Annotated in this window: 49 protein-coding genes, 1 tRNA gene and 1 pseudogene; 28 read left to right on the forward strand and 23 right to left on the reverse strand. The window is 66.1% G+C overall.

Annotation, left to right across the window (positions count from 1 at the left end; all coding sequences use genetic code 11):
• Window positions 1–301: 301 nt before the first annotated feature.
• The 5 genes from M3I53_RS26875 to M3I53_RS26895 form a co-directional block, all read right to left on the reverse strand.
• The gene (locus M3I53_RS26875; protein ID WP_254318908.1) at window positions 302–1,225 is read right to left on the reverse strand and encodes a spermidine synthase; all 924 of its coding nucleotides are present in this window, start codon (window positions 1,223–1,225) and stop codon (window positions 302–304) included.
• 264 nt (window positions 1,226–1,489) lie between these two features.
• On the reverse strand, window positions 1,490–2,050 hold the full coding sequence (locus M3I53_RS26880) for a DNA-deoxyinosine glycosylase (protein WP_254318910.1): 561 nt from the start codon (window positions 2,048–2,050) through the stop codon (window positions 1,490–1,492).
• Window positions 2,051–2,069: 19 nt separating this feature from the next.
• Complete coding sequence (locus tag M3I53_RS26885) at window positions 2,070–2,726, reverse strand: chorismate lyase (RefSeq protein WP_254318912.1); 657 nt, start codon at window positions 2,724–2,726, stop codon at window positions 2,070–2,072.
• 113 nt (window positions 2,727–2,839) lie between these two features.
• Window positions 2,840–4,753, reverse strand: coding sequence for a molecular chaperone HtpG (gene htpG, locus M3I53_RS26890; protein ID WP_254318913.1), 1,914 nt, complete (start codon window positions 4,751–4,753; stop codon window positions 2,840–2,842).
• 134 nt (window positions 4,754–4,887) lie between these two features.
• Entirely contained in the window at window positions 4,888–6,384 is a 1,497-nt protein-coding gene (locus M3I53_RS26895; protein ID WP_254318914.1) for a PLP-dependent aminotransferase family protein, read from the reverse strand.
• Between the two features lie 190 nt (window positions 6,385–6,574).
• Here M3I53_RS26895 and M3I53_RS26900 point away from each other — a divergent pair, with 190 nt between their 5' ends.
• The 7 genes from M3I53_RS26900 (at window position 6,575) to M3I53_RS26930 (ending at window position 15,067) form a co-directional block, all read left to right on the forward strand.
• The gene (locus M3I53_RS26900) at window positions 6,575–7,264 is read left to right on the forward strand and encodes a VOC family protein (RefSeq protein ID WP_254318916.1); all 690 of its coding nucleotides are present in this window, start codon (window positions 6,575–6,577) and stop codon (window positions 7,262–7,264) included.
• A 22-nt stretch (window positions 7,265–7,286) separates the two neighbouring features.
• On the forward strand, window positions 7,287–8,192 hold the full coding sequence (locus M3I53_RS26905; protein WP_254318918.1) for a DMT family transporter: 906 nt from the start codon (window positions 7,287–7,289) through the stop codon (window positions 8,190–8,192).
• Between the two features lie 109 nt (window positions 8,193–8,301).
• A complete protein-coding gene (locus tag M3I53_RS26910) occupies window positions 8,302–9,501 on the forward strand; it encodes a PLP-dependent aminotransferase family protein (protein ID WP_254318919.1) in 1,200 nt (399 codons plus the stop codon).
• 72 nt (window positions 9,502–9,573) lie between these two features.
• Window positions 9,574–10,038, forward strand: a complete 465-nt coding sequence (locus M3I53_RS26915) for a RidA family protein (RefSeq protein ID WP_254318923.1) — start codon at window positions 9,574–9,576, stop codon at window positions 10,036–10,038.
• Between the two features lie 137 nt (window positions 10,039–10,175).
• The gene (locus M3I53_RS26920) at window positions 10,176–11,054 is read left to right on the forward strand and encodes a PhzF family phenazine biosynthesis protein (protein ID WP_254318925.1); all 879 of its coding nucleotides are present in this window, start codon (window positions 10,176–10,178) and stop codon (window positions 11,052–11,054) included.
• 319 nt (window positions 11,055–11,373) lie between these two features.
• On the forward strand, window positions 11,374–13,749 hold the full coding sequence (locus M3I53_RS26925; protein WP_254318927.1) for an EAL domain-containing protein: 2,376 nt from the start codon (window positions 11,374–11,376) through the stop codon (window positions 13,747–13,749).
• Window positions 13,750–13,861: 112 nt separating this feature from the next.
• Window positions 13,862–15,067 (forward strand): chromate transporter, encoded by a 1,206-nt coding sequence (locus M3I53_RS26930; RefSeq protein WP_254318928.1) that lies wholly within the window; start codon window positions 13,862–13,864, stop codon window positions 15,065–15,067.
• 18 nt (window positions 15,068–15,085) lie between these two features.
• Here the strand turns inward: M3I53_RS26930 and M3I53_RS26935 are convergent, their stop codons facing one another.
• From M3I53_RS26935 to M3I53_RS26945, 3 genes and pseudogenes are all read right to left on the reverse strand, one after another.
• Window positions 15,086–16,108, reverse strand: coding sequence for a histone deacetylase family protein (locus tag M3I53_RS26935; RefSeq protein WP_254318930.1), 1,023 nt, complete (start codon window positions 16,106–16,108; stop codon window positions 15,086–15,088).
• 20 nt (window positions 16,109–16,128) lie between these two features.
• Entirely contained in the window at window positions 16,129–17,400 is a 1,272-nt protein-coding gene (locus M3I53_RS26940) for a Zn-dependent hydrolase (RefSeq protein WP_254318931.1), read from the reverse strand.
• 44 nt (window positions 17,401–17,444) lie between these two features.
• Window positions 17,445–18,751, reverse strand: a pseudogene (locus M3I53_RS26945) (MFS transporter).
• A 151-nt stretch (window positions 18,752–18,902) separates the two neighbouring features.
• Between M3I53_RS26945 and M3I53_RS26950 the strand changes: the two are divergent.
• Window positions 18,903–19,853, forward strand: coding sequence for a LysR family transcriptional regulator (locus M3I53_RS26950; RefSeq protein WP_254318932.1), 951 nt, complete (start codon window positions 18,903–18,905; stop codon window positions 19,851–19,853).
• A 39-nt stretch (window positions 19,854–19,892) separates the two neighbouring features.
• On the opposite strand, the gene M3I53_RS26955 is transcribed toward M3I53_RS26950, so the two are convergent.
• The 4 genes from M3I53_RS26955 to M3I53_RS26970 all read right to left on the reverse strand — a co-directional run bounded on the left by M3I53_RS26955 (window position 19,893) and on the right by M3I53_RS26970 (window position 27,127).
• Entirely contained in the window at window positions 19,893–20,351 is a 459-nt protein-coding gene (locus M3I53_RS26955) for a CopD family protein (protein WP_254318933.1), read from the reverse strand.
• A gap of 199 nt (window positions 20,352–20,550) precedes the next feature.
• Window positions 20,551–22,866, reverse strand: coding sequence for a DNA topoisomerase IV subunit A (parC, locus tag M3I53_RS26960; protein WP_254318934.1), 2,316 nt, complete (start codon window positions 22,864–22,866; stop codon window positions 20,551–20,553).
• Window positions 22,867–22,905: 39 nt separating this feature from the next.
• Window positions 22,906–24,897, reverse strand: coding sequence for a DNA topoisomerase IV subunit B (locus M3I53_RS26965; protein ID WP_254318935.1), 1,992 nt, complete (start codon window positions 24,895–24,897; stop codon window positions 22,906–22,908).
• Window positions 24,898–25,198: 301 nt separating this feature from the next.
• Window positions 25,199–27,127: an ATP-binding cassette domain-containing protein gene (locus M3I53_RS26970; RefSeq protein ID WP_254318936.1), complete on the reverse strand. Its 1,929-nt coding sequence runs from the start codon at window positions 27,125–27,127 to the stop codon at window positions 25,199–25,201.
• Between the two features lie 260 nt (window positions 27,128–27,387).
• Here M3I53_RS26970 and M3I53_RS26975 point away from each other — a divergent pair, with 260 nt between their 5' ends.
• From M3I53_RS26975 to M3I53_RS27015, 9 genes are all read left to right on the forward strand, one after another.
• Window positions 27,388–27,570, forward strand: coding sequence for a rubredoxin (locus M3I53_RS26975; RefSeq protein WP_254318937.1), 183 nt, complete (start codon window positions 27,388–27,390; stop codon window positions 27,568–27,570).
• 185 nt (window positions 27,571–27,755) lie between these two features.
• Window positions 27,756–27,830 (forward strand) — tRNA-Arg (locus tag M3I53_RS26980).
• 114 nt (window positions 27,831–27,944) lie between these two features.
• A complete protein-coding gene (locus tag M3I53_RS26985) occupies window positions 27,945–28,217 on the forward strand; it encodes a hypothetical protein (protein WP_254318938.1) in 273 nt (90 codons plus the stop codon).
• Between the two features lie 115 nt (window positions 28,218–28,332).
• A complete protein-coding gene (locus tag M3I53_RS26990) occupies window positions 28,333–28,599 on the forward strand; it encodes a hypothetical protein (protein ID WP_370684285.1) in 267 nt (88 codons plus the stop codon).
• A gap of 137 nt (window positions 28,600–28,736) precedes the next feature.
• Window positions 28,737–30,083, forward strand: coding sequence for a DNA (cytosine-5-)-methyltransferase (dcm, locus tag M3I53_RS26995; RefSeq protein ID WP_309249549.1), 1,347 nt, complete (start codon window positions 28,737–28,739; stop codon window positions 30,081–30,083).
• A 40-nt stretch (window positions 30,084–30,123) separates the two neighbouring features.
• Window positions 30,124–30,573 carry a very short patch repair endonuclease gene (locus tag M3I53_RS27000; RefSeq protein WP_254318939.1) on the forward strand — a complete coding sequence of 150 codons (450 nt, stop codon included), beginning with the start codon at window positions 30,124–30,126 and terminating at the stop codon, window positions 30,571–30,573.
• Between the two features lie 186 nt (window positions 30,574–30,759).
• Complete coding sequence (locus M3I53_RS27005; RefSeq protein ID WP_254318940.1) at window positions 30,760–31,263, forward strand: YbhB/YbcL family Raf kinase inhibitor-like protein; 504 nt, start codon at window positions 30,760–30,762, stop codon at window positions 31,261–31,263.
• A 71-nt stretch (window positions 31,264–31,334) separates the two neighbouring features.
• Complete coding sequence (locus M3I53_RS27010) at window positions 31,335–32,741, forward strand: MFS transporter (protein WP_254318941.1); 1,407 nt, start codon at window positions 31,335–31,337, stop codon at window positions 32,739–32,741.
• 110 nt (window positions 32,742–32,851) lie between these two features.
• A complete protein-coding gene (locus M3I53_RS27015) occupies window positions 32,852–33,463 on the forward strand; it encodes a hypothetical protein (protein ID WP_254318942.1) in 612 nt (203 codons plus the stop codon).
• 142 nt (window positions 33,464–33,605) lie between these two features.
• Here M3I53_RS27015 and otsA read toward each other — a convergent pair whose 3' ends face one another.
• The 5 genes from otsA to M3I53_RS27040 all read right to left on the reverse strand — a co-directional run bounded on the left by otsA (window position 33,606) and on the right by M3I53_RS27040 (window position 38,002).
• Window positions 33,606–35,078 (reverse strand): alpha,alpha-trehalose-phosphate synthase (UDP-forming), encoded by a 1,473-nt coding sequence (gene otsA, locus M3I53_RS27020; protein WP_254318943.1) that lies wholly within the window; start codon window positions 35,076–35,078, stop codon window positions 33,606–33,608.
• A 223-nt stretch (window positions 35,079–35,301) separates the two neighbouring features.
• Complete coding sequence (locus M3I53_RS27025; RefSeq protein WP_254318944.1) at window positions 35,302–35,523, reverse strand: hypothetical protein; 222 nt, start codon at window positions 35,521–35,523, stop codon at window positions 35,302–35,304.
• A gap of 156 nt (window positions 35,524–35,679) precedes the next feature.
• Window positions 35,680–35,898, reverse strand: a complete 219-nt coding sequence (locus M3I53_RS27030; protein ID WP_254318945.1) for a hypothetical protein — start codon at window positions 35,896–35,898, stop codon at window positions 35,680–35,682.
• Between the two features lie 91 nt (window positions 35,899–35,989).
• The gene (locus M3I53_RS27035) at window positions 35,990–37,375 is read right to left on the reverse strand and encodes a sigma-54 dependent transcriptional regulator (protein WP_254318946.1); all 1,386 of its coding nucleotides are present in this window, start codon (window positions 37,373–37,375) and stop codon (window positions 35,990–35,992) included.
• Window positions 37,376–37,684: 309 nt separating this feature from the next.
• Window positions 37,685–38,002, reverse strand: a complete 318-nt coding sequence (locus M3I53_RS27040; protein ID WP_254318947.1) for a hypothetical protein — start codon at window positions 38,000–38,002, stop codon at window positions 37,685–37,687.
• A 399-nt stretch (window positions 38,003–38,401) separates the two neighbouring features.
• On the opposite strand from M3I53_RS27040, the gene M3I53_RS27045 reads away from it, so the two are divergent.
• The 3 genes from M3I53_RS27045 to M3I53_RS27055 all read left to right on the forward strand — a co-directional run bounded on the left by M3I53_RS27045 (window position 38,402) and on the right by M3I53_RS27055 (window position 40,886).
• A complete protein-coding gene (locus M3I53_RS27045) occupies window positions 38,402–39,484 on the forward strand; it encodes a sigma-54-dependent Fis family transcriptional regulator (protein WP_254318948.1) in 1,083 nt (360 codons plus the stop codon).
• 224 nt (window positions 39,485–39,708) lie between these two features.
• Complete coding sequence (locus M3I53_RS27050; protein WP_254318949.1) at window positions 39,709–40,323, forward strand: hypothetical protein; 615 nt, start codon at window positions 39,709–39,711, stop codon at window positions 40,321–40,323.
• A 5-nt stretch (window positions 40,324–40,328) separates the two neighbouring features.
• Window positions 40,329–40,886: a hypothetical protein gene (locus tag M3I53_RS27055; protein WP_254318978.1), complete on the forward strand. Its 558-nt coding sequence runs from the start codon at window positions 40,329–40,331 to the stop codon at window positions 40,884–40,886.
• An 85-nt stretch (window positions 40,887–40,971) separates the two neighbouring features.
• Here the strand turns inward: M3I53_RS27055 and M3I53_RS27060 are convergent, their stop codons facing one another.
• Window positions 40,972–42,321 carry an AAA-associated domain-containing protein gene (locus tag M3I53_RS27060; protein WP_254318979.1) on the reverse strand — a complete coding sequence of 450 codons (1,350 nt, stop codon included), beginning with the start codon at window positions 42,319–42,321 and terminating at the stop codon, window positions 40,972–40,974.
• A 29-nt stretch (window positions 42,322–42,350) separates the two neighbouring features.
• Window positions 42,351–44,114, reverse strand: a complete 1,764-nt coding sequence (locus M3I53_RS27065) for an ABC transporter permease subunit (protein ID WP_254318950.1) — start codon at window positions 44,112–44,114, stop codon at window positions 42,351–42,353.
• 766 nt (window positions 44,115–44,880) lie between these two features.
• On the opposite strand from M3I53_RS27065, the gene M3I53_RS27070 reads away from it, so the two are divergent.
• Together M3I53_RS27070 and M3I53_RS27075 are read left to right on the forward strand one after the other, a co-directional pair.
• Window positions 44,881–46,560 (forward strand): sensor domain-containing diguanylate cyclase, encoded by a 1,680-nt coding sequence (locus M3I53_RS27070; RefSeq protein ID WP_254318951.1) that lies wholly within the window; start codon window positions 44,881–44,883, stop codon window positions 46,558–46,560.
• A 176-nt stretch (window positions 46,561–46,736) separates the two neighbouring features.
• Window positions 46,737–47,003, forward strand: coding sequence for a hypothetical protein (locus M3I53_RS27075; protein WP_254318952.1), 267 nt, complete (start codon window positions 46,737–46,739; stop codon window positions 47,001–47,003).
• 167 nt (window positions 47,004–47,170) lie between these two features.
• Here the strand turns inward: M3I53_RS27075 and M3I53_RS27080 are convergent, their stop codons facing one another.
• Together M3I53_RS27080 and M3I53_RS27085 are read right to left on the reverse strand one after the other, a co-directional pair.
• Entirely contained in the window at window positions 47,171–48,487 is a 1,317-nt protein-coding gene (locus M3I53_RS27080) for an ATP-binding protein (protein WP_254318953.1), read from the reverse strand.
• Complete coding sequence (locus tag M3I53_RS27085; RefSeq protein WP_028207713.1) at window positions 48,471–49,202, reverse strand: response regulator; 732 nt, start codon at window positions 49,200–49,202, stop codon at window positions 48,471–48,473. The genes M3I53_RS27080 and M3I53_RS27085 overlap by 17 nt, the downstream gene beginning before the upstream one ends.
• 234 nt (window positions 49,203–49,436) lie before the next feature.
• Here M3I53_RS27085 and M3I53_RS27090 point away from each other — a divergent pair, with 234 nt between their 5' ends.
• On the forward strand, window positions 49,437–50,006 hold the full coding sequence (locus M3I53_RS27090) for a periplasmic heavy metal sensor (RefSeq protein ID WP_254318954.1): 570 nt from the start codon (window positions 49,437–49,439) through the stop codon (window positions 50,004–50,006).
• Window positions 50,007–50,113: 107 nt separating this feature from the next.
• On the opposite strand, the gene M3I53_RS27095 is transcribed toward M3I53_RS27090, so the two are convergent.
• Window positions 50,114–50,812: a pirin family protein gene (locus M3I53_RS27095; RefSeq protein ID WP_254318955.1), complete on the reverse strand. Its 699-nt coding sequence runs from the start codon at window positions 50,810–50,812 to the stop codon at window positions 50,114–50,116.
• 433 nt (window positions 50,813–51,245) lie between these two features.
• Here M3I53_RS27095 and M3I53_RS27100 point away from each other — a divergent pair, with 433 nt between their 5' ends.
• The 5 genes from M3I53_RS27100 (at window position 51,246) to M3I53_RS27120 (ending at window position 56,282) form a co-directional block, all read left to right on the forward strand.
• Complete coding sequence (locus M3I53_RS27100; protein WP_254318980.1) at window positions 51,246–52,022, forward strand: ABC transporter substrate-binding protein; 777 nt, start codon at window positions 51,246–51,248, stop codon at window positions 52,020–52,022.
• A 256-nt stretch (window positions 52,023–52,278) separates the two neighbouring features.
• Window positions 52,279–52,968, forward strand: a complete 690-nt coding sequence (locus M3I53_RS27105; protein WP_028207717.1) for an ABC transporter permease — start codon at window positions 52,279–52,281, stop codon at window positions 52,966–52,968.
• Between the two features lie 19 nt (window positions 52,969–52,987).
• Entirely contained in the window at window positions 52,988–53,710 is a 723-nt protein-coding gene (locus tag M3I53_RS27110) for an ABC transporter permease (protein ID WP_254318956.1), read from the forward strand.
• A gap of 30 nt (window positions 53,711–53,740) precedes the next feature.
• On the forward strand, window positions 53,741–54,523 hold the full coding sequence (locus M3I53_RS27115; protein ID WP_254318957.1) for an ABC transporter ATP-binding protein: 783 nt from the start codon (window positions 53,741–53,743) through the stop codon (window positions 54,521–54,523).
• Between the two features lie 580 nt (window positions 54,524–55,103).
• Window positions 55,104–56,282 carry a porin gene (locus M3I53_RS27120; RefSeq protein ID WP_254318958.1) on the forward strand — a complete coding sequence of 393 codons (1,179 nt, stop codon included), beginning with the start codon at window positions 55,104–55,106 and terminating at the stop codon, window positions 56,280–56,282.
• Window positions 56,283–56,458: 176 nt separating this feature from the next.
• Here the strand turns inward: M3I53_RS27120 and M3I53_RS27125 are convergent, their stop codons facing one another.
• On the reverse strand, window positions 56,459–56,797 hold the full coding sequence (locus M3I53_RS27125; protein ID WP_027795598.1) for a P-II family nitrogen regulator: 339 nt from the start codon (window positions 56,795–56,797) through the stop codon (window positions 56,459–56,461).

Here is a 56,797-nt window from a genome sequence, read left to right on the forward strand (position 1 = left end):
CCGCACACCTGCCAGATCTACCTCCCCGGTCTTTGATGGTTGTGGACTTCGCGATCATTTGCTCGCTCGTCCGACCTGGTGGGCCTCATATCTGGTTTCTGTTCGTCAGGTCGCGGCTTTGCTACACGCTTCCTTCAGACCCCGCCTCGCGACGACGCCCTTGCGTTTCACTAGCCCTTCGCCCCATCTGGCTGGGCAGGGGACTCTCACCCCCAAGCTGTTGCGCATGCTCGGCGCACAAAAAAAACCGGCCCTGAAGCCGGTTTCTGTGCCGCAACGGCGTTGCCGCCGTTCGCGCGGATCAGATCGAGAACGACGCGCCGTGCTGTCCGCTCGATTCGCGCAGCGCCTTGACCCACTGGTGCGCCGGCAGGCCGAGCTTGCTTTCGAGCAGGCGCGCGCGCTTTTCGAGCGCATCGAAGGTGACTTCGAGCGCCGGGCCCGAGAACGCGAGCGCGACGCGATTGCCTTCGTGCACTTCGGGCAGCGCGATCACGCGGCCTTCGAAAGCTTCGTTCAGGCGCTTCATGTTGCGCACGAAGCTCGGGTGGTCGCCGAACAGGTTGATCGTTGCGACGCCGGCATCGGTCAGGCAGGCGCGCACGGCGCGGTAGAACGCCACGCTGTCGAGTACCGGGCCGCGCGCGGTCGCGTCGTACACGTCGATCTGCAGCGCGCCGATGGTGCCGTGATTGACGCGGTCCTGCACGAAGTCCCACGCGTCGAGTTCGCGCACGGTGAGGCGCGCGTCGTCGTAGGGCAGATCGAACATCGTGCGCGCGGCAACCACGACAGCCGGATTCAGTTCGATCGCCTCGACCTTTGCGGGACGCAGATAGCGGTGCGCGAACTTGGTGAGCGCGGCGGCGCCCAGGCCCAGTTGCACGATGCGCTCGGGCGTGGCGAGGAACAGCAGCCAGGCCATCATCTGCTGCGCGTATTCCAGTTCGATGTGCAGCGGCTTCGCAAGACGCATGGCGCCCTGGACCCACTCCGTGCCGAAGTGTAGATAGCGCACGCCGTTCTCTTCAGAGAACGTGACCGGCGCGAAACGCGGCTTGCGCGGCGCTTCGATGACCGGGGCGTTGTCGAGTTCGTCGTCGGCGGCAGCGGCCACGCGGCGGGGGCGCTTCGTGACCTTTGCGGTCTCGCCCGACTGCGTCGCGTTACCGGTTTGCTTGAATGCGCGGGCCTCGGCGGAGGCGCGCTTGATGAGAGTCGTCATGTAGAAAATCGCTTGCTATGGGGACGCAAATGCAGGTGCATTTGCTCAGGCGACCGAGAGCATAGCATTCGCCGCGCTTCGGGCCTGATTTGGCAGGCACTTCGAGCGCCTGGCCCACGCGCTGCGCGAGTCAGTGGCTGTCGCCCGGGCAGGCGCCTGGCATGAGCATCATGGGCAAAATGATCAGGGGCAGACGTTTCTTGTTCATTATGGTCTCGTGTCCCGACGGGATGAGCGCGCGCCGCAGCGTGCTGCGGAATCATGCTAGCGGGGCGACGTTGCAGCGCGCTTACGTTTGTGTGCGCCAGCACTCATAGGCGCATCGGGGTCGCCTGTGAACGTGCCTAATGCGCGCCATTGCACGAGTTTCGCCGCGAAGTTCATCGACGCATATGCAGGACTGCTGGAGGGCAGGCGCAGAATCGTCATGGCTCGCGCACGTGCGCCAAGAATGCGCTCGCCGATGCGCGCCGCCGTGCCGCCGTTGAACGCGATCGCTTCGAGGGCGGGCAGGCGTTCGACAAGCGCGACGAGATCGTTGCCCTCGTGGTCGCGGATATCGCCATCGAGACTGCCCTCGCGGCGCGCCTGCGCCACGACGTCCCAGAGGCCCACGCGATGCGCGCGCAGCGTTTGGAGCCGCGCTTCGTACTCCATCGCCACGAGATCCTCGCCGATCACCTCGCCCACGAGATGCCAGAACTTGTTCTGCTTGTGCGCGTAGTACTGCTGATGCGCGAGCGACGCCTCGCCCGGCAGACTACCGAGGATGAGCACGCGGGTATGCGCATCGACGACGGGATCGAAGCAGTGCTTGAAGGTCATGGCAACAGATGCGGCACGTTCAACGCGGCGCGTGATACGCGCGCGAAGCGGTGTGATCGAGCGGGCCGCGTTCGCGTCCGAGATGCACGCCGGTTTCTTGCGCCAAAGGTCCGCTTGCAAGGCGCGACCACAGCGCGGGCAGCATGCATTCGGTCACGAGCAGCGGCGCGCCTGCGCGCTCGAATACCGAGCGGCGCGCGACGAACGCATGCGGCGCGCGCTTCGACTCGACCATGATTTCGCGCGCCGCGAGTGTGTAGAGCGGATGCCGCGCGCTCACGCGCCGGCTCACGAGCGCGGAGCGCGCCACACCGCTATCGCTATAGAGGAGTTCCGCGAGCGGCCGCGTGCGCAAGCGGCGCATGGCCTGCCACACGCCTTGGCTCGCGGCGAGCGGCGTCACGCTGTGCGCGGCGACGAACGGCACGCCATCGACTTCGAGCACGATCTCGCGCACCCACGCGCGCTCGCGCGGCGCGAGACCGAGCGCGGCACATTCATCGGACCAGGGCATGTCGACGGCTTCGCGCGTGACCCGCACCATGACGCGGCCGAGCGTGCGCAAATGCGCCGTGAGCGAACCGCCGCGCGTGAGCCAGTCCTTCTGGTCGGCGCTCAAGGCGGGCAAGGGCGTGACGCGCCAGTGCGCGTTAGCGGCATCGAATCGAAGAGGCATGGCGCGCATTATAGGCTGCGCGGATTTCAGTTCGCTGCAAGCGCGGCGGACAAAAGAAAAACCCCTTGCAGCGGGTAGCCGCAAGGGGTTTCGGTCATGCGAAGCCGCGCGCTTTAGCCGGCGCGCGCAATCAGCAATGCATTCGTACGCTTGACGAAGCTGGCCGGATCTTCCAGCGCACCGCCTTCCGCCAGCAACGCCTGATCGAACAGCAGATTGCACCAGTCGCCGAAGTCCGCGCTATCGGTGCGCAGCGCCTTCACGAGCGGATGCTCCGGGTTCACTTCGAGGATCGGCTGCATCTGCGGCGCATTTTGTCCCGCCGCTTTCAGCATGCGCTGCAGATAGCCGCTCATGTCGCCTTCGTCGGCCACGAGGCACGAGGGCGAATCGGTCAGGCGGAACGTGAGGCGCACGTCCTTGGCCTTGTCCTTGAGCGCTTCCTTCATGTGCTCGACGAGCGGCTTCAACTCTTCGCTCACCTTTTCCTGCTGCTGCTTTTCCTCGTCGTTGAGCGCGCCGAGGTCGAGGTCGCCGCGCGCCACGCTCCCGAGCGGCTTGCCGTCGAACTCGTTCAGGAACGACAGCATCCACTCGTCCACGCGGTCCGTGAGGAGCAGCACTTCCACGCCCTTCTTGCGGAACACTTCGAGGTGCGGGCTGTTCTTCGCGGCTTGCCACGTGTCAGCGGTGACGTAATAGATCTTCGTCTGCTCGGGCTTCATGCGCGCCACGTAGTCGGCGAGCGTGACGGTCTGCTCGTTCGTATCGTTGTGCGTGGACGCGAAGCGCGCCAGCTTCGCCACGCGCTCGCGATTGGCATGATCCTCGCCGATGCCTTCCTTGAGCACCTGGCCGAACTCGGTCCAGAATGTGGCGTACTTCGCCTTGTCCTCTTCGCTTGCTTCGGCGTCCGTAACAGCGTTCGCCATCTCTTCGAGCATCGAGAGCACGCGCTTGGTCACGCCGTCGCGAATCGCCTTGACGTCGCGGCTTTCCTGGAGGATTTCGCGCGAGACGTTGAGCGGCAGATCGCTCGAATCGACCACGCCCTTCACGAAGCGCAGATAGTTCGGCAGCAGCTGCTCGGCGTCGTCCATGATGAACACGCGCTTCACGTAGAGCTTCAGACCGCTCTTGTGATCGCGGTTCCACAGGTCGAACGGCGCATGCGACGGCACGTAAAGGAGTTGCGTATATTCGCTGCGGCCTTCCACTCGGTTATGCGTCCACGCGAGCGGATTCTGATGGTCGTGCGCGAGGTGCTGATAGAACTGCTGATACTGTTCGTCGCTGATCTCGCTCTTCGAACGCGTCCACAGCGCGCTCGCCTGGTTGATGGTCTCGTACTCGTCCTTCGTGACCATTTCGCTCTTTTCGGCGTCCCATTCTTCCTTCTTCATCTCGATGGGCAGACCGACGTGATCCGAATACTTCTGGATGATCGACTTGATCTTCCATGCGGAAAGCAGCTCGTCCTCGCCTTCGCGCAGATGCAGCGTGATCGTCGTGCCGCGCTGCGCGCGCTCGATCGTCTCGACGGCGAACTCGCCCTCGCCCGCGCTCGTCCAGCGCACGCCTTCGGCGGCCGCCAGGCCCGCGCGGCGGCTTTCCACGGTGATCTTGTCCGCGACGATGAAGCCCGAATAGAAGCCCACGCCGAACTGGCCGATCAGCGCCGCGTCCTTCTGCTGGTCGCCCGAAAGCTTGCCGAAGAATTCCTTCGTGCCCGAGCGCGCGATCGTGCCGAGGTTCGACACGGCTTCGTCGTGACTCATGCCGATGCCGTTGTCGTCGATCGTGATGGTGCGCGCTTCTTTATCGAAGCCCACGCGGATGCGCAGGTTCGGATCGTTCTCATAAAGTGCGCTGTTGGCGATCGCCTCGAAGCGCAGCTTGTCCGCCGCGTCCGATGCGTTCGAGATGAGTTCGCGCAGGAAGATTTCCTTGTTGCTGTACAGCGAATGGATCATCAGGTGCAGAAGCTGTTTCACTTCTGCCTGAAAGCTCATGGTTTCTTGTGCCATGGTCGAGTCCTCTTACGTTGCAGTTCTAGTCTGACAAATTTGTGGCCGCGAGTTCTCGGCAATGCGCTTCGCGGCGCGCCGCCCGCCCAGTTGGGGACAGACGGCGCCGGTTTCAAGAGCCGCCGCCCGCGAATTCACGCATGGGCGCCACCGCCGCGCCTAGCCACGCCTTCGAGGTAGTCGGCGAGGAACGCGGGCAGCGCCGGGTCGCCGCAGTTGGCGATGTTGAAGCGCATCCACGTGGTCGGCGACTGGTGCGGCGAAAACAGGCTCCCCGGCGTGAGCAGGAAGCCCGCTTCGTGGCCCGCCGCAGTGAGCGCGTCCGCGTCGACGCCGGTGTCCGCCCACAGGAACATGCCGGCGCCCGGCGCCGCGAAGAGGCGCAAGCCGGCGCGCTCCAGCATGCGCGCAGCCTTGTCGCGCACCCCATCCAGCCGCCCGCGCAGGCGCTCCACGTGACGCCGGTAATGACCCTCCGTGAGCACGCGGTAGAGCACGCGTTCGTTGAGTTCCGGGCTAGTCATGCCGACGAGCATTTTTTGGTCCGCCACGGCCTGGGTCACGTCGAGCGCGCTCGCGATATAGCCCACGCGCAGGTTCGGCGCGAGCGTCTTCGAAAAGCTGCCGAGATAGATCACGCGGCGAAGCTGGTCGAGGCTCGCGAGGCGCGTTGCCGGATAGCCGGCCGGGCAGAGGTCGCCGTAGACGTCGTCTTCCACGACGATGAAGTCGTACTGTTCGGCAAGCCGCAGAATGCGGAACGCCTGCGCGGCGGTAAGCGAGGTGCCCGTTGGATTTTGCAGCACCGAATTGATGACGAGCATTTTCGGCCGCCAGGTCTCGACCAGCGCTTCGAGCGCGTCGAGGTCCGGCCCTTCGGGCGTGTACGGCATGCCGACGAGCCGCGCGCCCTGCGAGGCGAAGCGCCCGAACATCTGGAACCACGCGGGGTCGCCCACGATCACCGTGTCGCCGGGCTGCACGTAGAGGCGCGCGAGCAGGTCGATCGCCTGGGTGATGCCGGAGACGAGCACGATCTGCTCGGGCGTCGCGCCGATCTCGAGCTCCGCCATGCGGGTCTGGAGCTGCTGGCGCAGCGGCAGGAAGCCTTGCGGCGAGCCGAAGCCCAGTAGCTGCGTGCCGCTCTGGCGGCCAAGCGAGCGCATTGCGCCGGTCAGCAGTTCGCCGTCCAGCCAGCGCGCGGGCAGATAGCCAAGACCCGGCCCTTTTTCCGGCCGCGTGGACGTGTGAAGCATGTTGCGCAGCAGCCAGACCACGTCGATGGTCGGTGGCGCGGGGGCGGCTACCGCGTCGGCGCGCACGGGGACGCCCGCGGCCACCGGCTGGCGTTCGCCGCCCGCCACGAGCGCCAGCCGCTCGCGCACGTAAAAGCCGGAACCGCGCCGCGAGTCGAGGTAGCCCTGCGCGACCAGACGCTCGTACGCCTCCACCACGGTGAAGCGCGACACGCCCTTGTCGAGCGCGAGCTTGCGGATAGACGGCATGCGCATGCCGGGGCGGAACACGCGCTCCTCGATGCGGCGGCGGCCCCACTGCACGAGCTGGTCGACGAGCGTGAGCGTGGCCGCGTCGTGCGGGGCGGGAATCTGGTCTAGCGGTACGGAGGACATGCGGACTCCCTGAACTCGAACTGTACAGAGCACTATCGGGCCGATTGTACCGTTACTGTCTGCAGCCATACCGGTACATTTGATCGCATGCGTACCGGTAAGGATGCGGTCGCGGCGTCGGCACACTGTTCGGGCGCGCGCCTGCCTCTTCCTTCCGGCCCTGGAAACTTCTGGCTCCGACCGCCCGCCCATGAACGCTTCGCCGCTTCGCCTCGATCACCTCGTCGTTGCCGCGCGCACGTTGGAAGAAGGCGTGCAGTACGTGAGCGACGCGCTCGGCGCGGCACCCACGGGCGGCGGCGCGCACCCGCTCATGCGCACGCACAACCGTCTGCTCGGGCTGTGGGGCGGTGCGTATCTGGAAGTCATCGCGATCGATCCGGCGGCGAAAAGCGACGCGAACGCCCGCGCGCGCCTCTTCGCGCTCGACGACCCCGCCGTACTGGCACGCCTCGAACAGGGGCCGTACCTGTCGCATTGGGTCGCGCGCGTCGATCCGCCGAAGAGCCTCGCACGCTGGCGCGAGCAGTACCCGCAGCGCATCCCCACGCTCGTGCCGATGACGCGCGGCGAGTTTTCGTGGCAGCTCACGGTGCCGGAAAACGGCGCCTTCCCGTCCTGGCAAGGCGCGGGCGACGGTATTCTGCCCTCGCTGATCCAGTGGGACACGGCGCATCATCCATCGCAGGCGCTGGCCGATACCGGCATCGCGCTCACGTCGCTCACCGGCTTTCACCCAGAGGCGCAAGCGGCGCGCGAACAAGTGCAGTGGCTCGGCGCGGCGCATCTGATCGCCGTGGAGGAAGCCCTCTCGCCTGCGCTCGTCGCGCAGTTCGAAACCCCGTCCGGTCCGCGCACGCTCGGCGCGCCGGCACGCTGATCCGTCGAGCGCAAAGTCCCGCATGAAAGCACGCGAAACACAAGGCATGCTGCTCGGCCTCGTCGGCGTCATGATCTTTAGCCTCACGCTGCCGATGACGCGCATCGTCGTCGCCGAATTCCACCCGCTCCTGAACGGCCTCGGCCGCGCGCTCGCCGCCGCCGTGCCGGCCGCGCTGCTGCTCGCCATCCGCCGCGAGACATGGCCCACCTGGCCGCAGGTCAAGAGCCTCGCCGTGGTGTCGCTTGGCGTGATCGTCGCGTTTCCGGTGTTTTCCGCCTTCGCGATGAAGACTGTGCCGGCCTCGCACGGCGCCATCGTCAACGGCCTGCAGCCGCTCGCCGTGGCGATCTACGCCGCGTGGCTCTCACACGAGCGGCCCTCGAAGGCGTTCTGGGCCAGCGCGCTCATCGGCAGCGCTCTTGTGGTCGCGTTCGCGCTCCAGGCGGGCGGCGGCTCGCTGCATGCGGGCGACGCCTGGATGCTCATCGCAGTCGGCATCGGCGCGCTCGGCTACGCCGAAGGCGCGCGCCTCGCGCGTCAACTGGGCGGCTGGCAGGTGATCTGCTGGGCGCTCGTGCTCTCGGCGCCGTTCCTGGCGTTGCCCGTTGGCTGGCTCGCGTGGGCGCATCACGTGGCGCATCCGGGCCCCGTCGCGCTCAAGACCTGGCTCGCCTTCGGCTACGTCACGCTGTTTTCGCAGTTCATCGGCTTTTTCGCGTGGTACGCGGGGCTCGCCATGGGCGGCACGGCGCGCGTGGGCCAGGTGCAGCTGCTGCAGATCTTCTTCACGATGGCGTTCTCGGCGCTCTTTTTCGGCGAACAGGTCGCGACCTCGGCATGGCTCTATGCCGCCGCGGTGATCGCCACGGTCGTGCTCGGTCGCCGCGCGGCGATCCGCACGGCCCCGGCGCCAGCGCGCGCATGAGCCGGTTTCGCGTCATAATTCAAGGTTTTCGGCGGCATCCGGCGGCGTGTGATCGCGCCCCATGCCGTCACTGAATGAGTCACTCGCCCCACCCCAACAAGGAGACCCCATGGACCAGAGCGATCTTAAGGCCGCGCCCGCGTGGCAACTGTCCGAGCGTGCAATCAAGCTGACCAGCTCGGCGATTCGCGAAATCCTGAAGGTCACCGAGCGTCCCGAAGTCATTTCGTTCGCGGGCGGCCTGCCCGCGCCGGCCAGCTTCCCGGCCGAGGAAATGCGCGCCGCCGCCGATCGCATCCTGCGCGACGACCCCTCGGGCGCCCTCCAGTACAGCGCGACCGAAGGCTATATGCCGCTGCGCGAATGGATTGCCGCGCGCCACTCGGTGGGCGGCGTGAAAGTGCGTCCCTCGCAGGTGCTCATCACCACGGGTTCGCAGCAGGCGCTCGACCTGATCGGCAAGGTGCTGGTCTGCCCCAATAGCCCCGTGCTCGTGGAAACGCCCACCTACCTCGGCGCGCTGCAGTCGTTCTCGCTTTACGAGCCGAAGTACGTCCAGGTCCCGACCGACGAAAAGAGCCTCGTGCCCGGAGGCCTCACGCCCGAACTCACGGCCGGCGCGCGCCTGCTCTACGCAATCCCGAACTTCCAGAACCCGACGGGCCGCCGCCTGCCCCTCGAGCGCCGCCAGGCGCTCGCGGAGTTCGCGAAGCACTCGCCCTTCCCCGTCATCGAAGACGACCCCTACGGCGCGCTGCTCTACGCGGGCGAGCCGCTGCCGACGGTGCACTCGCTCGCGCCCGAGCATGTCGTGCATCTGGGTTCGTTCTCGAAGATCCTGGCGCCGGGCCTGCGGGTGGGCTACATCATTGCGCCCGAAGACCTGCACTTCAAGCTCGTGCAGGCCAAGCAGGCCACCGACCTGCACACGCCGAGCTTCACGCAGCGCATCGTCTACGAGGTGGTGAAGGACGGCTTCCTCGACACGCACATCCCGAAGGTGCGCGCACTCTATCGCGACCAGTGCGAGGCGATGCTCGACTCGCTCAAGCGCAACATGCCCGAAGGCGTGAGCTGGAACCGCCCGGAAGGCGGCATGTTCATCTGGGTGACGCTGCCCTCGAACATCGACAGCATGAAGCTGCTGGCCGAAGCCGTCGCGCAGAACGTGGCCTTCGTACCCGGCGCGCCGTTCTTCGCCGACGAGCCGCAACACAACAAGCTGCGCCTGTCGTTCGTCACGGTGCCGCCCGCGAAGATCGAAGAAGGCGTGGCGAAGCTCGCGGCCCTGATTCGCGCGCACGCCTGACGCAAGCCCGGCGAAGGCCTCGCGCAGCGCCAGGCTTTTTCCGACTCAACACCCGAACGAGGAATCCTGATCATGGCTGACATCAACATCTACGACCGTCTCGAACAGCTCGGCATCACCCTGCCCCAGGCAGGCGCGCCCGCCGCGGCCTACGTGATGAGCGCCCAGAGCGGCAACACGGTGTACCTGTCGGGGCACATCGCCAAGAAGGACGGCAAGGTGTGGACCGGCAAGCTGGGCGAGTCGCTGACGACAGAGGAAGGCAAGGCCGCCGCGCGCTCGATCGCGATCGACCTGCTCGCCACGCTGCACGCCCATACGGGCGACCTCAACAAGGTCAAGCGCGTGGTCAAGCTCATGAGCCTCGTGAATTCGACGCTCACCTTCACGGAACAGCACGTCGTCACGAACGGCGCTTCGGAGCTGATCGCCGACGTGTTCGGTGAGAAGGGCAAGCATGCGCGCTCGGCCTTCGGCGTCGCGCAGATTCCGCTTGGCGCATGCGTCGAGATCGAGCTGGTCGCCGAAGTCGAGTAAGCGACATCGGCGAGCTTCGGTAAGGTGCGCGGACCCGCATCCAGGTCCGCGCACTGGCTCGTATTTTTCTGTTGTGCGTTCGCGCAACCTGGCGCACCTCTTGCGTCCGGCCTTACCCCTTCCACGATCGTCCCGCCATGACCCAGCACAGCGTCCGCTTCAAACAGGTCGACGTCTTCACGTCGGTACCCTTCAAGGGCAACCCGCTCGCCGTGGTGTTCGACGCCGACGGCTTGAGCGGCGACGAGATGCAGGCCATCGCGCGCTGGACCAATCTCTCGGAAACCAGCTTCCTGCTCGCCCCCGCCGACGCGCGCGCCGACTACCGCGTGCGCATCTTCACGACCAAGGGCGAGCTGCCCTTCGCGGGCCATCCGACGCTCGGCACGGCGCACGCGTTTCTCGAAAGCGGCCGCACGCCGAAGACGCCTGGCCGCCTCGTGCAGGAATGCGGCGCCGGGCTCATCGATCTGGCCGCCGGTGAAAACGGCGCATGGGCCTTCGCCGCGCCGCCCGCGCGCGTGACGCCGCTCGCCGCCGCGCAGTTCGACGCATTGCGCGAGGCGCTGCGCCCGGACGTCATCGACTTCTCGGCCGCGCCCTGCGGCGTCGACAACGGCGCGCCCTGGCTCGTCGTATGTCTCGCATCGGCACAAGCGGTGCTAGCGCTCGACGTCGACTACGAGGCGATCGAAGCGGTTGCCGCAAGTGTGGGCGCACACGGCGTGGCCGCCTACGGCCCGCATGAGGCCAATGGTCCCGCAACCTTTGAAGTGCGCTGCCTCATGACCGGACTCGGCAAGGGCGAGGACCCCGTCACCGGTAGCGCGAATGCCGCCATCGCCATGCTGCTTGAACAGCAGAACCGTCGTCCCGGCGCACGCTATACGGTGCGTCAGGGCACGGCGCTCGGGCGCGACGGGCGCGTGCGCGTCGAATACGACGATGCGGCGAAACAGATCTGGATTGGCGGGCATTCGGTGACGGTCGTCGACGGGACCTGCCGGCTCGGCTAAGCGCCTGCAGCAGCACCCTGGTTCATGCAAGGCGCATCGACCCCGATGCACCGCTTCGCAGCTATGCACCGCACATGGGCATCGCGCGCGCGTTGAGGCGACCCTCGCGTATACCCGGGGGACCACAGCTTCCTTAATCATTCCCCAACCAGTAATATCGAAACATCGGACGCATGACGCGTCCGGCGTGCATTGCGCGCGCGCAATCCACGTATTCCCCCAGCCATCCGTCCTTCATGCCGCCGACTCAACCGAGCGCATCCTTGCCATTCCGGCCGCCGCATCCGCGGTGTGAGTTCCCGCGCCTACGGCGGCCGCGATGAGCGCCACGCGGGGTCCGTTCTCGCGCGATTCGAGCCTGCGCAACGCGCCCGGCCCGGCATACACGCGTCCGCGCGCACTGCTCGCCATTCCGCTGCTCGGCGTGCTGGTGCTCGTGCTGCTGTGGGCGGTCATCTTCACGCGTCTGTCGGTCGAGAAGGAAGCCACCATGCGCGAGGCCACGGCCTCGGCGGCGATCCTCTCGGCGGCGCTCGAACAGCACACGGTCAAGGCGATCCACCAGGTCGACCAGATCACGCGCTTCGTAAAGTACGAGTTCGAAAAATCGCCTGGGCGCTTCGATCTCGCGAGCACGGTCGAAAAGGGCGTGGTTCAGAGCGACTCGCTCGTGCAGGTGTCGATCATCGACGAGCACGGCACGCTCGTCTCCAACACGGCCGATCCGAATCCCAAGCCCATCGACCTCTCGGACCGCGAGCACTTCAAGGTGCACGAGCACGAGAACGACGACCAGCTCTATATCAGCAAGCCGGTACTCGGCCGCGTGTCGGGCCACTGGACCCTGCAGATGACGCGCCGCCTCAATCACCCGGACGGCTCGTTCGCGGGCGTCGTCGTGGTTTCTGAGGACCCGAGCTACTTCACGAGCGACTTCTACAACAACGCCGCGATCGGCCGCGACGGCGTGATCGCCGTGATCTCGGACAGCGGCGCCGTGCTCGCGCGCCGCACGGGCAGCGCCGAGCGCGCGAACGGCACGTTCTCCGCGAGCGGCGTGTATCCCATTTCCGAGCACGTGTCGGGCACCTACGTCGATCCGATCGATCACGTCACGCGCATCGTCTCGTACCGTCATATCGATGGCTATCCGCTCGCCGTGCTGGTCGGTCTCTCGCAGGCCGAGGAATTCGCCGACTACAACCACACGCGCGACGTCTACCTGATGATGGCGACGTTCATCTCGCTCGCCATGCTCTCGTTCTTCGCCGTGGCCACGGGACTGATCGGCAAGCTGCTCGGGCGCGAGCGCGAGATGTCGCAACTCGTGCAGTACGACCTGCTCACGGGCCTGCCCAACCGTTACGCCACGCTGCAGCGTCTGCGCCATGAAGTCTCGCAGCCGGGCAACCTCGGGCGGCTCGCCATCCTCTTCATCGACCTCGACAACTTCAAGACGGTCAACGACACGCTCGGCCACAACGCCGGCGACATCGTGCTGCAGATGAGCGCCGCGCGCCTCGCCGACGCCGTAGGCGGCGCGGGCACGCTCGCGCGCATTGGCGGCGACGAGTTCGTGGTGATCGTGAAGGGCGACGACATCGAAAAACGCGCCATTGCGCTCGCCGAAGCCACCAACGCCGCGTTCACGCATCCGTTCGACGTGCGCGGCAGCGCCTTCGTGCTGCACGCGAGCACGGGCATCGCGCTCTTCGCGGTCGCGCACGAAAGCGAAATCGATCTGCTCAAGAAGGCCGACCTTGCGATGTACGCCGCGAAGGAAGCCGGACGCAACTGCTTTCGCTTCTACTCGCCGCAGCTCGCCCACCGCGCCGACCATCTGATGAAGTGGGAGCAGCAGCTGCGCGTCGCGCTCGCCGAGGACCAGCTCTTTCTCGCCTACCAGCCGAAGATCGATCTGCGCCGGCGCTGCATCACGGGCTTCGAGGCGCTCGTGCGCTGGAACCATCCGCAATACGGGCTCATTCCTGCGGGCGAATTCATTCCCGTGGCCGAATCCACGGGCCTCATCGTGCCGGTCGGCGACTTCGTGATCCGCACCGCGTGCGCACAGCTCGCGCAGTGGCAGCAGCAAGGCTACGAGTCGCTCACGCTCGCCATCAACATCTCGGCGGTGCAGTTCTGGCGCGGCGACCTGTACGAGACCGTGGCGCGCGCAATCGAGGAAACCGGCATTGCCGCGCACCGGCTCGAACTCGAGATCACCGAAACCGCGATGATGGAGTACCCGGAGCTGGTCTCGGAGAAGATCTTCGCGCTAAAGCGTCTTGGCGTGCGCGTCGCGCTCGACGACTTCGGTACGGGCTATTCGTCGCTGTCCTACCTGAACCGCTTCGCCGTCGACACGCTCAAGGTCGACCGCTCGTTCGTGCAGGCCATCCCCGCGGACCGCAGCGTGTGCGTGATGGTCTCGGCGATCGTCAATCTCGCGCGCTCGCTCGGGCTCACGGTGGTCGTCGAGGGCACCGAAACCGAAGAGCAGATCGCGTGGCTCTCCGCGCTCGGCCCGATCGAGGCGCAGGGCTTCCTGTTCTCGCGCCCGGTGCCCGTGGAAGGTGTGGCCGCGCTGATCGAGCGCTTCGGCGTCTGCAGCGCGACGCCGCCGGCGGGCACGCAAGCCGCGCACGAAGACCGCCGCAACGAGCGCCTGAGCGACGCGCCGCAATCGCGTTGAGGCCGGGACGGCGCGCAGGTTGCGCATTTTTCCACGCGTTCTCCAGTCAGTTGCGCGAACCGCGTGCCTTCGCGCACAGACCTGCACGGACCTTCGCACGCACGATGCAGCCATGCAAACCCGCACCGACGAAGCGATCGCGGCGCCAATCCGCGACCATCACGAACCGCTCCTCACGCTCTTTCGCGTCGTGCTGACCGCGTCCGCGGTCTCATGGGGCGGCCTCGCGCTCATGGCGCAACTCGAACAGCACTACGTGGAGCGCGAAGCGCGTCTCACGCAAACGGCGTTCTCGGATCTGGTCGCGCTCGCCTGGATCGTGCCGGGGCCGGTGGGCTGCAACGTCGCGGTGCAACTCGGTCATGCGCTGCGCGGACGCGCGGGCGCCTGGGTCGCGGGCGTGGCGAGCGTGCTGCCCTTCTTCGCGCTGATGACGCTGTTCGCCATTTTCTACCGCACGCCGCTCGTGCATGCGGTCGCCTCACGCACGCTGCTCGACCATTTCAGCGTGGTGCTCGCCATGCTGATCGGCGTGACGTGGTACCGGCAAACGCGGGCGCTCGTGCGCGGCCCGCTCGAATGGGGCGTGGCGCTCGCGGCCTGCGCGGCCCTCGCCCTCGCGGCGAGCGGCGCAGCCTACGTGGCGATTCTGCTCGTCGCCTTTGCCGCGGGCTGGCTCGCGAGTCCGGTGCCTTCGCAGCGGCTCGAATTGCGCGTGACGCGGCGCGACATGCAGTTGCTCGCCGCGCTTGCCGCGCTCATTGTCGTGTTCGCGCTGCCGCTGCCGCATCCGCTCGACTCTGCGCTGCTCTGGCCGCGTCTCGCGGGTGCGGGGATGACGCTGTTCGGCGGCGGCTTTTCTGCGCTGCCCGTGTTGAAAACGCTGTTCGTCACGCCAGCGGTCGGCATCACCAACGACGACTTTACGCTGGCGTTCACGCTCTCGCCGCTTTCGCCGGGGCCGCTCCTGAACGTGGTGCCCTTCTTCGGCTATCTCGTCGATGGCTGGGTCGGCGCGCTCGTCGCCACGCTCGCGCTGTTCGTGCCTTCGGGCTGCCTCGTCGTGCTCGCGCGCAGGCACCTGCACCGCATGAAGGCGAACCCGCGCTTCGAGCACGCCATGCGCGTGCTGCGCGCCGCGACCACCGCGTTCCTCGCGATCGCCGTCTGGCATATCGCGCGGCAGGTGCCGCTGCATCTGTCTTATCTGCTGACGGCCGTCTTCTCGGCGATGTGTTTCGGCAAGCTCAAGCTCCCCGCTTACGCGGTCTACGCGACAGTAGGGCTCGCGTGCGGGGCGTGGCTGCTGCTCGCCTGAAGCGCGTTCACGCGCCGATCAGCGCGCTGCCGTAAAACCGCCGAAGAACGCGCGCGCGTTGTCTTCGAGGCTTTCGAGGTGATAGCCGCCTTCCTGCACGATCACCGAAGGCAGGCCGAGCGCGCCGATGGCCGCGCCGAGCCGGCCGAAACCCTCGGTGGTCACGGCGACTTTCGACTGCGGGTCGTCCTTGTAGATGTCGAAGCCGAGCGCCAGCACGAGCGCGTCCGGTTGGAAGCGCCCGAGCATGCGCAGCGCCGCTTCCACGCGCTCGAAGAAGTCAGCTTCGGATGCGCCATGCGGCATCGGCAGATTGACGTTGTAGCCCTCGCCCGCGCCGTTGCCGCGCTCGTCCTCGTAGCCCGCGACCACCGGATAGAAGTTGGTCGGATCGCCGTGGATCGAGATGTAGAGCACGTCGCTGCGGCCGTAGAAGATCTCCTGGACCCCCTGGCCGTGGTGCATGTCGGTGTCGAGAATCGCCACGCGCGCGAAGCGGCTGCGCAGCGACTGCGCCGCGATGGCCGCGTTGTTCAGATAGCAGAAGCCGCCTGCCGCGTCCGCGCGGGCATGATGGCCGGGCGGACGCGAGAGCGCATACGACTCGCGCGCGCCCTCGTTCACGCACGCGGCGGCCGCCAGCGCGCTTTGCGCCGACCAGTAGGCCGCGCGCCAGGTGTTCGCGCCAATGGGGCAACTGCCGTCCGCGAGATAGCGCGCCGCCTGCGCGAGCACGCCGCGCAGCGGATTCGGCTCGCGCACGTAGATGTTCGACATCACCTCTTCGCCCCAATCTTCGGGCACGCGCTTCCATTCAGTGTGCGCTTCTTCGAGAAAGCGCAGATAGTTCATGTCGTGCACGGCGGCGATGGGCGCGGTGCCGAAATCGGCGGGCGCCTGCACATCGAAGCCGAGCGAGCGCGCCGCGGCAACGAGATGCTCGGCGCGCTGCGGCACTTCCTGCGGCGCACGCAACTGGCCGCGCGAGAAATAGGCGCGCGGATGGTGCAGCAGCTGATCGGGGTGAAACCAGGTTTTCATGTTCAGTTCTCCTATTCCTTTTACGCGTCGGCCGAGTTTTCCACTGCAATGGCTAGGCGCACGCCTGCGCGCGCCGCGACCGCGTTGAGCAGCACGTTCGCGCCGGCCGTGACGTCTTCCGGCAGGGCGTCCTCGGCTTCGTTGTGCGACAGACCGTCCACGCAGGGAATGAACACCATCGCCGTCGGACAGTAGCGTGCGAGCCGGATCGCGTCGTGCCCCGCACCGCTCACGATACGCTCGTGCGGATAGCCAAAGCGCGCCGTTGCCTGCGCGACCAGTTCGACGCATTGCGCATCGAACGGCGTGGCTGGGCTCGTCCAGCAATGCGCGATCTGCACGCCGAGGCCCCGCTGTGTGGCCACGTCCGCGCATAGCGCGCGCAAGTCGCGCTCCATCGCATCGAGTTGCGCATCGTCGGGATGGCGCAGATCGACCGTGAACGTCAGGTTCGCCGCGATCGTGTTGCGCGACGAGTTCACGATCTGCGCCTGGCCGATCGTCACGAGACCGAGCGGTGCGTAACGCGCCATCGTGCGTTCGATGTCGAGCGACATCTGCGCCGCGCCGAACCACGCATCCTTGCGATAGCGCATCGGCGTCGTGCCCGCGTGCGCGGCCACGCCCGTTACGTTCACGTCGAACCAGCGGATCGCCTGGCCGCCCGTCACGACGCCGATGGTCGTGCCGTTCGCCTCCAGAATCGGGCCCTGCTCGATATGGGCTTCGAAGTAGGCGTCGACGGCCACGCCTTGCACGGCACGCGTGCCGCGCGCGCCGCATGCGTCGAGCGCCGCGCCGAGCGTCACGCCGTCGGCGTCCGTGCGCGAGAGTGCCTCCGCCAGCGTCATCGCGCCAGTGAAGACCGCCGAGCCCAGCATCGCCGGCGTGAAGCGCGCGCCCTCCTCATTGGTCCACGAGCAGATCGCGATCGGCTTCACGGTGCGTGCGCCCGCGTCGTTGAGCGCGCGCACGACTTCGAGAGCGGCGAGCACGCCGTATACGCCGTCGAAGCGGCCGCCTTCGGGCTGCGTGTCCAGGTGGCTGCCCATCAGCACCGGCGCGGCCTGCGCATCGTCGCCTTCGCGGCGCGCGAACAGGTTCCCCACTTCGTCGGTCCACACAGTCATGCCCGCCTCGCGGCACCAGCGCGCAAACAGCTCACGCCCGCGCCGGTCTTCTTCGGTGAGCGCGAGGCGGCGCACGCCGCCGCCCGCCGTCGCGCCAATGCGCGCCATCTCCGTGAGGCTCGCCCACAGGCGCGGGCCGTCGATCTGCAAAAGGTCTTTCATCGGTCCATCCATTTCAGTCGAACTATTCAAACATCTGAACAACGTCAGCGCGTGCTCAGCGCCTCGGCAGTTGCCTCGTCATGCGCATGCTGGTGGCGGCGCGCGTCGAGCGCGACGATGCACAGCAGCGAGACGCCCGCGAGGCACGTATAGAACACGGCGAGCGGCCACCACTGGCCCACATAGCGATGCGCGAGCCACGTGCCGACGAGCGGCGTGAGGCCGCCCGCGATCGCGCCGCACACCTGGTAAGAGAGCGAAATCGCCGAGTAGCGCACACGCGTGGGGAACACGCCGGAGACGAAGCCGGCGATCACCGAATAGAAGCTCGCCATGCAGACCACGGCGATCGCGATACCGATCACCATCGGCACGACCTTGCCGCTTTGCACGAGCACGAACATCGGATACGGCGAGAGCATCGCGGCGAGCGCCGCGCATTTGAGGAAGCGTGCGCCGCCCATGCGTTCGGCGAGCCACGCGGCGAGCGGCTGCACGAGGAACTGGATGACAGGCAGTCGAGAATCAGCGAGCGCGTGATGCCGACGTACTGCGTGGTGTAGGCGATCATGAACGTGTTGGTGAAGTACACGCCCGCAATGCCGATGGTATTCGCGCCGATGCACAGCAGCACGAGACCCCACGACGAGCGGAACACTTCGGCGACGGGCAGCTTCAGCGTGCGGCGCTGGTCCCTGAGCTTCTCGAACTCGGGCGACTCGTTCACGCCGAGCCGGATCATGATGCCGATCACGAGCAGCACCGCCGAAACGAGGAACGGCAGACGCCAGCCCCACGAGAGAAAGTCGGCCTTGTCGAGCGACGTGACCGAGCGGAACGCGAGCAGCGAGAGAATCAAGCCGGCGGGCGAACCCAGCTGCGCAAACGAGGCGAAGAACGTGCGGCGGCCTTCGGGCGCGTGCTCGCCCGCCATCAGCACCGCGCCGCCCCACTCGCCGCCCACGGCGATGCCCTGCACCACGCGCAGCAGCACGAGCAGCACCGGCGCGAGCATCCCGACGCTCGCATACGATGGCAGCAAGCCGACGCAGACGGTCGCGACGCCCATCATCATCAGCGTGGTCATGAGCGCTTTCTTGCGGCCGATGCGGTCGCCGAGGTGGCCGAAGATCAGGCCGCCGAGCGGACGCGCGAAGAACCCGACGGCAAAGGTCGCGAACGACGCCATCGTGCTAACGAAGCGGTCTTCAGAAGGGAAATACAGCTCGCCGAACACGAGCGCGGCGGCCGTGGCGTAGATGTAGAAGTCGTACCACTCGATCATCGTGCCGATGAACGCCGCGGCGGCGGCGCGCACCGGTTGCCGGGTGCTGGGTTTTGGGTTGGCCATGCGTCGGTCTCCTTCTGGCGCGTTTGGGATGAATTTGGGTTGCATGCACGCTTTATCGCCAGCCACAAATCATTAGTCAAATTTCGCGTTATTATTCAGCGCATAAATTTATCTAATACCCTTGGCGCATCAGTACGCCGGGAGACCGCCCATGCCCGCCGACAGCACCCGCTTTCTCAACGACCGTCTCGACTGGAACCTGCTGCGCACCTACCTCGCGATCATGCAGGAGCGCAGCCTGAGCCGCGCCGCCGCCCGGCTCTATGTCACGCAGCCGGCCGTGAGCCAGGCGCTCAAGCGCCTCGAAGACGCCCTCGGCCGCAAGCTGATCGAGCGCCGCGGCGCGCAGTTCGTGCCGACCGAGGCAGGCGAAGAGGTCTATCGCATTGCGAGCGACATCTACGGCACGATCTCCCAGCTCGAAACCGGGCTAGACGAGCGCACCGCCGACATCACCGGCTCGATCCGCCTGCTCACGGTGAGCCGCATCGAGTCGCGCGTGTACGACGAATTTCTCGCGGAATTCCACACGGCCTACCCGCGCATCGATCTGCAGATCGAAGTGATGCGCTCGTCGGACATCATCTCGTCGCTGTTGCAGAAAACGGCGACCGCGGGCCTGAGCCTGTGCCGCACGCCCATCGACAAGCTGGACATGCGCTGCTTCCTGCGCCAGCGCTACGCGATGTTCTGCGGCCGGCATCACCGGCTCTTCGGGCTCTCGCAGTTGACGATGGACGACCTGCTCGCGGAGAACTTCGTCTCCTTCACGAGCGACCAGATTGGCGACAGCCTGTCCCCGCTCACGGTGTTTCGCGACCAGCGCGGCTTCACGGGGCGGATCGTGGCGTCGTCACCGAGTCTGGACGAGGTGCGGCGGCTGATCTTTGCGGGCTACGGCATCGGCTGCCTGCCCGAGCATACGGTGCGGGACGATCTGGCGCGGCAGCGCCTGTGGCGGCTGCCGCCGGAGGAAGGGCTCGTGGACGTCGATATCCACTTGCTGTGGCATCGCGAACGCAAGCGCAATGCGGCCGAAGAAGCGTTCTTCGACGCGATGGAGCGCTGCATGCAGCGCTATGCGTTGGCGGAGCGCCTGTAAAACCTCTGGCGCGGGCCGCGAACGTTGCAGGAGAAACGATTAGAACCCGCGCGCGAGCACCGCAACGCCAATCGTTACGATACCCAGCACGAGATTGATCACAACAAGGCGGCGCACCGTACCCACCGCGCGCGCGCCGTCGGGCCACTTCTGCGCCTGCACTGCCCGGCGGATGCGCGGAAACACGGCAAAGCGAATGTGGCCGAAGATCAGCATCATCAGCACGCCAATACCCGCCATGGTATGCAGTTGCCACGTGGCGTGGCCGCCGCCGAACTGCATGAGCAGGAAACCGCCGCTGAGCAGGATCACGATGACCGAAGCGCCCACCCAGTTGAAGAAGCGGCCGAACACCGACTCGATGAGCGGTAGCCGCAACTGCGGCGAGAGGTCTTCGAGCGCGGGGCGCAGGCAGAAGTGCGCGAAGATCATGCCGCCCACCCACACAGCGACACCCAGCAGATGCAAAAAGAGCGCGACTTCGATCGCATGGCCCATGCTTTGATTCCCTCGTAACGTAGTTGTTATCCGGCCGTCGACCAGAGTGAGCGCTTTTGCGGTTTGCGATCCGGAGTTAGTGCTTCAGCACTTACTCCGGTCCCACGCAGAGCGCTCTGGTCCCATGCAGAACGCAAATCGCCTTTGCGCGGCATTATTCCATGCCGCGCGGCGTCCCGTGCCGGATGTGCCCGCTAGTTTATTGCGGCAACACCGGACGCATGCCCGTCACGACCTTGAGCTTCGAGTCCGGCGCGCGGCCCTTGCGTGCGCGCTTGCCGATCTGCGGCGACAGCACCGCGCCCGCCATCAGGTCCTCACCCGCCTTGCCGCCGCGGCCTGTGCCCACGAGCACGACGCCCGCCGCGCTGATCGCGAGCGCCTGCACCAGCTTCTCGTTGTCGTCGAGCTGCATGAGCGTGACACCACGGCCGCCGCCCGCGAGCGTCTTCATCTCGTCGAGGCCGAACACCAGCAAACGACCGCCCGACGACAGACACGCCACCTGCAGCGCGTCGGGCAGCATCGGCATCGGCGCGAGCGGCACGCAGCCCTCGTCGATCGTCATGAACGCCTTGCCTGCCTTCACGCGGCTCACCATGTCGCCGATCTTCGCGATGAAGCCGAAGCCGTTGCTCGACGCCAGCAGCAATTGCTGTTCCGCGTTCGCCGCGAAGTAGTGCAGCAGATGCGTGCCCGCTTCGAGTTCGATGAGCGACGTGACCGGCACACCGTCACCGCGGCCGCCGGGCAAATTCGCAATCGATACCGAATAGACGCGCCCGTTGCTGCCCCACGCAATGAGCGTGTCGGGAGTGCGGCACTGGAACGCCGCATAGAGGCCGTCGCCGGCCTTGAACGTGAAGCCTTGCGTATCGAGCCCATGGCCCTTGAGCGCACGCACCCAGCCCTTCTGCGAGACGACGACCGTGACCGGCTCGTCCACCACGCGCGCTTCGAAGCTCGCACGCTTCTCCTGCTGGATCAACGTGCGGCGATCGTCGCCGTACTGTTTCGCGTCGGCTTCGATTTCCTTCACGATGAGCCGCTTCATCGACGCATCGTTCGCGAGCAGTTCTTCGAGCTTCGCCTTCTCTTCGCGCAGTTCCGCGAGTTCCTTTTCGATCTTGATCTTCTCGAGCCGCGCCAACTGACGCAGACGGATTTCAAGAATGTCCTCGGCCTGGCGCTCGGAAAGCCCGAATGCGCTCATCAGCGCGCTCTTGGGCTCGTCCGACTCGCGGATGATGCGGATGACCTCGTCGATATTGAGGAAGACGATCATCCGACCTTCGAGGATATGGATGCGGTCGTCGACCTTCGTCAGGCGGTGCTGCGTGCGGCGCGTGACCGTGGCAAAGCGGAAGCCGATCCACTCGCCCAGAATCTCGCTGATGCCCTTCTGGCGCGGACGTCCATCGGCGCCGATCATCACGAGATTGAGCGATGCGTTCGATTCGAGGCTCGTGTTCGCGAGCAGCGAGTTGACGAATTCGGCCTGGTCGATGCGGCTCGTCTTCGGCTCGAACACGAGGCGCACGGGCGCATCCTTGCCCGACTCGTCGCGCACGGCGTCGAGCAGCCCGAGCATGGTCTGCTTGCTCTGCAGCTGCTCGGGCGTGAGCGTCTTCTTGCCGAGCTTGAGCTTCGGGTTCGTGAGTTCTTCGATCTCTTCGAGCACCTTCTGGCCCGAGGTGTTCGGCGGCAGCTCGGTCACCACGAGCTGCCACTGGCCGCGCGCAAGGTCCTCGATCTTCCAGCGCGCGCGCACCTTGAGGCTGCCGCGGCCCGACTCGTAAGCCGCCGCAATTTCCGCGTCGCTCGAAATGATCTGGCCGCCGCCCGGGAAATCGGGCCCCGGCAGCCTCTCCATGATCTCCGCGTGCGAAAGCTTCGGGTTGCGAATCATCGCGACCGCTGCCGACGCGACTTCGCGCAGGTTATGCGACGGAATTTCGGTTGCGAGACCCACCGCGATCCCCGACGCGCCGTTGAGCAGCAGCATCGGCAGGCGTGCGGGCAGCGTCTTCGGCTCCTGGAACGAGCCGTCGTAGTTCGGCATGAAATCGACGGTGCCCATGTCGATTTCGTCGAGCAGCAGCTTGGCGATGGGCGTCAGGCGCGCTTCGGTGTAGCGCATGGCCGCCGCGCCGTCGCCGTCGCGCGAGCCGAAATTGCCCTGGCCGTCGATGAGCGGATAGCGCATCGAGAAGTCCTGGGCGAGGCGCACGAGCGCGTCGTAGGCCGACTGGTCGCCGTGCGGGTGGTACTTGCCGAGCACGTCGCCGACCACGCGCGCCGACTTCACGGGCTTGGCGTTGTCGCCGAGGCCCATTTCGTTCATCGCGAAGAGAATGCGCCGCTGCACCGGCTTCTGGCCGTCGCAGACGTCGGGCAGCGCGCGGCCCTTCACCACGCTCACCGCGTAGTCGAGATAGGCGCGTTCCGCGTAGTGGCCGAGCGTGAGCGTGTCGCCGTTCGGGGCGTCCGTCACTTCAGCAAAGAGATCGTCCATGTTTCAATCAGTCCGTAATCGTGTGTGCGCCTGCGCGTATCAGATATCCGCTTCGACTTCGTTGCCCTTCTCTTCGAGCCACGAACGGCGCGAGGCCGCTTCGCCCTTGCCCATGAGCATCGTCATGCGCGCGACCGTGGACTCGTAGTCGAGGTCGCCGAGCGCGATGGGCGACAGGCGCCGGGTGTCCGGGTTCATCGTCGTGTCCCAGAGCTGCTCGGCGCTCATTTCGCCCAGACCTTTGAAGCGGCTGATGGTCCATTGCGTGTCGCGCACGCCGTCCTTGCGCAGCTTGTCGAGGATCGCTTCGAGCTCGCCTTCGTCGAGCGCATAGAGCTTCTGCGCGGGCTTCTTGCCGCGCGCGGGCGCATCCACACGGAACAGCGGCGGGCGCGCCACGCACACGTGGCCGCGCTCGATGAGCTGCGGGAAATGCTTGAAGAAGAGCGTGAGCAGCAGCACCTGGATGTGCGAGCCGTCGACGTCGGCATCGGAAAGAATACAGATCTTGCCGTAGCGCAGATTCGATAGATCGACCGTCTCGTCGGGGCTGTGCGGATCGACGCCGATCGCCACCGAAATATCGTGCACTTCGTTGTTCGCAAAGAGCCGGTCGCGCTCGGTCTCCCACGTGTTGAGCACCTTGCCGCGCAGCGGCAGGATGGCCTGGTACTCCTTGTCGCGCCCCATCTTCGCCGAACCGCCGGCCGAGTCGCCCTCCACGAGGAAGAGTTCGTTGCGCGCGATGTCGGTCGATTCGCAGTCGGTTAGCTTGCCGGGCAGCACGGCCACGCCCGAGCTCTTGCGCTTCTCGACCTTCTGGCCCGCACGCGTGCGCGCCTGCGCCTGCTTGATGACGAGATCGGCGAGCTTCTTGCCGTGCTCGACGTGCTGGTTGAGCCACAGCTCCAGAGCCGGACGCGAGAACGACGACACGAGCTTGACGGCGTCGCGGCTGTTCAGGCGCTCCTTGATCTGCCCCTGGAACTGCGGGTCGAGCACCTTGGCCGAGAGCACGAACGAGACGCGCGCAAAGACGTCTTCCGGCAAGAGCTTCACGCCTTTCGGCTGGAGATTGTGCAATTCGACGAAGCTCTTCACGGCCTGGAACAGACCGTCGCGCAGGCCGCTTTCGTGCGTGCCGCCCGCCGGCGTGGGGATCAGGTTCACGTACGACTCGCGCGTGAGCGAGCCTTCCTCGCTCCACGCCACGACCCACGCAGCGCCCTCGCCTTCGGCGAAGGTGTCGTCGGTGGTGCGCGCGTCGGCGTAGCGTTCGCCTTCGAACAGCGGAATCAGCAGGTCGGCGCCGCCCATGCCTTCGAGCAGATAGCCGCGCAGGCCGTCTTCGTACTTCCAGCTCTGGCGCTCGCCAGTCTTCTCGATGACGAGTTCGACCTCGACGCCCGGCAGCAGCACGGCCTTCGAGCGCAGCAGACGCTGCAGTTCGCCGAGCGGCAGATTGGGCGAGTCGAAATACTTCGGATCGGCCCACGCGGTCACGCGCGTGCCGCTCTTCTTGTCGTCGCGCGCGGCGTTGCGCGTGGTGAGCTGCCTCGTGACGTTGCCGTCCGAGAAGCCGATTTCGGCGACCTTGCCGTCGCGCCAGACGGTCACGTCGAGGCGCGTCGAAAGCGCGTTGGTGACCGAGACGCCCACGCCGTGCAGGCCGCCCGAGAACGTATAGGCGCCGCCGGCGGCCTTGTCGAACTTGCCGCCCGCGTGCAGGCGCGTGAAGACGATTTCGACGACGGGCACCTTCTCTTCGGGGTGCAGGCCGAACGGAATGCCGCGGCCGTCGTCCTCGACGGAGACGGAATGGTCGGCGTGCAGCGTCACGGTGATGCGGCGGCCGTAGCCGCCGAGCGCTTCGTCCGAGGCGTTGTCGATAACTTCCTGGATGATGTGCAGCGGATTCTCGGTGCGCGTATACATGCCCGGCCGCTGCCGGACGGGCTCGAGGCCCTTGAGCACCTTGATCGACGCTTCGCTATAGCCAGTGTTTCCAGCGTTGGACTTCTTCGTTGACATGGTGATCCACAGGGGGTTGTCCGCGCGCTTGTCCACAGGTCCTGTGGACATCTGCGGGGAAAACGCGTTGAGCGTTCAAAAAAACCGATACGAAACAACGAAGTGAACCGGCTGCGCGCCGCGGTGGCAGGTGCGCTCGCGGCGGCGCAGTGGTTCACGTAGTTGTTCGAATTCGCGAGGTATTGTACTGATTTGGGCTCGCACGGCAATTTGCTTGGGGGTTGGCTGGCCGAACGGATGACTACGGTCCGCCCCTCCGCCTTAAAAAAAAGCGGCCTTTATCAGGCCGCTTTGTCTCGCATCACTTGCGCTTGCTCTCCAGCTCTTCCCACCGCTCCAGCGCGACGAGCAATTGCTCTTCGATCGCTGCGTAGCGCTCGGTGAGCCGCGTGCCTTCGGCCGCGTCCTTCGCAAAGATCGACCCGTCCTCGATCTTCGCGCCGATCGTCTTCTGCTCGGTCTCCAGCGCCTCGATGCGCCTGGGCAGTTCCTCGAGCTCGCGCTGCTCCTTGAACGAAAGCTTCACAGTACGTTGCGCATTGCGGCCCGCTGCGCTCTCCTTGGGAGCGGCAGCCGCAGCAGCCGCTTCTTTCGGCGCGCGCGCCTCGGCAATCTCCTGCGCACGCGTGCTCTGCGTTTGCCAGTCGGTGAAGCCACCCACGTACTCGCGCCACTTGCCCTCGCCCTCGGACGCGATTACCGACGTCACCACGTTGTCGAGGAACGCGCGGTCGTGGGAGACGAGCAGCACGGTGCCGTCGTAGTCGGTGAGCAACTCTTCGAGCAGTTCGAGCGTCGGGATATCGAGGTCGTTGGTCGGTTCGTCGAGCACCAGCACGTTCGCGGGCCGCGCGAACAAACGCGCGAGCAGCAGACGGTTACGCTCGCCGCCCGAAAGCGACTTCACGGGCGAGCGCGCACGTTCGGGCGCGAACAGGAAGTCGCCGAGATAGCTCATGACGTGCTTCTTCGCGCCGTTGATCTCGACCCAGTCGCTGCCGGGGCTGATGGTATCGGCGAGGCTCTTTTCCATGTCGAGCTGCGCGCGCATCTGGTCGAAGTACGCGACCTGCATGTTCGTGCCCACGCGCACCGTACCCTCGTCGGGCTTCAACTCGCCGAGAATCAGCTTCAGCAGCGTGGTCTTGCCCGCGCCGTTCGGACCGACGAAGCCGATCTTGTCGCCGCGCATGACCGTCGACGAGAAGTTATCGACGATCGTGCGGCCGCCGTAGCGCTTGGTCACGTCCGTGAGTTCGGCGACGATCTTGCCGGACTTCTCGCCCTGCGCGACGTCGAGCTTCACATTGCCCTGCACGTTGCGGCGCTCGGCGTGCTCGCTGCGCATCTGCACGAGGCGCGCGATGCGCCCGACGCTGCGCGTGCGCCGCGCTTCCACGCCCTTGCGGATCCACACTTCCTCTTGCGCGAGCAGCTTGTCGAACTTCTCGTTCTCCACGCGCTCGACTTCGAGCTGCTGTGCCTTGCGCTCCTGGTACTGCGAGAAGTTGCCCGGGTACGAAAGCAGCTTGCCGCGATCGAGTTCGACGATGCGCGTGGCCACACGGTCGAGAAACGCGCGGTCGTGGGTGATGAAGAGCAGGCTCGAACGCTGCGCCACGAGCAGTTCCTCGAGCCAGCGGATGCCGTCGAAGTCGAGGTGGTTGGTCGGTTCGTCGAGCAGCAGGATATCGGGCTGCACGACGAGCGCGCGGGCAAGCGCAACGCGCTTTTGCATACCGCCCGAAAGCGCGCCCACGCGGGCGTCGCCTTCGAGGCCGATCTGCGCGAGCGTCGTGGCAACGCGCGTGCGCCAGTTCCAGGCATCGGCATGATCGAGCGACGATTGCAGCGTGTTCATGCGCGCAAGCAGTGCGTCGTGCTCGGCGCCTTCGGGCGTGTCCGCGAGCTGGTGCGCGACCGTGTCGTAGTCGTCGAGCAGCGCGCGCACGTCGGCAAGTCCCGAGGCGACGGTGTCGAACACCGTGGCGTCGGCGTCGAAGTCGGGCTCCTGCGGCACGTAGACGGTCGAAAGATCCTGCTGGCGCGTGACGAGGCCGTCGTCGGGCCTGGCGAGATCGGCGACGATCGTGAGCAGCGACGACTTGCCTGCGCCGTTGCGGCCGATCAGCCCGACGCGCTCGCCGGCTTCGAGCGAAAAGTCCGCGTGGTCGAGCAGCGCGACGTGGCCGAACGCCAGTTGCGCGTCTGTGATGGTGTAAAGCGACATGGATGGAAAGCGATGCGTGCGGTGGACCTGAAGGAGGCATTGTACCGGGCCGCGCAGGTCGGGCCGCGGAGGTCGGGCCGCGCAGGTCGGGCCGCGCAGGTCGGGCCGCGCGGGTCGGGCCTGCGCGTTTAGCTTTCCGTTAGCGCGGCGGCACGCGAGCCGTTTTCCGGTAACATCGCGGGTCGCCCGCGCCGGCCGCCTTGCAGTCAAAGGGCCGCATGACGGGCCGCGCATCGAATCGACTAGACGAAGGACACGCTGTGAGCGAAGTAATCGAGTACAAGAGCTGGGTCTGCCTGATCTGCGGCTGGATCTACAACGAGGAAGAAGGTCTGCCCGACGAAGGCATCGCCGCCGGCACGCGCTTTGCGGAGATTCCCGACGGCTGGCGCTGCCCGTTGTGCGACGTGGGCAAGGCGGAATTCGCCGTCGTCGAGTTCTGATTGCGACGACTCCCTCGAAGCTGCTGAAGCGTCATTTTCGCGCCCGAACGCGTTTGCTATACTCTTGGCCCTGCGCCACGATATCGCTCGGACCCGCAAGGCCGATCCGTTTCGCGCGCCGCTCCGCGCCATGACGGGTCACTTGGGAAACATGGCGATCGAACGGAGCCATGCTCGACCTCGCGCTCCCTGTAGTTCAATGGATAGAACAAGTGCCTCCTAAGCGCTAGATGCAGGTTCGATTCCTGCCAGGGGGACCAGCCGCTCGAGCACCCGAGCCGCGTACGCCGGCCGCGAAGGCCGCAACCGGTCCGCAGATCCCCGTCCCGTCCCTTTCGCGCACTCGCGCACCCTCTTTGCCCAGCAGGTTTTCCATGGACATCAACAAGCAAATCGCCGCCCTCACCGCCTCCGAACTGCAGACGGCAGGAGCGAGCCAGGCCACTGCCATCGCCGTGAGCGTGCTGCTGCGCCACCTCGATTCGCCCGAACTCGCCCGCCAGTTGGGCGCGGCGTTCGAGAACCACCAGGCCGTGATGCTGCAGACGCCCTGGCCCGAGCAGATGCTCAATTCGTTCGAGGCAACGCGGCGTTTCTTCGAAAGCGCGGCCCAAGTGCAAGGCGCGACGCCGCCGGCTGGCGAATAAATGGAATCCGCCCCGTTAATTAGGGGTAATTACCGAGTTAAATATCCCTAAAGTAGGGAAAAATAGTGCCGTAAAGGCCTTCATGGACTCCACGCGTCCCCTCCCCGCCGGTCATATGATGTCGACCCTCATCGATCAGGATATCGCGCACATTCGCCGCGTGATGCCGCTGTCACTCGCCGGCGACTTCGGCGGGCCGATTCTCCCCGCGCTCTACTGGCGCCAGCGCCTGCACCGTCTGCTCGATACCGGCCACGTGAACAAGGGCCAGCTGTGTGAAATCGACAGCCTGCTGCTGATCCTCGACCTGCACGAACTAAACGTCGCCTCGGCCTCCGCAGCCCTGGCGAAGCAGGCAAACGCCGGCCCGCAACACTCCTGACTTCCCCCTGAATTCAACGCTCGCGCGTGCAGGCATTCGCCTGCGCGACGCACGTCCGCGTGTCACGTCGGGAATTCCTGGTGCCGCGGGTCGACCATCGGTCATAATGTCCGCAAAAATACCCTAACGAGGACTCCGTGCTCACGGCCGAACCGAGAGACCTGCTCCAGCAGGCACGCAAGCGTTTCACGCAACAGCAGATCGCCACCCACGTCGGCCGCGACGTGAAGACCGTGCGGCGTTGGGAAAAAGGCGAGACGCCCTGCCCCGCGATGCTCGAAGCCGCACTGCGGGAGTTGCTGCAAGGCGGCGCACACGCCCGTGGCGCAGCGGCGCGCTTTCGCTTCATCGACCTGTTCGCAGGCATCGGCGGCATCCGCAAGGGGTTCGAGGCCCACGGCGGCGAGTGCGTCTTCACGAGCGAATGGAATCCGTTCTCGCGCAAGACCTATCTGGAAAACTACGGCGAGGATCATCCGTTCATCGGCGACATTACGGCCGTGGACGCCGCCGACGTGCCCGATCACGACGTCCTGCTCGCGGGCTTTCCGTGCCAGCCGTTCTCGATCGCCGGCGTGAGCAAGAAGAACGCGCTTGGCCGTCCGCACGGCTTTGCCTGCACGACGCAGGGCACGCTGTTCTTCGACGTCGCGCGCATCATCGCCGAGAAGCGGCCCGCCGCCTTCCTGCTCGAGAACGTGAAGAACCTGGTCTCGCACGACCGCGGCCGCACGTTCGACGTGATCCTCCAGGTGCTGCGCGACGAGCTCGGCTATGACGTGCACTACCGCGTGATCGATGGAAGCCATTTCACGCCGCAGCATCGCGAACGCATCATCATCGTCGGTTTTCGCGAGCCGGCGGCGTTCTCGTGGGACGCGCTCGCGCTGCCGGAAGAAGGCCCGCGGCTCGCCTCGATCCTGCACCGCACCGACGGCTGCGAGCCGCTCCTGCCGTGGGACGGCGAGCGCTTTTTCGATCACGGCGCGCGCCGCGTGCAGCCGAAGTACACGCTCACGCCAGGGCTCTGGACCTATCTGCAGCAATACGCCGAGAAGCACCGCGCGGCCGGCAACGGCTTCGGCTACGGCCTCGCGTTTGCCGACAGCGTCACGCGCACGCTTTCTGCGCGCTATCACAAGGACGGCTCGGAGATCCTCGTCTATCAAGGCGAAGGATTGCGCCCGCGCCGCCTCACGCCGCGCGAGTGCGCGCGGCTGATGGGCCTGCCCGACACGTTCCGCATTCCGGTGAGCGACACCCAGGCGTACCGCCAGTTCGGCAACAGCGTGGTGATGCCGGTAATGCGCGAAGTCGCGCGCACGATGATGCCGCATCTCGATGCGTTGCTGGCCACACAGCCCGCAGCACCCCGTGCGCACGCGACGACCCTTCCCCCGGTTGCGCACACAACGCAAACCACGCGCACCACGCGAACCAGGCGCGCCACGGCTGCGGCGACGGCCACGGCGGGAGACCGCTGACCGGCTCGCGCCGCGGCCAACCGAAGCGAGGCGACAGACGATGGTGGACGTCGTCGATACCGCGACCCGCAGCCGGATGATGTCCGGCATACGCGGACGCCACACGAAGCCCGAGAAGCTGATCCGCAGTCTGCTGCACCGGCGCGGCTTCCGCTTTCGCCTGAACGTGCGCGAGCTGCCCGGCCGGCCCGACATCGTGCTGCCGCGCCGGCGCGCCGTGGTGTTCGTGCACGGCTGCTTCTGGCACGGCCACAACTGCGCGCTCTTCAAGTGGCCGCAAACACGCCCCGAGTTCTGGCGCGAGAAGATCGCGCGCAACCGTCTGAACGACGCCAAAGCGCTCGCCGCGCTCGCGGCCCAGGGCTGGCGCGTGGCGGTGATCTGGGAATGCGCTTTGCGTGGCGCGCAGCACGATCCGCAAGCGGTCGTCGAGCGGCTGGCCGGGTGGCTCGAAGACGAGTCGTCCACCTGGTTCGAGGCGCGCTCGTAACACGCCCTCGCGAGGTATCACGCGAAGCGTGAGCGCAAGCCGATGCGCCGCGCATCTAACGCTGCGAAGCTGGCCCTGCCTGTAGAGCCCGCGGTGATAAACTCGATCGACCGGCTGCGCAGCCGCCTTCACGCGTCACACGTGCTGGCGCAACCGTCCCACGATCCCAAGCGAAGGAGACACCCGATGGCTGATTTCCGACTTTGGTCCGATGACTTTCCCAGCAACGGTTTCTTGCCGAAGGCGCAGGAGTTCGACGACCGGGCCTTCGGTGTCGACGGCGACAACGTCTCGCCCGCGCTGCAATGGGACGAACCGCCCGCCGACACGCAGAGCTTCGCGCTCACCGTCTACGATCCGGACGCGCCCACGGGCAGCGGCTTCTGGCACTGGGTCGTGGTGAACATTCCGCCCGACGTGCGCTCGCTCGCCCGCAACGCCGGCAAGGCCGACGGCAGCCTGCTCCCACAGGGCGCTGTGCAGGTGCGCAACGACTACGGCACGGTCGGCTTCGGCGGCGCGGCGCCCCCGCGCGGCGACAAACCCCATCGCTACATCTTCCGCGTGCATGCGCTCAAGGCGGCGCAACTGCCCGTCACGCCGGAGACGACGAACGCGGTGGCGCGTTTCATGACGCATCTGAACGAGGTGGATTCGACCACCTACGTCGGGCTCTATGAACTGAAATAAGCCGCCAGAGAACACCCGAAAACAACATCCAGCCGGCGGCGCACGTCCATCGCGCGCCGCCTCTCCCGTCAATGCCCACGCTTTCCGAACTCCCCGCCGATTCCACCGCCGACATCGAAAACGGCCTGCCCTTCCCGCAGCGTTACTACGCGATCCTCGTGGTCGCGCTCGGCATCACACTCGCCGTGCTAGACGGCGCAATCGCCAACGTCGCGTTGCCGACCATCGCGCGGCACCTTCACGCGAGCGCGGCAAGCTCTATCTGGATCGTCAACGCGTATCAGCTTTCGGTGACCATCTCGCTCCTGCCGCTCGCCTCGCTCGGCGACCGCATCGGCTACAGGCGCGTGTATCTGGCCGGCATGGTGCTGTTCACCGTCGCATCGCTCGGCTGCGCACTGGCAACCACGCTGCCGGAACTCGCCCTCGCACGCATGGTGCAGGGCTTCGGCGGCGCGGGGATCATGAGCGTGAACACCGCGCTCGTACGCATGATCTATCCGCGCGCGCAGCTCGGTCGCGGCGTGGCCATCAACGCGATGGTCGTCGCGATCGCCTCGGCGGTCGGGCCGACGCTCGCCTCGGGCGTGCTCGCCATCGCGACGTGGCCCTGGCTCTTTGCGATCAACGTGCCGATCGGCATCGCCGCGCTCGTGCTGGGCCTGCGCGCGCTGCCCGTGAACGAGCGCCACCCGGCACCGTATGACTATTTGAGCGCAGTGCTCAACGCCATCGTGTTCGGCCTCCTGATCTTCGCCGTCGACGGCCTCGGCCACGGCGAGAGCAATCGCCTCGTGGCGCTCGAATTCGTGGTGGCGATCGTGATCGGCTGGTTCTTCGTGCGCCGCCAGCTCACGCAGGCCGCGCCGCTGTTGCCCGTCGATCTGCTCGCGAACCCGGTGTTCGCGCTGTCGATCAGCACCTCGGTCTGCTCGTTCTGCGCGCAGATGCTCGCCTTCGTCGCACTGCCCTTCATGCTGCAGGAGACCTTCGGTTTCTCGCAGGTCGACACGGGCCTCCTCATGACGCCCTGGCCGCTCGTCATCGTCGGCGCCGCGCCGCTCTCGGGCGCGCTCTCCGACCGCTATCCGGCGGGCATGCTGGGCGGCATCGGACTCGCGCTCTTCGCGCTCGGCCTGCTCTCGCTCGCCACGCTCGGCGCGCATCCCGGCGTCTTCGATATCTGCTGGCGCATGGCGTTGTGCGGCGCGGGCTTCGGCGTGTTCCAGTCGCCCAACAACCGGCAGATCCTCTCCTCCGCGCCGCGCGAGCGCAGCGGCGGCGCGAGCGGCATGCTCGGCACCGCGCGCCTCACTGGGCAGACGCTCGGCGCGGCGCTCGTGGCGCTGATCTTGGGCGTTGCACCGCAACACGGACCGACCGCCGCGCTCTACGTGGCGACGGCCTTCGCCGCCGTCGCGGCAGTGGTCAGCCTGCTGCGCCTGATGCCGGGCACAGCGGCGCACACGCCGGGCTAAGCGCGGCCTAACCCTGCGCGCGCGCAGGCACTAACATGGATTCAGGGCGAGCCGCATTCGCGGCCGCGCCCGGCGAGTCAACCTGCCGGATCCGGCAAAGGGGGCTTCCCATGTCACTGATCGTCGCTGGTCGGTTCACGACCTTTCCCGCCGCCGAAGCCGCCGCCGAAAAGCTCTATGCGGGCGGCTTTCTCGAAGAAGACGTCAATCTGTTCTTCGTCAATCCGCGCGGCCAGCATGCGCGCCACGGCGTCCAGGGGACGGCCATGGGCGCGCCGCCCACGGTCGCCGCAATCCATTCGCATCACACCCGCAATATCATCGCGGGCGCCGTGGCGGGCGCCGTGGTGGGCGTGGTGATTTTCAGCGCGTTCTCGGCAGCGCTGCCTTCAGTCGTGATCGCGGCCGGCGTGGGCGCCTGGATCGGGGCGCGCATCGGCGCGAGCGTGGGGGCGAAAGCGGCTGCGCAGCAGATGTCGGCCCACTACGAGAGGGTGCATCGCGAGATGCGCAGCGACGGCGTGCTGCTCTCGGTGCACGTCTGCTACGAGAACCAGGATCTCGCCGCGCAGTTGCTGCGCGACGGGGGCGCAGCCGATATCGAGTGCGCGTCGGGCCAATGGCACAACGGACACTGGGCCGATTTCGATCCGACCCGTCCGCCGATGCCGTTCGCCGCGCCGCCCGTCAGCGAGCCTGAGCGGGCGCCTCGCGCCGCGTAAAGTCGGGTAACGCCGCGTATCGATAACGCGGACGCAAAAAACGCGGCGGCCCGAAGGCCGCCGCGCGGATCCATTTGCGTCGAGAGTGCGCTAGTTGGCCAGGGGCGGCACGCACGCCGCTTCGCCCCTCACCGATGCCTGACTACGCGCGCGCTGCGCGCTGCGCCTGTTCGGGCGCGCTCGTTTGCACGGAAGCTTTCCCCGCTGGCGCGGCGTTGCGCGCCCGGGCCGTGACAGACGCGGCCGTCGCGACGCTGCGCAGGTCGGCGAGGAACGTATCGCGCCACACCGAAAGATTGTTCTCGCGCAGCGACGCCATCATGTCGTTGTAGCGCGAGACGCGTTCGGCGTGCGGCATCGAGAGCGCGCGCTCGAGCGCCTCGGCCGTCTGGTTCAGGTCGTAGGGATTCACGACCAGCGCGCCTGGCAGTTGCTCGGCCGCGCCCGCGAACTGCGAAAGCACCAGCACGCCGGGATCTTCGGAGTTCTGCGACGCCACGTATTCCTTGGCCACGAGATTCATGCCGTCGCGCAGCGGCGCGACGTATCCCACCTGCGCCTCGCGGAACAGCGCCATCAGCAGGTTGCGCTCGTACTTGCGGTTCAGGTACTGGATCGGTGTCCAGTCGAGCTGTGCGAAACGGCCGTTGATCCGGCCCGCCTCGCCTTCGAGATTACGGCGGATCGTCTGATAGGTCTGCACGTCGGAGCGCGTGGGCGGCGCGATCTGCAGGAGCGAGACGCGGCCATGCCAGCCCGGCCCGTTCTGCAGCAGGCGCTCGAACGCCTGGAAGCGCTCAGCGAGCCCCTTCGAATAATCGAGCCGGTCCACGCTCATGATCAGCTTGCGTCCACGCATGGCTTCGCGCAGGCTGCGCACGGCCTTGCGGTCGGCGAACTGCGACGAGGCTTTGGCAATCGCGTCCGGGTAGATGCCGATGGGGTACGCCCCGACCTTCAGGAAGCGGTCCCACGCGTGGACCATGCCGTCGTCGCTCGCCGTGCCATGACCGCCGCGCTCGATGTAGTCGAGAAACGCCTGGCGGTCGGCGCCGGTCTGGAAGCCGACCACGTCGTAGTGGCACATGAACTTCATGAGTTCTTCGTGCGGCGGCACCGAACGCATGACTTCGGGCACCGGCAGCGGAATGTGCAGGAAGAAGCCGATCGGGTTCTTCACCCCGAGATCGCGCAGGCAGCGCGCGAAGGGAATCAGGTGATAGTCGTGCACCCAGATAATGTCGTCGGGCTGGATGAGCGGCTGCAACTGGCGCGCCAGCGACACGTTCACGCGCAGGTAGCCGCCGTACTCCTGGCGCTCGTAGCGCGCGAGGTCGTTGCGATAGTGGAACGTCGGCCAGAGCGTCGTATTCGAGAAGCCCTTGTAGTACTGGTCATAGTCACGCCTGGTGAGACCCACCGTCGCGTAGGTGACGCTGCCCTGCTGCTCGATGACCGGTGCGCACGGCTCCGCGACGGTCTCGCCGCTCCACCCGAACCACACACCGCCGGTTTCCTTGAGCGCGTCCAATACGCCGACTGCGAGCCCGCCCGCTGCGGGACGGCCCTCCTGGGTCGGCGCAACGCGATTCGATACCACGATCAGTCTGCCCATTGCGGCTCTACCTCCTGTTTCGTTGGGTCCGAAGACAATGCTTCAGGTATGTACGCAAGACGCGTGCCGGTGCAGCGGGGTCCGGAGCAAAAATCATTTCTTGCAGACGACGGCGCGAGCAAATTCCGCGCGGCAAGCACGCACGTGCGGAATACCCCGATGATCTGTCAAGCCAGGAAACGGGCCTGCATACAGCGCGCGGCGACTCGCGGTTCGAAGCGGATCAGGCGTCCTGTTCCGAGCCGAGATCGCGCTGGTACTCGATACCCTCGGCCCGCGCCCCGCCTTGGTTGTGCTCGCCGTCGGGCGGCACGCCAGGCGCCGGGCGATTCTGGCTCGCGGGGTCTGGCGCGTCCGACTGTTGCGGACTGCTTTTCTCTTGCGAATCGCGCGGGCCACGCTTGCCCGTGTAACGTGCGGAGCGGCGCAAGGCAGGATGTCTCATGTCGATGCCTCCAGCGGGAAGGCGGCCACGCGGCTGTGGCGCTTTTTTATAGTCTAGGGTTCGCCGCGTGAATTCGCCGGTAAAAATGGTCGAGCCTTTGTAACTAGTACATAAAAACTATCGGCCGATGGCTCGCGTGGCCGTGCGAGCAGACGCTCACGTGGCGGGCAATGCCCCACCCGAACGATGAAATCGAGAGGACACCGAAGGGTCGAATGGATGCGCCTGCGGCACTTCGCCCGGTTGCGCCGGTGGATCGCCGACGGGGGGCACGTCCGGCTCGCCGGGCTGATCCGGCGGCGGTTCATCGGGCTGCGGGGTATGCGTGAGCCAGGGCTTCACGCGGACGGGATCACTGGTTCTGCAGCTGGGCATCTTTCGCTCCTCATCCTGGACGCGAAACTCACACTGCAAGCGTCGTACCGCCCGTGCGAGCGCGCCATGCGGACGCGCTCGCGCATGCTGCTCAGGCGCCGGCTACGCGCGCGGGCGCATCGCCCTTGCCGGCGGTTTCGTTGCCGTACTCCACTAGACGGTTATAGAGCGTCTTCAGGCTGATGCCGAGGATTTCCGCCGCACGCGTCTTCACGCCGCCGCACTGCTCGAGCGTCGCGAGGATGAGCTGGCGATCGGCGTCGGCGAGCGAGGTGCCGAACGGGATCGTCACCGCCGTGCCGGCAATCGGCTTCGAGAGCGAGATCTGCAGCGGCACCGTCGCCGTGAAATCGCCGTCGTTGCCCGACATGATGTGCGCGCGCTGCACGTAGTTCTTCAGCTCGCGCACGTTGCCGGGCCACGGGTAGGCTGCGAGCATGTCGCGCACCGCCGCGGGAAACTGCTTCTTCGTGCCGTGACGCGCGTTGAGTTCGTCGAGGAACGCCTGGGCGAGCAGCTCGACGTCCTTGCCGCGCTCGCGCAGCGGCGGCAGGCTGATCGGAAACACGTTGAGGCGGTGGTAAAGGTCCAGCCGCAGCTTGCCTTCGGCGACGGCCTGCTCCGGGTCGCGGTTGGTCGCCGCGATCAGGCGCACATCAGTCTCGATTTCCTTGGTCGTGCCCACGCGCATGAACATGCCGGTCTCGAGCACGCGCAGCAGCTTCACCTGCAGTTCGATCGGCATTTCGGTGATTTCGTCGAGGAACAGCGTGCCGCCGTTCGCGCGCTCGAAATAGCCCTTGTGCTGCCGGTCGGCGCCCGTGAACGAGCCGCGCTCGTGACCGAACATCTCGGACTCGATCAGGTTCGGCGAGATCGCGCCGCAGTTCACCGCGAGGAATTCGTGCTTGCGACGCAGGCTCAACTGGTGGATGGTCTGCGCGGCCACTTCCTTGCCGGTGCCCGATTCGCCCACCAGCATGACCGAGGCAGGGGTCGGCGCGACGCGGCTGATCTGGTCGTAGACCTCCTGCATGGTCGGCGAATTGCCGAGCATCAAGCCGAAGCGCCCCATGCGGCGCAACTCGCCGCGCAGCGTGCCGATTTCTGCCTTGAGATCGCCCGCGCGCGGCAAGCGGTTGAGGATCGCCTTGACGCGCTGGAGGTTGATCGGCTTGACCAGGTAATCGATCGCGCCCGACTTGAGCGCATCGACGGCCGTCTCGACCGTCGCGTGCCCGGTGATGACCACGAGTTCAACACCCGAGCGCGGGTCGAGATCCTCGAAAAGGTCGGTGCCACTGCCATCGGGCAGCTTCAGGTCGGTGAAGACCACGTCCGGCGTCTGCCGCACGAGCTGGATGCGCGCCTCTCGCAGGTCGCCTGCCTGCGCGGTGGTGAGCCCATCGTCGCTCACCACGGCCGCCAGCGCCTCGCGGGTTTGCGCATCGTCATCGACAATCAATACATGTGGCATCGCGTCTCGTCAGCCTTGATAGGTGAATGGCTCCAAAGCGCGAGCGCCGCGCCCTTCCCAGGCGCGCCGGACAACGTTGCCCGGCCCCGCGGAAGTCGCGACGCACGTGATTGCGCTGCAGTGGAGTACGAAACGGTCGGACGCACGCCCAACACGGCCAAAGCCTGAATATGCGCGGTTTTGCTACAACTGAGCAACAATAGCGTCAGCCGCGGGCCGCCCGAACCTGGATTGTTGTTGATATGACTATTATAGACTTATTCGAGACAACCGGGCACGGCTCTCGCGTGGCCCCGGCCACCCCGCCGCCTAGCTGTGCGGAAACGGCCATGGCATGCCGGCCGCGCCATTCGCGCCGTTTACGCCATTCGTCGTCCGGCTCTTGACGCCCTGCGCCAGCGAGTCCGGGACGCCAGCGGCCATGGCCATTTCCGGGCCCTGTCCATTGTTGCCCGTGGTATCGGCAAGTGAGCCGCCTTCGCCTTCCCAGCGGCTCAAGTCGCGATAAAAAGATTGCCGTTGCATGCGATGACGCTGCGAGAAACGCCAGGCGAGCATGCCCGCCATGGCCCCAAGCGCGCCGACGGTCACCAGGGTTCCTACCAATCCGTTGCGGTTCTTCGACATATCGCCCTCTCCCAGATACGCCTCGTCAAAGACGGAAGACGCGAGTTGACCCGAATGACATCGCCCGGGCGTGGCGCATTCGCCGCCACCACCACCACCCCTATCCATGCAGACGGCGCCGGGCTTTCCAGGTTCCGCAGCAGGATGCGTGCCACACTCGCTCGCGGGGTACCTGGACACGTCCATTGCCCTGTCAGGCGCGGCAGTGGTTAAATGTTTACGCGTTAACGAGGTGCCAACCTCTAAGACGCAACCTCGCGGCCGTCGGAGCGGCAAGTTCCGCACCTGTCCTGGACGGCCAGCCCCGGATCGCAGGGCCTGTTCGACGATGCGCGCAGAAGCATGCCGATGCGCGCAGAAGCGAGCGCCCCGCACTACCTTTGCAGGACGAACATTCCTATGGCGTCAATCGAGCCGGGCTCGCCCGCCGCCACTAAACGCAACAGCGAAAACAACGGAAATACCGCAGCGGACGCGGATGCGCGCGTCGCGGGATTGCAGTCGTACGGCCTGCTGTACGGCTCGTCGGCCGTCATGCTGGATCTTTATGCGCAGATCGACCGCGTGGCCGTCACCGAGGCGACGGCGCTCATCGTCGGAGAATCGGGCACCGGCAAGGAGCTGATTGCCCGCACGATCCACGCGCACAGCGAACGCCGCGACGGCCCGTTCATCGCGGTCAACTGCGGCGCGATTCCCGACGAGCTGATCGAGGCCGAGTTGTTCGGCCACGAAAAAGGCAGCTTCACGGGCGCCGTGCAGGCGCGCGACGGCCACTTCGAGCACGCGCGCGGCGGCACGCTGTTCCTCGACGAAATCACCGAGATGTCGCTGCTGCATCAGGTGAAGCTGCTGCGCGCGCTCGAAACCGGCGAGTACTTTCCGGTGGGCGGCAACGAGGCGATTCGCGGCGACGTGCGCATCATCGCCGCCACCAACCGCGACCCCGTGACGGCCGTGAAGGAAAACTGCCTGCGCGAAGACTTGATGTACCGGCTCGCGGTGTTTCCGCTGCGCGCGCCGCCGCTGCGCGAACGTGAGCGAGACCGCGAACTGCTCGCGCAGCATTTCCTCACCGAACTGAACAATCAGGAAGGCACGCAAAAGGCGTTCAGCAAACGCGCGCTCGAAACCGTGCGCAACTGGTCGTGGCCCGGCAACGTGCGCGAACTGAAAAACGCCGTGTACCGCGCGTTCATCCTCGCGGAAAAAGTCGTTGAGATCGCGCATCCGCAGTTGGTGCCGCGCGTGAAGAAGCCCGTCACCCAAGGCGACGCCATGAGCGTCTGGATCGGCACACCGCTCGCCGATGCGCAAAAGCAGATCATTCTCGGCACGCTCAAGTATTGCGGCGGCGACAAGCGTCTCGCGGCACGCACGCTCGGCGTGAGCCTCAAGACGCTCTACAACCGGCTAGGCAGCTACGGCGCCGACGACGGCGATACCGAAGCGCCCGCCGACCCCGACGCGAACGAAGCCTGAGTCCCCATCCCCCACCGCCGCGGCACGCCCGTTGCGCGGCGAGGCGCAGCCGCACGGCAGGCTGATCAAAGATCGGCCTGCCGTGCACGCCCTTTTGCAATTCCTTGCACTTTACCTATCCCCGTAAGCAATTCCGTGCTGCACAATCCGCAGCACGTCAAGTAAGCAAAACATGCTGGATATCCGCGCAATGCGGCGCTATCCGGCTAGCGGCAGGAATCATCATGCAAGAACGAAGTGCTCGGGCGCGCGTTGCGCCATCGGTGTCGGCGGCGGTCATGGAAACGGTTGTCGGCGGCCCCCCGCTCCCTCGCTGCAGACGCGTCATATCGCTCACGCTGCTCGCCACGGTAGCGAGTCTCGCGTGCTCGGCCTGCAGCTCGCTCTACTCCGAAGGCGCGCAAACGGGCGCCGGTATCGCCGGCGCGGCGGTCGCCTCGAAAGTGACGAGCAACGCCGCCGTGGCGACCGGCATCGGCCTTGGCGCCGTGGCCGCGGCAAAGGCCGGCGTGCAGTACTCCGAGCGCGTCGTCCATACCAACACCCAAAACAGCATCGCCCACGCCGCGGGCCCGCTCGCAGTCGGCGCGGTCGCGCCGTGGTCGATCACGCACTCGTTCCCGATCGAGGACGACGAGCATGGCCGCGTCACGGTGAGCCGCACGATCAGCAGCGGTGCGCTCGACTGCAAGGAGATCGTGTTCTCCGTCGATCACGAGGCCACGAAGGACAAGCCCGCCTCGAGCGCGTTCTTCGTCGCTTCGGTGTGCCGCGACGGCGACAACTGGAAGTGGGCCTCGGCCGAACCCGCCACCGCCCGTTGGGGTGCGCTGCAATGAACGGCATGAACGCGCGCGCGAAAGGCGTACGGCAGGTTGCGACGGATTCGTCGACGGCTCGCCGCGTGAAGCTCATCGCACTGGCCGCGCTCAGTGCGGGCATCGCGCTCGCGGCGAGCGGGTGCTCGTCGATCGGCGCGGCGAGCGGCGCCGCGGCTGCGGCGGCCACGGGCATCGTCACGGCGAATCCCGCCGTCGGTATCGGCGTCGGCATTGCCGTGCAGGCGGCCACCGACGAAGCCGTCGGCCGCTTCATGAAGAGCATGCACGCGGACCAGCAGGCGCTGATCGCCGAGACGGCCGGCCGCCTGCCCGTGGGTGGCATGGACATCTGGCGCGTCAAGCACGATTTGCCCGTGGAGAACGGCCACGGCCAGGTGCGCGTGACGCGCGCGTTCGCCAACGCCCTCACGCTGTGCAAGGACTTCGTATTCTCGGTGCAGGACGGCGAGAAGGCCGACGCGCCCGAGCAGTGGTTCACCGCGAGCGCCTGTCAGGACCAGTCGGGCTGGAAGTGGGCCACGGCGGAGCCTGCGGTGGAGCGCTGGGGCACGCTGCAATAGCGCGTCTTGTCCGCAAACGAAAAAACGGTCGCCGGGTGAACTCACCCCGCGACCGCTTTTATATGCCCGGCGAACCGCGCGTCGCTCAGGACTCCACGTCTTCGAGACTGAAGATTTCCGACTGGTCGTTATACGAGAAGATCTCGCCATAACGGCCCCAGTCGATCACGGTGTCGAGCGTCTCTTCGGCGGCGCCATCGGAGAGAAAGTCCTCCAGTTCCTGCTCGAAACGCACGCGCGGCGCGCGATGGCCCGGGCGTTCGTTGAGCACCTTCTTGATCCGCGCCGCGAGCGGCACGTGGCGCAGCAGATGTTCGGCGAACATCATCTTGCGCTCCTGCGTGCCGAACTCCGCGAACACGCGCGCGGGCGGCGTGAGCAGCACGTCCCCTTCGCGCACGTCGGCGAAACCGAGGTTCTGCAGCACTTCCGCGATCGGGAACAGGTCGTCCACTTCCAGATGCAGCGAGCGCGCAATTTCGGGCATGTCGGCGCGGCCGTGATACGGCGCCATCGCGAGCGTTTCGATCAGACCGGCCATCAGGTTGGTCGACACGCGCGGCAGCCAGCTGCCGAGTTCGAGGCCCTTCTTGGTGGTCTCGTCGGTCTGGCGCGCGGTCATCTTCGCGTAGATGTCGTCCACGAGCTTGCGGAATACCGGGTCGAGACGGTTGCGCGGATGCTTGAACGGCACCTTGATCTCGGCCACCACGCGCCCCGGGTTCGACGACAGCACCAGAATGCGGTCGCACATGAACACCGCTTCCTCGATGTTGTGCGTGACGATCAGCACCGACTTGATCGGCAAGCGGCCTTGCGTCCACAGGTCGAGCAGGTCGGTACGCAGCGTTTCGGCGGTCAGCACGTCGAGTGCCGAGAACGGCTCGTCCATCAGCATCAGCATCGGGTCGACGACGAGCGCGCGCGCGAAACCCACGCGCTGGCGCATGCCGCCCGAAAGCTCGCGCGGATAGGCGTTTTCGAAGCCATCCAGACCGATCAGGTCGATGGCCGCCAGCGCCCGTTCGCGGCGCTCGCGCGCGCCCACGCCCTGCGCTTCGAGGCCCGCTTCCACGTTCTGCAGCACCGTGAGCCACGGGAACAGCGCGAAGGTCTGGAACACCATCGCCACGCCTTCGGCGGGCCCATCGAGCGGCTTGCCGCGCCAGGTGACGTCGCCCGACGTGGGCGAGATCAGGCCCGCGATGATGCGCAGCAGCGTGGACTTGCCCGAGCCCGAGCGGCCCAGCAGCCCGACGATCTCGCCCTCGCGCAGCTGGAGATTGGCGTCGTCGAGCACGAGCAGCTCGCCCTGGTTCTTTTTGAAGCCCCGGCACACGTCCTTCACGTTCAGAATTTCTTCGCCGACGCGCGGCGGGTTCGGGGCCGTCTGCACGTCGCCGTGCGCGGCGCTCAGCGTCTTGGGGTTTTGCATCGCGTTACCTTCGATCATTCGTTGTTCGATCAGTCGAGCCGCAGACGGGACTCGGCGTACGTGTACAGCGGGCGCCACAAGAGGCGGTTGAACAGCGTGACGAAGAGTGACATCACGGCAATGCCGAGAATGATCTTCGGGTAATCGCCGGCCGCCGTTGTCTGCGCGATGTAGGCGCCGAGGCCATGCGCGACGACCTTCGTATCGCCCCACTGCACGAATTCCGCGACGATACTCGCATTCCACGCGCCGCCCGAAGCCGTGATGGCGCCCGTCACGTAATACGGGAAAATGCCCGGCAGCATAGCCTGACGCCACCACTGCCAGCCACGAATGCGGAAGTTCTTCGCCGCTTCCTTGTAGTCGTTCGGATAGGCGCTGGCCCCCGCGATCACGTTGAACAGGATATACCACTGGGTGCCGAGCACGATCAGCGGCGACAGCCAGATGTCCGGGTTGAGGTGAAAGCGCACGATCACGATAACGAACACCGGGAACAGCAGGTTCGCCGGGAACGCCGCGAGGAACTGCGCGAGCGGCTGCACCTTCTCGGCGAGCGCCGGGCGCAGGCCGATCAGCACGCCGAGCGGCACCCAGATCACCGAAGCGATGGCGATCAACAGCAGCACGCGAAAGAGCGTGATGAAGCCGAGACCGAGCACGTGCCACACTTCGTCGAGCGTCACGCCCGTGCGTACGAAGGCCACCACGCGCCACGCCACGAACACGGTCAATGCGATGACGAGCACGGCCCACACGGCGTCGCCGATGCGTGCGCGCAAGCCGGTGCGGCCGCGCGCCACGGGTGCCGCGAACGTCACGTTCGGAAACGACGGCAGCTTGATCGGCATGCGCGCAGCCTTGGCGAAGAGCCAGCCCATCGGCACGAGCAGCTGATGAATGAGATGGGTGCGCCGGATCAGGTCGAGCAGCCACGATTCGGGGGCGTCGCCCGAGCTCGTGTTCTCCATGCGGAACTTGTCGGCCCATGCGACGAGCGGGCGGAACAGGAACTGGTCGTAGGCGAGAATCACCACAATCATCGCGAGAATCACCCAGCCCACGGCATGCAGGTTCTTTTCCGCGATCGCCTGGGCCAGATACGCGCCGACACCCGGCAGCGTGATCGTGTTGTTGCCCACCGTGATCGCTTCGGAGGCCACCACGAAGAACCAGCCGCCCGACATCGACATCATCATGTTCCAGATGAGGCCAGGCATCGAGAACGGCACCTCGAGCTTCCAGAAGCGCTGCCACGCGGTCAGGTGGAACCCTCGCGAGACTTCGTCCAGATCGCGCGGCACCGTGCGCAGCGACTGGTAGAAGCTGAAGGTCATGTTCCAGGCCTGGCTCGTGAAGATCGCGAAGATCGCCGCGAGTTCAGCACCGAGCACGCGCGAGGGAAACAGCGCGAGAAAGAACGTCACCGTAAACGAGATGTAGCCGAGCACCGGCACCGACTGCAGGATGTCGAGAATCGGCACGAGCACCTGGCCCGCGCGGCGGCTCTTCGCCGCGAGCGTGCCGTACACGAGCGTGAAGATGAGCGACGCCACCATCGCCGCGAGCATGCGCAGCGTGGTGCGCATGGCGTACTCGGGCAGATTGGCAGGATCGAGCGAGATGACCTGGGTCTTGAGCGTCGAGATGGGCGCCATCGTTTCGTGAAAGCCCACGGCCGCCATCGCGATCAGGCCGATCATCAGCGGGAACGCCACGAAGTCCCAGCGGTTCGGCAGCACGCGCCACGCCGAGGCGTTGGCCGTGCGGTTCAGGTTGAAGCTGAACTCCATTCAGACGCCCTCCGCGCCGGGTTTCAGAAAGGCGGACGACATCGCGTCCGTGCCGCCGGACAGGCGTGGCACTTGCTGCGGAGATGGCGGATCGACAAAGACAAGGCGCATGGACTCAGAATTTCGTTGGCGTTGATGACACGGCGACGATGCCGCGGTGGTACACACCGCCCGCGCCGCAGTTGCGGCTGGCGGCTGGCGGCTGGGCTTGCCTCGACTGAAACGGCACGACACTACTACAACCTTCATGACACTCACAACCGCGCCCGGCATTGCGCGAAAGCCAGAGCACGCGGGCTTTCGCGGCGCTTTCGCCGGCCTTCGGGGGAGCTTCCAGAACGCGTCCGCGAACGGCTCGTGCACGTCATCGTGATGACGCATCGATGACGCCTTGATGACACGGCGACGCCGCGTCTTCCGCCACTCCTGCCTCATTCAGGCCGCCGACGCCAGTGGGCGTCGCTTGCGCGCCACACGCTGGCTCACGCGAAAAGTCCGCGCACGACACCGCTATGACCACGCGTGCGTCCCTTGCACCGCGGTCATCGCCGCGTATCGCCGTGCTGACGGGATGCGGCTTGCATGTTGGCGATCCACGCTCGCACCGCCGCCCGCTCGCGCCGCCTCGCAACGCCGCGCCGACGCTTCGAGAGCGGGCTCGCCAGCCCCCGTTCGAGGGGTAAAATCGACACGCTCCGTCGGTGGCGCACCGGCGCCCCCGGGCGCCGATCCCACGCCTCAATACCACTCACGAACCAGAAGGCCGATGAACAGGAGACTCTTGCGTCAGGCAGCCGGACCCCTCGGGGTCGTGGTGGTCACGCTCGTCTGCTGGGCGGCGGCCGGCTGGCTCGCCGACCGCATGGTCCGCCAGGAGTTCGAGGCCGCCCTCGCCGCACAGCGCCAGATGATGCGCTCGGTCGTGGACAACATGGCCGAAGTGATCGCCAGCGACCTCGCCATGTCGCGCGCCATTCCGGCGACGATGGCCGAGACCCGCGTCGTCCAGCAGGCGCTTACCGGGGCCGCGCATTATGCCGCGTCGAGCGATGCGACGGAACTGGCGCGGCGCAAGGAGCTGCAGGGCGTGCCGGCGCTCGCCGGAATCGACCGCTTTCTCCACGACGCCCAAGGCTTCTCCGGGCTCGATGCGATCTGGCTCGTCAACGCGAACGGCATCTGCATCGCGTCGAGCAATGCGCTCGAAAAAATCTCCTACGTCGGCGTGGACATGCGTCCACGCGCGTATCTGAACGACACGCTGCTCGGGGCGTTCTCCGAAGCCTACGGCGTGGGCACGGCAAGCGGCGAGCCCGGCATTTTCGTCGCCGCGCCCGCCTATGACGACGGCCTGCTGGTCGGCGCCGTGGTCGCGAAGGTCAGCATCGCGCGGCTGCGCCACTGGGTGACCCGCCCGGGCACATTCGTCGCCGACGACAACGGCGTCATCATCATGGCCCATGACAGCGCGCTAGAAGGACGCGCCTTGCCGGGCTCGCGCGTCGCCGAGATGAACGCGGTGGACCGCGTGAACACCTATCTGCGCGAACACTTCGCGCCGCTCGAGCTGCGCTCGGCATCGAAAACCGCGTTAAGCGAGGCGCCGTGGATCCCGCGCGCCGACGCCGCGCAAATGATCGCCTTGCCGGACCAACGCGCGCCTGCCCTCTACGAACAGCGAGGCGGCCTGAACTCCGGGCTTTCGGCGCATCTCGTCGATCCGGTCAATGCGTGGTCCGAGCTGATCGCCAACCACCGGCGCGACCGGCTCCTCATTTTCCTCACACTCGCGGGCACCGCGGCGCTCGCGGCGGTGATCTCCGTCTCGTGGGTGCGCGAGCGGCGTCTGCACCATGCGAGCCGCGATCTCGCCGGGCAGTTGCAGGCCGCGAACTCCCTGCTCGCCGCCGAGGCGCGCCACGACGCGCTGACTGGCGCTCTCTCCCGGCGCTACTTCCTCGACCTGCTGCGCCGCGAGATCGACACGGCCTACGAGGCAGGCAAACCGCTGTGCATGGCGATTGCCGACCTCGACTACTTCAAGCAGATCAACGACCGCTTCGGACACCCGGCGGGCGACCGGGCGCTACAGCATTTCGTGGAGACCTGCCGTGCCGAACTGCGCGCCGACGACGCCGTCGGCCGTCTGGGCGGCGAGGAGTTCGGCATCCTGCTGCCCGCGACTTCGCTCACCACGGGTCTCGCCGTGCTCGACCGTCTGCGCGAGCAGGTGGGCAAACGCGTTTGCATGGAGCTGCCGGAGGAGGCGAGCGTGAGCGTGAGCATCGGCGTGACCGAACTTGCGGCCGCGCAGGATCAGCCCGAGCGTCTGATGAGCCGCGCCGACCTCGCGCTCTATATGGCGAAGGCGGCGGGGCGCGACCGTTGCGAGGCCATGACGGCCGAGGGCGTCGTGCCGCCGCGCGCCGCGGCGCCGACCTGGTGAGTGCGCAACGAGCCTGCGCGACCAGTGAAGCGATGGATGCCCGTATCAGGTGCGGGGCTCGCCCGGCTCAGCCGGCGAGGCGCGGTATCATGGGATGAACGGTGTGCGCCAGGACATACGGTGCGCATGAGTCAAACCGCGCCACTTCGGTGTTCCGCACAAATATGGAGGCATGCATGAAGGGAAATCTGGTCATTGTCTGCCGCGATCAGGATGCGCTCGCGTTCGACCAGTTGATGGTCGAATACGGCGCGTTCCAGACGCGCCTGTCATCGACCGCGTGGTACCTGAAACTCGACGCCACGCCCGAGCTGATTCAGGAAGAGATTCTTGCCCGCCTCGGCAAGTACACCACGCACTACATCTTCGAGGCCGGCACCGTGACCTACAACACGGTGGACAGCGAGGCCGCCGCCGCGCTCGACACGCTCTTCACGGCCTGAGCGGCTGCGACCGGTCTGACCTGGCTGAATCTGGCGTCGCTCTGGCGGCGCCTTCGGGGCGAACATCCGGTCCAACCCGGTCACTACCAGAGCGATACCAGGTCAAGCCCATCCGGCCACGCCCCACCCGTTCGGTGCGGGCTCCCGCCAAACCATTCCAACGCGACTTACCAGATCTGCGCCGCTTCGGCGACGGTGCGCTCCACCACGTCGAACGCAAACGTCATACGCACCGCGAGCCCGCCGCTCTCGCCGTTGCCGATCGATAGCTCGCCCCCCGCGCGGCGCACGAGCCGCTCGACGATCGCAAGGCCGAGGCCGCTGTGGCCGTTGCCGCCGCGCGCAGGGTCGAGGCGTACGAACGGCCGGCTCGCCTGCGTCAGATCCTGGGCGGGGATCCCCTTGCCGTGGTCGCGCACGGTGAGCGAGAAGCCCGTTGAACCGCGCTCGCTCTCGATTACGACGGGCGGTGCGCCATATGCATGCGCGTTGTCGAGCAGGTTCGAGACCACGCGCTCGAGCGTGGCCGCGGGCAGACGAAACTCGGGCCCCGCGCGCAGACGCGTCTCAATCGCAATCGTCTCGCCGCCTGCAGTGCGGTGGTTGCCCGCGATGCGCTCGCACTGGTCGTCGACCTCGACGGGCTCGCTGCGATCGGCGCCGTCGTGCGCAAATACGAGGAACTGGTCGACGATGTGCGCCATCGACTCGACGTCGCGCACCACGCCGTCGCGCACCTTTTGCTCGTCCATCATTTCTGCGCGCAGGCGCAGCCGGGCAAGCGGCGTCTTGAGATCGTGCGCCACGCCCGCCAGCATGACGGCGCGGTCTTTCTCCGTGCGCTCGACTTCCTTGACCATCTGATTGAAGCCCAGCGTGAGCTGACGCAGCTCGCGCGGCCCGCGTTCGGGCACGGGCGGCACGGGCTCGCCGCGGCCAAAGCGCCCCACGGCTTGCGCGAGCGCGCTCAGCGGCTGCTGCAGCATCCAAGCGGCCACGAGCGCGGCGATCACGGCGGTGGCGAAAATGGTGATGACCCAGGGCAGAAACTTGTCGAGCGGCCGCATGATGCGCAGCGGCTGGCCCGGCAGGACGATCCAGCGGGCGTCCTGCGGCCCGCGCACCCAAAGCGTGGGTGGCCCGCCGGGCGGTCCGACGCGCACGTCGGTGCCGGGCGGCATGCGTTCGCGCACGTCGTCGATGAAACGGCGCAGCGGCTCGGGCATGCGGGCGGTGACCGGCGGCACGGCGGGACTCGCCGGATCGACGAGTTGCACGCGCGAAGGCAGCGGCTGGTCGGGCTCGCGCTCGACGTGCTGGCGCACCGCGTCGACAAGGAAGGTCGCTTCCTCGACGGCGTAGCGCGTTTGCATCTGATTGTGTTCGACGCGCATGAGCGTGAACCAGGCGACGTGCGACACCAGCAGAACGCCGATGAAGATGACCGCGAGGCGCCCGAACAGCGAATCAACCGGCCGGCGCATGGTTGCCCTGCTCTCCGTCGGGAACGAACACGTAGCCGCGTCCGCGCACGGTCTGAATGAAGCGCGGCGTGGACGGGTCGCTTTCGAGAATGCGTCGCAGACGCCACACCTGCACGTCGATGCCGCGGTCGGTGCCGTCGTATTCGGGACCGTGCAGCAATTCCAGCAGGCGCTCGCGCGTGAGCGTGCGCATGGGGTGGTTCACGAAAATCTTCAGGAGCGCGAACTCGCTGCCCGACAGCATGATGGGCTTGCCTTCCTGCTGCAGCGTGCGCGACTGGAAGTCGAGCGTGAAGCGGCCGAACGCGTACGGCTCGCGCTGCTCGGGCGCGGCAGCCGAAGGCACCGTGCGGCGCCGGCGCAGCACGGCCTGCACGCGCGCGAGCAGCTCGCGCGGGTTGAACGGCTTGCCGAGGTAGTCGTCCGCGCCGAGCTCGAGGCCGACGATGCGGTCCACGTCGTCCGCGCGCGCCGTCAGCATGATCACGGGGATGTCGTCGCCGGCTGCGCGCAGCTTGCGCAGCGCGGTCAGGCCGTCCACGCCCGGCATCATCAGGTCGAGCACGATAAGGTCCGGGCGCTCGCGCTCGAGCCGCCGCTCCAGCGAGCCGGCGTCGTGCAGCACCGAGACTTCCATGCCTTGGCGCGCGAGATAGTCGCGCAGCAGGTCGCGTAGTTCGAGGTCGTCGTCGACGACAAGGATTTGAGTAGCCATGGGATGAAGTGTAACGCGCGCGCACGGGCCGTTTGCTTACAGCTCTTCCAGCTGGGTTACGAGGTGTTACCGCGAAAGGCGCGTGTAATGTCGCGTAATCTCGACGCCCCGCCGCGTAACACGCGCTGGCTGCCCGGTCGATACGCTAGGGACACCGGTTGCGAGCGCCACCACTTTCCGAAAGCGCCGCGCCAGACCGGATAAAACCCTCATGGATTTGTCAGGAGCATCACCATGTACAAGACGACTTCGCGCCTTCTCGCCATCGCCGCTGCCTCGCTCGCGCTCACCGTGGGCGCCACCGCCGCCAACGCCCAGACTCCGCCGCCGCCGGGCGGTCCCGGCATGATGCACGGCGATCCGGGCATGCATGGCGGCCCCGGCATGCACGGCGACTTCATGCTCGGCTTCAACAAGCTGCACGACAAGCTGAATCTGAACGCCGCGCAGGAAAAGCAATGGCAGGCCGCGCTCGACACGATGAAGCAGAACGGTCAGGCCATGCGCAAGAATCATGAACAGATGAAGCAGCAGTTCGATTCGATGAAGAACCAGCCGATCCTCGACCTGAACGCCATGCACACGGCACACGAGCAGGTCGAGCAGCAGAACCAGCAGCTGCGCGAGCAAACCTCGCAAGCGTGGCTCGCCTTCTACAACGGCCTGAACGACCAGCAGAAGACGACCGTGAGCACGGCGATCAAGGAACGCTTCGCGAAGATGGAGCAGCGCCACGAGCAGATGCGCGAGCGCTGGGAGCAGCACCACAAGGGCGGCGCTTCGGCACCGGCTGCGCAGCAGTAGTCGCCCAACGCACGCGCGAAAGCGCGACAAAGCGCCGCGGGGAGTCACACCCCGCGGCGCTTTTTTCATGACTCGGGCGGTTGCCGGCCTTGCCGCCGGTCAAAGGCTCAGGCGAGATCGAACAGCAGCACTTCTGCCGCTGCGCCCTTCGCGAGCGCGACGCCCGCCTCGGCCTCGATCATCGCGGCATCGCCGGCTTCGAGGCGCTGACCGTTCACGTCCAGCGCGCCGCGCGCCACATGCAGATAGACGCGCCGCCCGGCGGGCACCTCATACTCGACGCGTTCCTCGCCGTCGACCAGAGCCGCATAGATCGAGGCATCCGACTGCACGGTCACCGAGCCGTCGCGCCCGTCGGGCGAGGCGACGAGGCGCAGCCGCCCGCGCTTGTCGGCGTCGTCGAAGCGCTTTTCCTCGTAGCCGGGCGCCCCGCCCCGCTCGCGCGGCAGCAGCCAGATCTGCAGCAGGTGCGCTTGCTCTTCCTTCGAGCCGTTGAACTCGCTGTGCATCACGCCGGTGCCGGCGCTCATGCGCTGCACGTCGCCGGGGCGGATGGTCGAGCCGTTGCCCATGCTGTCGCGGTGTGCGAGCGCGCCGGAAAGCACATAGGTCACGATCTCCATGTCGCGGTGGCCGTGGGCGCCGAAGCCCTGGCCGCCCGCGATACGGTCGTCGTTGAGCACCCGCAGCGCACCGTAGTGCATATGCGCTTCATCAAAATAGTCGGCAAACGAAAAGCTGTGGTACGAGTCGAGCCAGCCGTGGTTGGCGTGGCCGCGTTCGTCGGCGCGTCGGATGGTCAGCATGGCAATCTCCGGTCAATCATGTCGATGTCAGAAGGTAAGGGCGACGGCCCGCTTGCACAATCCGCAGCCGCGCACCGCATCGTTTCGCCAGCAACATCAATGGACTGCGCTGCCAGCGTCGCTCTACGTCAGAGCCGCACTCACTCCGGCTTCGGGTAAAATACCGCGCTTTTCGGCCAGCGTGAGCCTGATGGCCCCGGGGTGGACACTCCATGGCGATTACCCCGCCCCGCCAGCGTGCGCTGCCGCCGGGGCCGGAGTGCGTCGCGCTTTCCGACCCGCATTTTTGATCGCCTAGAATGGCGGCCAACGGCCACGAGCCAGTCCGCCTTGCGTCGGCCGCGCGCCTTACCGCGCCGCGCCACCCGTATCAGTCGTGCATGGGACGGAGTCAGTGCAAAAAAAGCACTCGCTCCGGCTCGACAGGAGAATGATGAAGAAGTTTGCAGTGTGCGTGGCGCTCGCCCTGATCGCGGGCAGCGCCGCCGCCAAAGAGTGGAAAACCGTGCGCATCGGCGTGGACGCCAGCTATGCGCCGTTCGAATCCAAAGCGCCGAACGGACAGATCGTCGGCTTCGATGTCGACCTCACAAAAGCCCTGTGCGCGCGCATGAACGTGAAGTGCGTCTGGGTCGAGAACGACCTCGACGGCATTATTCCCGCGCTCAAGGCCCGCAAGTTCGACGCGATCGTGTCGTCGCTGACCATCACGCCGCAGCGCGCCCAGAGAATCGACTACTCAGCGAAGATGTTCGATGCGCCCGCACGCATGCTCGCGCGCACGGGCTCGCCGCTTCTGCCCACGCCGGCTTCGCTAAAGGGCAAGAACGTGGGCGTCGAGCAGGGCTCGACCCAGGAAGCGTACGCCAAGGCGCACTGGGCGCCGCAGGGCGTGAACGTGATCTCGTATCAGAATCAGGACCAGGTCTACCAGGATCTGATTGCCGGGCGTCTCGACGCCACGCTGCAAGACGAGGTCCAGGCGGATTTCGGCTTCCTGAAGACGCCGCGCGGCAAGGGCTTCGCGTGGGCGGGCCCGGAAGTGGAAGACCCGGCGACGATCGGCGACGGAACCGCGATCGGCCTGCGCAAGGACGACGCCGACCTGAAGGCGAAGTTCAACACGGCGCTGGCCGCGATTCACGCCGACGGCACGTTCGACAAGATCGCGAAGCACTACTTCGACTTCGATATCTACAAAGGCAAGTGAACGGGAAAGCACACGCAGGTAAATAAACAACGAGACACCACCGCTCGCGTCTCGCGCCGCGACACATCAAAAGCCCGGGGGCTCCCCGATAGACCGCCACCGGGCTTCGTATACAGTCACAGGCGCGCTCACGAGCGCAATCGCATCGCCGCGCGCGACCAGGCTAAAACCCGCGCGGCCATGAACGGATTTGAACCGCGGCAGACAAGCGCCGCGCCTTTCGCGGTGTGAGAAGCGCACCGTCAAGGACTTGCCCATGTTTCTTCAAGGCTACGGCCCGCTGATCCTCGCCGGCACCTGGCAGACCGTCAAGCTCGCCGTGCTGTCGCTCGCGCTCTCGTTCGTGCTCGGGCTGATCGGCGCGGCGGCAAAGCTCTCCAAAAACCGCGTCGCGCACGGCGCGGGCACCCTCTATACCACGCTCATTCGCGGCGTGCCCGATCTCGTGCTCATGCTGCTGCTCTTCTACAGCATCCAGATCTGGCTGAACAACCTCACCGACATGCTCGGCTGGGATCAGATCGACATCGACCCGTTCCTCGCGGGCGTGGTCGTGCTCGGCTTCATCTACGGCGCGTACTTCACCGAGACGTTCCGCGGCGCGTTCCTCGCCGTGCCGCGCGGCCAGCTCGAAGCGGGCCACGCCTACGGCATGACGGGCTGGCAGGTGTTCACGCGCATCATGTTCCCGCAGATGATGCGCTTCGCGCTGCCCGGCATCGGCAACAACTGGCAGGTGCTCGTGAAGTCCACGGCGCTCGTCTCGATCATCGGCCTCGCCGACGTCGTGAAGGCGAGCCAGGACGCCGGCAAGGGCACGCTGCGTTTTTTCTTCTTCACGCTGCTCGCCGGCGCGATCTATCTCGTCATCACCACGGTCTCCAACTTCGTGCTGATGTATCTCGACAAGCGCTACTCCACCGGTGTGCGCAAGGCGGATCTCTGAATCGCGCGAGGCCAAGACCATGCAAGACTTCGTCCAACTGATCCAGCAATACTGGCGCAACTACCTCTTTTCCGACGGCTACCATTTCAGCGGCGTGGCCATCACGCTGTGGCTGCTCGTCATCTCGATCGGGCTCGGCTTCTGCCTTTCGGTGCCGCTCGCCGTGGCCCGCGTGTCGAAGAGGAAATGGCTCGCCGGCCTCGTGTGGCTCTACACGTACATCTTCCGCGGCACGCCGCTCTACGTGCAGCTGCTGCTGTGCTACACGGGTCTCTACAGCCTCGAGATCGTGCGCAACCACGAACTGACGAGCGCGTTCTTCCGAAGCGGCATGAACTGCACGCTGCTTGCGTTCACGCTCAACACCTGCGCGTACACCACCGAAATCTTCGCGGGCGCGATCAAGGCGACACCCTACGGCGAGATCGAGGCCGCGCGCGCGTACGGCATGTCGCAATTCACGCTGTATCGCCGCGTGATCCTGCCTTCGGCGCTGCGCCGCGCCCTGCCCTACTACAGCAACGAAGTCATTCTGATGCTGCACGCAACGACCGTCGCCTTCACGGCCACCGTGCCGGACATCCTGAAGATCGCGCGCGACGTGAACTCGGCCACGTATCAGTCGTTCGGCGCTTTCGGCATCGCCGCGCTGTTGTACCTGATCATTTCTTTCACGCTCGTGTGGCTGTTCCGCCGCGCGGAGCGCCGCTGGCTCGCATACCTGCGACCGCAAGGCAAGTGAGCCCGCGAGGGCGTGTTTAAAGGTCAATTGATGAATTCCCAGAAGCAGAAGCTGTTCGTCGACTCCATCCACAAGAAGTACGGCGACAACGAAGTCCTCAAGGGCGTGTCCCTGAAAGCCAATGCCGGCGACGTAATCAGCGTGATCGGCTCGTCCGGGTCGGGCAAGAGCACGATGCTGCGTTGCATCAACTTCCTGGAGCAGCCCAACGATGGGCGCATCGTGGTGGACGGCGAGGAAGTCGCTACGCGCGCGGACAAGCGCACGGGCGCCCTGCACCCCGCCGACGCGAAGCAGCTCCAGCGCGTGCGCACCAAGCTCGCCATGGTGTTCCAGCACTTCAATCTCTGGTCGCACATGTCGGTGCTCGAGAACGTGATCGAGGCGCCCGTGCACGTGCTGGGCTTGCCGCGCAAGGAAGCCGAAGAGCGCGCGCGCACCTACCTGGAGAAGGTCGGTCTCGCGCCGCGCGTGGAGAAGCAATACCCCTCGCACCTCTCGGGCGGTCAGCAGCAGCGTGTAGCGATTGCCCGCGCGCTCGCCATGCACCCCGACGTCATGCTGTTCGACGAGCCGACCTCGGCGCTAGACCCCGAACTCGTGGGCGAAGTGCTCAAGGTCATGCAGAAGCTCGCCGAGGAAGGCCGCACGATGATCGTGGTCACCCACGAAATGGGTTTCGCGCGCAACGTTTCGAACCACGTCATGTTCCTGCACAAGGGACTCGTGGAAGAGGAAGGTAAGCCTGCCGAGGTCTTCGCCAATCCGAAAAGCGAGCGCCTGCGCCAGTTCCTTTCGGGCAGCCTCAAGTAAGACGACTCAGAGAGTCGCCGCCTTCCGGCGATGTAGTCAAAGTAGTTTTACAAGGCGCTTACAGCGCCTTTTCTTTTTTGGTCTTTTACCCCCGAAAAGCCGTCCGTTTAAACCTCAAAAACGGCGTTTTTTGCATTACTCCTTGTGAAATCCTTCGTCAATAGTGGCAATCCTGAACTCGGCCATTCGATTGACGTGAGTCCCTTGTCCCATAAGGCTTTCGACCTGGTCGCAGCACCTCGCTGACCACCATCCAGGAAGACCATATTGCAATTTGACGACATCCCAGGGTGCGAGCGCGAATTAGTTCGCCAGCGCGGACCTTTTTTGCTAAATTAGTAACCAAAGTAGCAAAACAAAGTTCATTAAAAGTAGTTTCACTTCAAAAAGAACGGGAGATGCCAGTCAACCAGGGGATCTGCAAGACGACCCAGCCCGGGTCATGCAGCGGCACCAGCCCGTACGCCGGTCCTCGGGGTAATTCTCCCTTACGCGACGATTTCTGTTCGCGGCGCCGCCAAGCGCACGGACGTCTTTCGCAGTACTAAGGTTGACTCTTTGACAGGGTATGGAGGAGAAGATGAAGAAAGCTTTGCTCGCCGCAGCATTGATGTCGGCTGGCGTGATCGCGCATGCACAAAGCAGCGTCACGCTCTACGGCCGCCTGGACATGGGTGTGGCGTATATGAACGGCATTGGTGCAGGCACCGGCGCAAACGGTCAAGCCACCCACGGTTCCAGCCAAGTTCAGCTCGAAAGCGGCTACTGGGGCACCAGCCTCTGGGGCATGAAGGGCGTTGAGGACATCGGTGGCGGCAACAAGGTTCTGTTCCACCTGGAAGGCAGCTTCAGCACTGCGAACGGCTCGCTCGGCTCGGCCGGCTCGCTCTGGAATCGCTGGGCGACCGTCGGTGTAGCGAACGATCAGTTCGGTACGCTGCTCGCTGGCCGCATGCTGTTCATCTCCAACGGCATTTGGGACTTCGATCCGTTCGGTCAGTCGAACTGGTCGTCGGCTTCGATGGTCCGTGGCCGCAACTGGCCGCAATCGAGCAACAACATTTCGTACCAGTCGCCGAACTGGATGGGCTTCGACGTGTACGGCCAGTACGCGTTCTCGAACGCGACGAACTGGAACGGCAACGGCTCGACGAGCCAGGGTCGCGAAGCTGGCCTGCAGCTGACCTACACGAGCTCGCTGTTCCAGATCCGCGGTCTGTATGACGAAATCCGCAATCCGGACAACGGCCAGCTGGGCGGCCTCTATGCCAACAACGGCCTCGATGGCAGCAAGATCCCCACCGGCGCGACTCAGGCAAACGGCAACGGCGTGTTCGCGTACTCGCGTGACTACATGGCGATGTTCAACCTGTTCCTCGGCGCATTCAAGGTTCAGGGCGGCTACGAAGCCATCCGTTCGTCGGGCATGAACCCGGGCATCATCGGTCAGCCGACGACGCTCGACCACGAGTGGGGCGGTGTGACGTGGCAAATGACGCCGGCTGCAGCGCTGATCGCCGCGGTCTACCACGTCAATGCGAACAACGGCGGCGGCAACGCCACGCTGTACACGGTTGGCGGTTCGTACAACCTGTCCAAGCGCACGCTGCTCGACATCCAGGCTGGCACGGTGCAGAACAGCAAGACGGCCAACTTCGGCCTGAACGCCAACAACTTCGGTACGGCTGCTGCAACGGGCAACCCGCTGCCGGGTCACAGCCAGGTTGGCGTGTACGCAGGTATCCAGCACTCGTTCTAATTCGAAGCGAGTGTAGAAAGAACAGCTACATCGACGTTTTCACGCTGCTGCGAGAGGCGCGTATCGGTGCGATGTCCGAAAGGGTATCGCACCGTTTTTTATGCCGGGGACGGGCCGCGCGAGCGGCGCCGTCCCCTTTTCTATTGGTGCATCAGGTGCTTCGAAGGCGCCCGGCCTCAAACCGCCGCTTCGTTTTCCTCGCCCGTGCGGATGCGGATCACGCGCTCCACGTCGGTCACGAAAATCTTGCCGTCGCCGATCTTGCCGGTGCGCGCCGCGCCGATGATCGCGTCGATCACCTGGTCGGCCTGGTCGTTCGCGACCACTACCTCGATCTTCACCTTCGGCAGGAAGTCGACCACGTATTCGGCGCCGCGGTAAAGCTCCGTATGGCCCTTCTGGCGGCCGAAACCCTTGACCTCGGTGACGGTCAGGCCCGTGAGGCCCACTTCGGCAAGCGCCTCGCGCACTTCGTCGAGCTTGAACGGTTTGATCACGGCAGTAATGCGTTTCAT

It is taken from the genome of Paraburkholderia sp. CNPSo 3272 (genome assembly GCF_024206495.1).
GTDB lineage: Bacteria > Pseudomonadota > Gammaproteobacteria > Burkholderiales > Burkholderiaceae > Paraburkholderia.

Excerpts from the sequence above, each read along its gene's own strand:
- M3I53_RS26915 (WP_254318923.1), top strand. The coding sequence starts at position 9,574 with ATGGCTGACATCAACATCTACGACCGTCTCGAACAGCTCGGCATCACC.
- M3I53_RS27070 (WP_254318951.1), top strand. The coding sequence starts at position 44,881 with ATGAACAGGAGACTCTTGCGTCAGGCAGCCGGACCCCTCGGGGTCGTG.
- parC (WP_254318934.1), bottom strand. The coding sequence starts at position 22,866 with ATGGACGATCTCTTTGCTGAAGTGACGGACGCCCCGAACGGCGACACG.
- M3I53_RS26940 (WP_254318931.1), bottom strand. The coding sequence starts at position 17,400 with ATGAAAGACCTTTTGCAGATCGACGGCCCGCGCCTGTGGGCGAGCCTC.
- M3I53_RS27030 (WP_254318945.1), bottom strand. The coding sequence starts at position 35,898 with ATGCCCAGCTGCAGAACCAGTGATCCCGTCCGCGTGAAGCCCTGGCTC.
- M3I53_RS27005 (WP_254318940.1), top strand. The coding sequence starts at position 30,760 with ATGGCTGATTTCCGACTTTGGTCCGATGACTTTCCCAGCAACGGTTTC.
- M3I53_RS26905 (WP_254318918.1), top strand. The coding sequence starts at position 7,287 with ATGAAAGCACGCGAAACACAAGGCATGCTGCTCGGCCTCGTCGGCGTC.
- M3I53_RS26900 (WP_254318916.1), top strand. The coding sequence starts at position 6,575 with ATGAACGCTTCGCCGCTTCGCCTCGATCACCTCGTCGTTGCCGCGCGC.
- htpG (WP_254318913.1), bottom strand. The coding sequence starts at position 4,753 with ATGGCACAAGAAACCATGAGCTTTCAGGCAGAAGTGAAACAGCTTCTG.
- M3I53_RS27110 (WP_254318956.1), top strand. The coding sequence starts at position 52,988 with ATGCAAGACTTCGTCCAACTGATCCAGCAATACTGGCGCAACTACCTC.
- M3I53_RS27000 (WP_254318939.1), top strand. The coding sequence starts at position 30,124 with ATGGTGGACGTCGTCGATACCGCGACCCGCAGCCGGATGATGTCCGGC.
- M3I53_RS26880 (WP_254318910.1), bottom strand. The coding sequence starts at position 2,050 with ATGACCTTCAAGCACTGCTTCGATCCCGTCGTCGATGCGCATACCCGC.
- M3I53_RS27115 (WP_254318957.1), top strand. The coding sequence starts at position 53,741 with ATGAATTCCCAGAAGCAGAAGCTGTTCGTCGACTCCATCCACAAGAAG.
- M3I53_RS26990 (WP_370684285.1), top strand. The coding sequence starts at position 28,333 with ATGATGTCGACCCTCATCGATCAGGATATCGCGCACATTCGCCGCGTG.
- M3I53_RS27080 (WP_254318953.1), bottom strand. The coding sequence starts at position 48,487 with ATGCGCCGGCCGGTTGATTCGCTGTTCGGGCGCCTCGCGGTCATCTTC.
- M3I53_RS26910 (WP_254318919.1), top strand. The coding sequence starts at position 8,302 with ATGGACCAGAGCGATCTTAAGGCCGCGCCCGCGTGGCAACTGTCCGAG.
- M3I53_RS27050 (WP_254318949.1), top strand. The coding sequence starts at position 39,709 with ATGCAAGAACGAAGTGCTCGGGCGCGCGTTGCGCCATCGGTGTCGGCG.
- M3I53_RS26985 (WP_254318938.1), top strand. The coding sequence starts at position 27,945 with ATGGACATCAACAAGCAAATCGCCGCCCTCACCGCCTCCGAACTGCAG.
- M3I53_RS27010 (WP_254318941.1), top strand. The coding sequence starts at position 31,335 with ATGCCCACGCTTTCCGAACTCCCCGCCGATTCCACCGCCGACATCGAA.
- M3I53_RS27105 (WP_028207717.1), top strand. The coding sequence starts at position 52,279 with ATGTTTCTTCAAGGCTACGGCCCGCTGATCCTCGCCGGCACCTGGCAG.
- M3I53_RS27085 (WP_028207713.1), bottom strand. The coding sequence starts at position 49,202 with ATGGCTACTCAAATCCTTGTCGTCGACGACGACCTCGAACTACGCGAC.
- M3I53_RS26950 (WP_254318932.1), top strand. The coding sequence starts at position 18,903 with ATGCCCGCCGACAGCACCCGCTTTCTCAACGACCGTCTCGACTGGAAC.
- M3I53_RS26925 (WP_254318927.1), top strand. The coding sequence starts at position 11,374 with ATGAGCGCCACGCGGGGTCCGTTCTCGCGCGATTCGAGCCTGCGCAAC.
- M3I53_RS26875 (WP_254318908.1), bottom strand. The coding sequence starts at position 1,225 with ATGACGACTCTCATCAAGCGCGCCTCCGCCGAGGCCCGCGCATTCAAG.
- M3I53_RS27015 (WP_254318942.1), top strand. The coding sequence starts at position 32,852 with ATGTCACTGATCGTCGCTGGTCGGTTCACGACCTTTCCCGCCGCCGAA.
- M3I53_RS26970 (WP_254318936.1), bottom strand. The coding sequence starts at position 27,127 with ATGTCGCTTTACACCATCACAGACGCGCAACTGGCGTTCGGCCACGTC.
- M3I53_RS26930 (WP_254318928.1), top strand. The coding sequence starts at position 13,862 with ATGCAAACCCGCACCGACGAAGCGATCGCGGCGCCAATCCGCGACCAT.
- M3I53_RS27125 (WP_027795598.1), bottom strand. The coding sequence starts at position 56,797 with ATGAAACGCATTACTGCCGTGATCAAACCGTTCAAGCTCGACGAAGTG.
- M3I53_RS27060 (WP_254318979.1), bottom strand. The coding sequence starts at position 42,321 with ATGCAAAACCCCAAGACGCTGAGCGCCGCGCACGGCGACGTGCAGACG.
- M3I53_RS26885 (WP_254318912.1), bottom strand. The coding sequence starts at position 2,726 with ATGCCTCTTCGATTCGATGCCGCTAACGCGCACTGGCGCGTCACGCCC.
- M3I53_RS27035 (WP_254318946.1), bottom strand. The coding sequence starts at position 37,375 with ATGCCACATGTATTGATTGTCGATGACGATGCGCAAACCCGCGAGGCG.
- M3I53_RS26920 (WP_254318925.1), top strand. The coding sequence starts at position 10,176 with ATGACCCAGCACAGCGTCCGCTTCAAACAGGTCGACGTCTTCACGTCG.
- M3I53_RS27075 (WP_254318952.1), top strand. The coding sequence starts at position 46,737 with ATGAAGGGAAATCTGGTCATTGTCTGCCGCGATCAGGATGCGCTCGCG.
- M3I53_RS27090 (WP_254318954.1), top strand. The coding sequence starts at position 49,437 with ATGTACAAGACGACTTCGCGCCTTCTCGCCATCGCCGCTGCCTCGCTC.
- M3I53_RS27120 (WP_254318958.1), top strand. The coding sequence starts at position 55,104 with ATGAAGAAAGCTTTGCTCGCCGCAGCATTGATGTCGGCTGGCGTGATC.
- M3I53_RS26955 (WP_254318933.1), bottom strand. The coding sequence starts at position 20,351 with ATGGGCCATGCGATCGAAGTCGCGCTCTTTTTGCATCTGCTGGGTGTC.
- M3I53_RS27100 (WP_254318980.1), top strand. The coding sequence starts at position 51,246 with ATGAAGAAGTTTGCAGTGTGCGTGGCGCTCGCCCTGATCGCGGGCAGC.
- M3I53_RS27065 (WP_254318950.1), bottom strand. The coding sequence starts at position 44,114 with ATGGAGTTCAGCTTCAACCTGAACCGCACGGCCAACGCCTCGGCGTGG.
- M3I53_RS27055 (WP_254318978.1), top strand. The coding sequence starts at position 40,329 with ATGAACGCGCGCGCGAAAGGCGTACGGCAGGTTGCGACGGATTCGTCG.
- M3I53_RS26895 (WP_254318914.1), bottom strand. The coding sequence starts at position 6,384 with ATGTCCTCCGTACCGCTAGACCAGATTCCCGCCCCGCACGACGCGGCC.
- M3I53_RS27045 (WP_254318948.1), top strand. The coding sequence starts at position 38,402 with ATGGCGTCAATCGAGCCGGGCTCGCCCGCCGCCACTAAACGCAACAGC.
- M3I53_RS27095 (WP_254318955.1), bottom strand. The coding sequence starts at position 50,812 with ATGCTGACCATCCGACGCGCCGACGAACGCGGCCACGCCAACCACGGC.
- M3I53_RS27040 (WP_254318947.1), bottom strand. The coding sequence starts at position 38,002 with ATGTCGAAGAACCGCAACGGATTGGTAGGAACCCTGGTGACCGTCGGC.
- M3I53_RS27025 (WP_254318944.1), bottom strand. The coding sequence starts at position 35,523 with ATGAGACATCCTGCCTTGCGCCGCTCCGCACGTTACACGGGCAAGCGT.
- otsA (WP_254318943.1), bottom strand. The coding sequence starts at position 35,078 with ATGGGCAGACTGATCGTGGTATCGAATCGCGTTGCGCCGACCCAGGAG.
- M3I53_RS26935 (WP_254318930.1), bottom strand. The coding sequence starts at position 16,108 with ATGAAAACCTGGTTTCACCCCGATCAGCTGCTGCACCATCCGCGCGCC.
- M3I53_RS26965 (WP_254318935.1), bottom strand. The coding sequence starts at position 24,897 with ATGTCAACGAAGAAGTCCAACGCTGGAAACACTGGCTATAGCGAAGCG.